The 56,561-nt window shown below is 58.5% G+C and carries 53 protein-coding genes (1 of these 53 cut by a window edge); 29 read left to right on the top strand and 24 right to left on the bottom strand.

Annotated features, from left to right (window positions below):
* Positions 1-1,425: the 5' portion of a catalase KatB gene (gene katB, locus CJF39_RS03815; RefSeq protein ID WP_432760229.1), read on the bottom strand. 93 nt of this gene lie to the left of the window's left edge; only the first 1,425 of its 1,518 coding nucleotides appear in the window; it begins with the start codon at positions 1,423-1,425; the stop codon falls past the left edge of the window.
* 306 nt (positions 1,426-1,731) lie between these two features.
* Here katB and mscL point away from each other — a divergent pair, with 306 nt between their 5' ends.
* Positions 1,732-2,145 (top strand): large-conductance mechanosensitive channel protein MscL, encoded by a 414-nt coding sequence (gene mscL / locus CJF39_RS03810; protein WP_094992216.1) that lies wholly within the window; start codon positions 1,732-1,734, stop codon positions 2,143-2,145.
* A 66-nt stretch (positions 2,146-2,211) separates the two neighbouring features.
* Here the strand turns inward: mscL and CJF39_RS03805 are convergent, their stop codons facing one another.
* Positions 2,212-2,988 carry a ferredoxin--NADP reductase gene (locus CJF39_RS03805; RefSeq protein ID WP_094992215.1) on the bottom strand — a complete coding sequence of 259 codons (777 nt, stop codon included), beginning with the start codon at positions 2,986-2,988 and terminating at the stop codon, positions 2,212-2,214.
* A gap of 403 nt (positions 2,989-3,391) precedes the next feature.
* Here CJF39_RS03805 and CJF39_RS03800 point away from each other — a divergent pair, with 403 nt between their 5' ends.
* The gene (locus CJF39_RS03800) at positions 3,392-4,108 is read left to right on the top strand and encodes an autoinducer binding domain-containing protein (protein WP_094992214.1); all 717 of its coding nucleotides are present in this window, start codon (positions 3,392-3,394) and stop codon (positions 4,106-4,108) included.
* Between the two features lie 168 nt (positions 4,109-4,276).
* Positions 4,277-5,401: a methyltransferase gene (locus CJF39_RS03795; RefSeq protein ID WP_094992213.1), complete on the top strand. Its 1,125-nt coding sequence runs from the start codon at positions 4,277-4,279 to the stop codon at positions 5,399-5,401.
* Positions 5,402-5,566: 165 nt separating this feature from the next.
* Here the strand turns inward: CJF39_RS03795 and CJF39_RS03790 are convergent, their stop codons facing one another.
* The 3 genes from CJF39_RS03790 to CJF39_RS03780 are packed head-to-tail and all read right to left on the bottom strand — an operon-like array spanning position 5,567 to position 8,243.
* A complete protein-coding gene (locus CJF39_RS03790; RefSeq protein WP_094992212.1) occupies positions 5,567-5,734 on the bottom strand; it encodes a DUF2474 domain-containing protein in 168 nt (55 codons plus the stop codon).
* A 58-nt stretch (positions 5,735-5,792) separates the two neighbouring features.
* Positions 5,793-6,800: a cytochrome d ubiquinol oxidase subunit II gene (gene cydB / locus CJF39_RS03785; protein WP_094992211.1), complete on the bottom strand. Its 1,008-nt coding sequence runs from the start codon at positions 6,798-6,800 to the stop codon at positions 5,793-5,795.
* Between the two features lie 3 nt (positions 6,801-6,803).
* Positions 6,804-8,243 (bottom strand): cytochrome ubiquinol oxidase subunit I, encoded by a 1,440-nt coding sequence (locus tag CJF39_RS03780; protein ID WP_094992210.1) that lies wholly within the window; start codon positions 8,241-8,243, stop codon positions 6,804-6,806.
* A 404-nt stretch (positions 8,244-8,647) separates the two neighbouring features.
* On the opposite strand from CJF39_RS03780, the gene CJF39_RS03775 reads away from it, so the two are divergent.
* Entirely contained in the window at positions 8,648-9,874 is a 1,227-nt protein-coding gene (locus CJF39_RS03775; RefSeq protein WP_094992234.1) for an MFS transporter, read from the top strand.
* A 20-nt stretch (positions 9,875-9,894) separates the two neighbouring features.
* Here CJF39_RS03775 and CJF39_RS03770 read toward each other — a convergent pair whose 3' ends face one another.
* On the bottom strand, positions 9,895-10,332 hold the full coding sequence (locus CJF39_RS03770) for a DUF4879 domain-containing protein (protein WP_094992209.1): 438 nt from the start codon (positions 10,330-10,332) through the stop codon (positions 9,895-9,897).
* A gap of 211 nt (positions 10,333-10,543) precedes the next feature.
* Between CJF39_RS03770 and CJF39_RS03765 the strand changes: the two genes are divergently transcribed.
* Together CJF39_RS03765 and trmA are read left to right on the top strand one after the other, a co-directional pair.
* Positions 10,544-11,839, top strand: coding sequence for an NCS2 family permease (locus CJF39_RS03765; protein WP_094992208.1), 1,296 nt, complete (start codon positions 10,544-10,546; stop codon positions 11,837-11,839).
* Positions 11,836-12,924: a tRNA (uridine(54)-C5)-methyltransferase TrmA gene (gene trmA, locus CJF39_RS03760; RefSeq protein WP_094992207.1), complete on the top strand. Its 1,089-nt coding sequence runs from the start codon at positions 11,836-11,838 to the stop codon at positions 12,922-12,924. Before CJF39_RS03765 ends, trmA begins: the two co-directional genes overlap by 4 nt.
* Positions 12,925-13,390: 466 nt before the next feature.
* Here trmA and CJF39_RS03755 read toward each other — a convergent pair whose 3' ends face one another.
* Positions 13,391-13,717 (bottom strand): hypothetical protein, encoded by a 327-nt coding sequence (locus CJF39_RS03755; protein WP_141232162.1) that lies wholly within the window; start codon positions 13,715-13,717, stop codon positions 13,391-13,393.
* Between the two features lie 138 nt (positions 13,718-13,855).
* On the opposite strand from CJF39_RS03755, the gene ypfJ reads away from it, so the two are divergent.
* Positions 13,856-14,749 carry a KPN_02809 family neutral zinc metallopeptidase gene (ypfJ, locus tag CJF39_RS03750; protein WP_094992205.1) on the top strand — a complete coding sequence of 298 codons (894 nt, stop codon included), beginning with the start codon at positions 13,856-13,858 and terminating at the stop codon, positions 14,747-14,749.
* An 85-nt stretch (positions 14,750-14,834) separates the two neighbouring features.
* Here the strand turns inward: ypfJ and CJF39_RS03745 are convergent, their stop codons facing one another.
* The 3 genes from CJF39_RS03745 to CJF39_RS03735 all read right to left on the bottom strand — a co-directional run bounded on the left by CJF39_RS03745 (position 14,835) and on the right by CJF39_RS03735 (position 16,967).
* Complete coding sequence (locus CJF39_RS03745) at positions 14,835-15,425, bottom strand: HAD family hydrolase (protein ID WP_094992204.1); 591 nt, start codon at positions 15,423-15,425, stop codon at positions 14,835-14,837.
* Positions 15,422-16,291, bottom strand: a complete 870-nt coding sequence (locus CJF39_RS03740; RefSeq protein WP_094992203.1) for an acyl-CoA thioesterase — start codon at positions 16,289-16,291, stop codon at positions 15,422-15,424. Before CJF39_RS03740 ends, CJF39_RS03745 begins: the two co-directional genes overlap by 4 nt.
* Before the next feature lie 106 nt (positions 16,292-16,397).
* Positions 16,398-16,967, bottom strand: a complete 570-nt coding sequence (locus CJF39_RS03735; protein ID WP_094992202.1) for a GNAT family N-acetyltransferase — start codon at positions 16,965-16,967, stop codon at positions 16,398-16,400.
* A gap of 91 nt (positions 16,968-17,058) precedes the next feature.
* Between CJF39_RS03735 and CJF39_RS03730 the strand changes: the two genes are divergently transcribed.
* Together CJF39_RS03730 and CJF39_RS03725 are read left to right on the top strand one after the other, a co-directional pair.
* Positions 17,059-17,979 carry a histone deacetylase family protein gene (locus tag CJF39_RS03730; RefSeq protein ID WP_094992201.1) on the top strand — a complete coding sequence of 307 codons (921 nt, stop codon included), beginning with the start codon at positions 17,059-17,061 and terminating at the stop codon, positions 17,977-17,979.
* 284 nt (positions 17,980-18,263) lie between these two features.
* The gene (locus tag CJF39_RS03725; RefSeq protein ID WP_094992200.1) at positions 18,264-19,505 is read left to right on the top strand and encodes a TIGR03862 family flavoprotein; all 1,242 of its coding nucleotides are present in this window, start codon (positions 18,264-18,266) and stop codon (positions 19,503-19,505) included.
* 41 nt (positions 19,506-19,546) lie between these two features.
* Here CJF39_RS03725 and CJF39_RS03720 read toward each other — a convergent pair whose 3' ends face one another.
* From CJF39_RS03720 to CJF39_RS03705, 4 genes are all read right to left on the bottom strand, one after another.
* Positions 19,547-20,881, bottom strand: a complete 1,335-nt coding sequence (locus tag CJF39_RS03720; protein ID WP_094992199.1) for a DEAD/DEAH box helicase — start codon at positions 20,879-20,881, stop codon at positions 19,547-19,549.
* 67 nt (positions 20,882-20,948) lie between these two features.
* Complete coding sequence (gene yedA, locus CJF39_RS03715; RefSeq protein WP_094992198.1) at positions 20,949-21,839, bottom strand: drug/metabolite exporter YedA; 891 nt, start codon at positions 21,837-21,839, stop codon at positions 20,949-20,951.
* A 124-nt stretch (positions 21,840-21,963) separates the two neighbouring features.
* Complete coding sequence (locus tag CJF39_RS03710) at positions 21,964-22,575, bottom strand: 3'-5' exonuclease (RefSeq protein WP_094992197.1); 612 nt, start codon at positions 22,573-22,575, stop codon at positions 21,964-21,966.
* Positions 22,576-22,603: 28 nt separating this feature from the next.
* Positions 22,604-23,080, bottom strand: coding sequence for an NYN domain-containing protein (locus CJF39_RS03705; RefSeq protein WP_047279101.1), 477 nt, complete (start codon positions 23,078-23,080; stop codon positions 22,604-22,606).
* Positions 23,081-23,288: 208 nt separating this feature from the next.
* Here CJF39_RS03705 and CJF39_RS03700 point away from each other — a divergent pair, with 208 nt between their 5' ends.
* Positions 23,289-23,948 (top strand): YciC family protein, encoded by a 660-nt coding sequence (locus CJF39_RS03700; RefSeq protein WP_094992196.1) that lies wholly within the window; start codon positions 23,289-23,291, stop codon positions 23,946-23,948.
* An 89-nt stretch (positions 23,949-24,037) separates the two neighbouring features.
* Positions 24,038-25,120, top strand: a complete 1,083-nt coding sequence (locus CJF39_RS03695; RefSeq protein ID WP_094992195.1) for an endonuclease/exonuclease/phosphatase family protein — start codon at positions 24,038-24,040, stop codon at positions 25,118-25,120.
* Between the two features lie 21 nt (positions 25,121-25,141).
* Here the strand turns inward: CJF39_RS03695 and hrpB are convergent, their stop codons facing one another.
* Complete coding sequence (hrpB, locus tag CJF39_RS03690; RefSeq protein WP_094992194.1) at positions 25,142-27,676, bottom strand: ATP-dependent helicase HrpB; 2,535 nt, start codon at positions 27,674-27,676, stop codon at positions 25,142-25,144.
* A 101-nt stretch (positions 27,677-27,777) separates the two neighbouring features.
* Here hrpB and CJF39_RS03685 point away from each other — a divergent pair, with 101 nt between their 5' ends.
* Together CJF39_RS03685 and CJF39_RS03680 are read left to right on the top strand one after the other, a co-directional pair.
* Positions 27,778-28,197: a polyribonucleotide nucleotidyltransferase gene (locus CJF39_RS03685; RefSeq protein ID WP_094992193.1), complete on the top strand. Its 420-nt coding sequence runs from the start codon at positions 27,778-27,780 to the stop codon at positions 28,195-28,197.
* A gap of 14 nt (positions 28,198-28,211) precedes the next feature.
* Positions 28,212-29,105: a cation diffusion facilitator family transporter gene (locus CJF39_RS03680; protein WP_094992192.1), complete on the top strand. Its 894-nt coding sequence runs from the start codon at positions 28,212-28,214 to the stop codon at positions 29,103-29,105.
* Here the strand turns inward: CJF39_RS03680 and CJF39_RS03675 are convergent.
* Positions 29,099-30,109 (bottom strand): DUF6515 family protein, encoded by a 1,011-nt coding sequence (locus CJF39_RS03675; RefSeq protein WP_094992191.1) that lies wholly within the window; start codon positions 30,107-30,109, stop codon positions 29,099-29,101. The two genes, CJF39_RS03680 and CJF39_RS03675, sit on opposite strands and share 7 nt — an antisense overlap.
* 395 nt (positions 30,110-30,504) lie before the next feature.
* Between CJF39_RS03675 and CJF39_RS03670 the strand changes: the two genes are divergently transcribed.
* Positions 30,505-31,002 carry an Lrp/AsnC family transcriptional regulator gene (locus tag CJF39_RS03670; RefSeq protein WP_169963997.1) on the top strand — a complete coding sequence of 166 codons (498 nt, stop codon included), beginning with the start codon at positions 30,505-30,507 and terminating at the stop codon, positions 31,000-31,002.
* A 105-nt stretch (positions 31,003-31,107) separates the two neighbouring features.
* The gene (locus CJF39_RS03665; RefSeq protein ID WP_047273525.1) at positions 31,108-31,317 is read left to right on the top strand and encodes a DUF2788 domain-containing protein; all 210 of its coding nucleotides are present in this window, start codon (positions 31,108-31,110) and stop codon (positions 31,315-31,317) included.
* Here the strand turns inward: CJF39_RS03665 and CJF39_RS03660 are convergent.
* From CJF39_RS03660 to CJF39_RS03645, 4 genes are all read right to left on the bottom strand, one after another.
* Positions 31,312-31,878 carry a pseudouridine synthase gene (locus CJF39_RS03660; RefSeq protein WP_169964094.1) on the bottom strand — a complete coding sequence of 189 codons (567 nt, stop codon included), beginning with the start codon at positions 31,876-31,878 and terminating at the stop codon, positions 31,312-31,314. The two genes, CJF39_RS03665 and CJF39_RS03660, sit on opposite strands and share 6 nt — an antisense overlap.
* Positions 31,879-32,022: 144 nt before the next feature.
* The gene (gene amn, locus CJF39_RS03655; RefSeq protein ID WP_169963995.1) at positions 32,023-33,495 is read right to left on the bottom strand and encodes an AMP nucleosidase; all 1,473 of its coding nucleotides are present in this window, start codon (positions 33,493-33,495) and stop codon (positions 32,023-32,025) included.
* A 90-nt stretch (positions 33,496-33,585) separates the two neighbouring features.
* The gene (locus CJF39_RS03650; protein WP_094992189.1) at positions 33,586-35,235 is read right to left on the bottom strand and encodes an acyl-CoA dehydrogenase family protein; all 1,650 of its coding nucleotides are present in this window, start codon (positions 35,233-35,235) and stop codon (positions 33,586-33,588) included.
* Between the two features lie 75 nt (positions 35,236-35,310).
* Complete coding sequence (locus CJF39_RS03645) at positions 35,311-37,683, bottom strand: hybrid sensor histidine kinase/response regulator (protein ID WP_094992188.1); 2,373 nt, start codon at positions 37,681-37,683, stop codon at positions 35,311-35,313.
* A 288-nt stretch (positions 37,684-37,971) separates the two neighbouring features.
* Between CJF39_RS03645 and CJF39_RS03640 the strand changes: the two genes are divergently transcribed.
* From CJF39_RS03640 to CJF39_RS03625, 4 genes are all read left to right on the top strand, one after another.
* Positions 37,972-38,769, top strand: a complete 798-nt coding sequence (locus CJF39_RS03640; RefSeq protein ID WP_094992187.1) for a hydroxymethylpyrimidine/phosphomethylpyrimidine kinase — start codon at positions 37,972-37,974, stop codon at positions 38,767-38,769.
* Between the two features lie 17 nt (positions 38,770-38,786).
* A complete protein-coding gene (gene thiE / locus CJF39_RS03635) occupies positions 38,787-39,410 on the top strand; it encodes a thiamine phosphate synthase (protein ID WP_094992186.1) in 624 nt (207 codons plus the stop codon).
* Positions 39,411-39,441: 31 nt separating this feature from the next.
* Positions 39,442-40,725, top strand: coding sequence for a glutamate-1-semialdehyde 2,1-aminomutase (gene hemL / locus CJF39_RS03630; RefSeq protein ID WP_094992185.1), 1,284 nt, complete (start codon positions 39,442-39,444; stop codon positions 40,723-40,725).
* Between the two features lie 224 nt (positions 40,726-40,949).
* On the top strand, positions 40,950-41,498 hold the full coding sequence (locus CJF39_RS03625) for a tetratricopeptide repeat protein (protein WP_094992184.1): 549 nt from the start codon (positions 40,950-40,952) through the stop codon (positions 41,496-41,498).
* A gap of 3 nt (positions 41,499-41,501) precedes the next feature.
* Here CJF39_RS03625 and CJF39_RS03620 read toward each other — a convergent pair whose 3' ends face one another.
* Both CJF39_RS03620 and CJF39_RS03615 read right to left on the bottom strand, forming a co-directional pair.
* Complete coding sequence (locus CJF39_RS03620) at positions 41,502-42,779, bottom strand: hypothetical protein (protein WP_141232161.1); 1,278 nt, start codon at positions 42,777-42,779, stop codon at positions 41,502-41,504.
* 357 nt (positions 42,780-43,136) lie between these two features.
* A complete protein-coding gene (locus tag CJF39_RS03615) occupies positions 43,137-43,463 on the bottom strand; it encodes a DUF1820 family protein (RefSeq protein ID WP_094992182.1) in 327 nt (108 codons plus the stop codon).
* Between the two features lie 132 nt (positions 43,464-43,595).
* Between CJF39_RS03615 and miaB the strand changes: the two genes are divergently transcribed.
* The 5 genes from miaB to lnt all read left to right on the top strand — a co-directional run bounded on the left by miaB (position 43,596) and on the right by lnt (position 49,013).
* Positions 43,596-44,924, top strand: coding sequence for a tRNA (N6-isopentenyl adenosine(37)-C2)-methylthiotransferase MiaB (gene miaB / locus CJF39_RS03610; protein ID WP_094992181.1), 1,329 nt, complete (start codon positions 43,596-43,598; stop codon positions 44,922-44,924).
* 191 nt (positions 44,925-45,115) lie between these two features.
* Entirely contained in the window at positions 45,116-46,135 is a 1,020-nt protein-coding gene (locus tag CJF39_RS03605; protein WP_094992180.1) for a PhoH family protein, read from the top strand.
* On the top strand, positions 46,128-46,586 hold the full coding sequence (ybeY, locus tag CJF39_RS03600) for an rRNA maturation RNase YbeY (protein WP_094992179.1): 459 nt from the start codon (positions 46,128-46,130) through the stop codon (positions 46,584-46,586). The genes CJF39_RS03605 and ybeY overlap by 8 nt, the downstream gene beginning before the upstream one ends.
* A gap of 41 nt (positions 46,587-46,627) precedes the next feature.
* Positions 46,628-47,467: an HlyC/CorC family transporter gene (locus tag CJF39_RS03595; RefSeq protein ID WP_094992178.1), complete on the top strand. Its 840-nt coding sequence runs from the start codon at positions 46,628-46,630 to the stop codon at positions 47,465-47,467.
* Between the two features lie 22 nt (positions 47,468-47,489).
* Positions 47,490-49,013, top strand: a complete 1,524-nt coding sequence (lnt, locus tag CJF39_RS03590) for an apolipoprotein N-acyltransferase (RefSeq protein ID WP_094992177.1) — start codon at positions 47,490-47,492, stop codon at positions 49,011-49,013.
* 74 nt (positions 49,014-49,087) lie between these two features.
* On the opposite strand, the gene CJF39_RS03585 is transcribed toward lnt, so the two are convergent.
* Entirely contained in the window at positions 49,088-49,849 is a 762-nt protein-coding gene (locus CJF39_RS03585; protein WP_094992176.1) for a YdcF family protein, read from the bottom strand.
* Positions 49,850-50,004: 155 nt separating this feature from the next.
* Entirely contained in the window at positions 50,005-50,298 is a 294-nt protein-coding gene (locus CJF39_RS03580) for a hypothetical protein (RefSeq protein ID WP_094992175.1), read from the bottom strand.
* A 236-nt stretch (positions 50,299-50,534) separates the two neighbouring features.
* Between CJF39_RS03580 and leuS the strand changes: the two genes are divergently transcribed.
* The 5 genes from leuS to CJF39_RS03555 all read left to right on the top strand — a co-directional run bounded on the left by leuS (position 50,535) and on the right by CJF39_RS03555 (position 56,551).
* Positions 50,535-53,141, top strand: a complete 2,607-nt coding sequence (leuS, locus tag CJF39_RS03575; protein WP_094992174.1) for a leucine--tRNA ligase — start codon at positions 50,535-50,537, stop codon at positions 53,139-53,141.
* 90 nt (positions 53,142-53,231) lie between these two features.
* The gene (lptE, locus tag CJF39_RS03570) at positions 53,232-53,837 is read left to right on the top strand and encodes an LPS assembly lipoprotein LptE (protein WP_094992173.1); all 606 of its coding nucleotides are present in this window, start codon (positions 53,232-53,234) and stop codon (positions 53,835-53,837) included.
* 42 nt (positions 53,838-53,879) lie between these two features.
* On the top strand, positions 53,880-54,917 hold the full coding sequence (gene holA / locus CJF39_RS03565; RefSeq protein WP_094992172.1) for a DNA polymerase III subunit delta: 1,038 nt from the start codon (positions 53,880-53,882) through the stop codon (positions 54,915-54,917).
* A 129-nt stretch (positions 54,918-55,046) separates the two neighbouring features.
* A complete protein-coding gene (gene arfA / locus CJF39_RS03560; RefSeq protein WP_003444166.1) occupies positions 55,047-55,196 on the top strand; it encodes an alternative ribosome rescue factor ArfA in 150 nt (49 codons plus the stop codon).
* Between the two features lie 50 nt (positions 55,197-55,246).
* The gene (locus CJF39_RS03555; protein ID WP_094992171.1) at positions 55,247-56,551 is read left to right on the top strand and encodes a lytic murein transglycosylase; all 1,305 of its coding nucleotides are present in this window, start codon (positions 55,247-55,249) and stop codon (positions 56,549-56,551) included.
* Positions 56,552-56,561 lie beyond the last annotated feature (10 nt).

The raw sequence follows: 56,561 nt of genomic DNA, 5'->3' as shown, positions 1-56,561 counted from the left end.
ATAGAGGAAGGACAGAATGATGTGCTTGCTTTCATCGTCCGTTGTCGCCAACGAGCCGCCGAAGTTTTCAATCAGGTCCTGACGCTCTTTCTTGCTGAATGAGCGGTACAGGTCGCCCGCCTGCTTGAAGTTCTGCTCACGCACGATCTTCGCTTGCTGGGTCGTTCCCGACAGAGCCATCTCGCTGTAACGCGCGGCTTTTGGCTCTTCACGAGATTCCAGACGGCTAGGCTGGTAGTTCACACCTGAGGTGGAGTGACCGAGGTTCATCGCGCCATCCTGGTTGCCGTTGTTGACGGCTACACGGGGTGCGTTGATCGGTAATTGCAGGGCGTTCGCACCCAAACGGTACATTTGCGTGTCAGCGTAAGAGAACACTCGGCCTTGCAGTAGACGGTCCTCAGACGGTTCGATACCCGGCACCAGGTTGGCGGGCGCCATGGCAACCTGCTCGGTTTCCTGAAATACGTTGCCCGGGTTACGGTTCAACACCATCTGACCCACTTTGCGCTCCGGCACATTCGGCCAGATCTTGGTCGCATCCAGTGGGTCGAAATCAAAGGATTTCAGGTCTTCAGGCTTGAGGACCTGCACGTACAAGTCCCACTTGGGGAAGTCGCCTTTTTTGATGTGGGTGACCAGATCATTGCTCATGTGGCTGTAGTCTTTGCCCTGAACCTCGGTCACCTGTTTGGGATCAAGGTTTTTCTGCCCTTGCAGGCTTTTCCAGTGGAACTTCACATAGCGCACGTCGCCTTTGGCATTCACCAGTTTGTAAGCGTGCACACCGTTACCGTCCATTTCACGGTAACTGGCTGGCGTGCCCGAGTTGGAGTACAGCTCAGTCAGGGTGCGGGTCGCTTCCGGTACGTGGGAGAAGAAATCGAAACGCCGTGAGTCATCGTCCAAGTTGGTGCGCGGGTCAGGCTTGAAGGCATGCACCATGTCCGGGAACTTGATCGCATCACGGATAAAGAACGTCGGGAAGTTGTTGCCGACCAGGTCCCAGTTGCCGTCAGCGGTGTAGAACTTGGTCGCGAAACCGCGCGGATCGCGCAGGGTTTCGGGGGAGTGGTTGCCATGAACCACTGCCGAGAAACGCACAAATACCGGTGTAACTTCACCGCCAGCAAACACTTTGGCTTTGGTCAGATCGCTGAGGTCGTTGGTCACCGTAAATGTGCCGTGAGCGCCCGCGCCACGGGCGTGAACGACCCGCTCAGGGATGCGCTCACGGTCAAAGCGCTGGAGTTTTTGCAGCAGCTGGACGTCTTGCAGCAACACCGGGCCATTGGCCCCGGCTGTTTGCGAATTTTGGTTATCGCCTACGCCAGCACCGTTATCGCGGGTCAACGTGGCTGCATGGACAGAAGCCGATAACAGGCTGGCACTCACAACACACAGCAAGCGTCTGTGTGAAAACATTCCGAAGCCAAGGGAGGTGGTCATGCGTAGATCCTCTATTTATTAGGCGCACCAACGTGCACTGAGCCAAGGCTAGAGGTCTGCGGGGCAAATTCTAAATAGAAAGCGCTCAAGCCACCCATTAAGAAATAAGCCTGGAGTTGAGCGTCTGACTCGCGTATTGGCGGACGTTGAAGGTGGTTTGAAAACTAAAGAGGACTGAGCGTGTCGATAACGAAGGCGTAGCGCTAAACAGCCAGTCGGGCAAGATCCGCAAGGCTGATTTACACTGCGTTAACCAACCTCATCTGTAACAAGGAATAACCTATGGGCGTGATAAGTGAGTTCAAGGCCTTCGCGGTCAAAGGAAACGTGGTCGATATGGCCGTCGGTATTATCATCGGCGCCGCGTTTGGCAAAATCGTTTCATCCTTCGTCGGCGACGTGATCATGCCTCCCTTGGGTTTGTTAATCGGTGGCGTGGATTTCACCGACCTGGCCATAACGCTCAAAGCGGCTGCGGGTGATGCACCGGCGGTCGTGCTTGCCTACGGTAAATTCATCCAGAGCGTGATCGATTTCATCATCGTGGCGTTTGCCATCTTCATGGGCGTCAAGGCAATCAACCGCCTCAAGCGCGAAGAGGCCGTGGCCCCCAGTGCCCCTCCCGTTCCGACCAAAGAAGAAGAGTTGCTGGGTGAGATTCGTGACTTGCTCAAGCTGCAAAACAACCGCCCTTAAACCGGGCGTTAACACGAGCGGCGCCATCAGGCGCCGTTTTTATTTAAACGTTACGTGGTTTCAGGGTTACCAATAGTTCTCGACCGCTACTTGCCCCGGCTTGCGGGCCAAACTCAAGCGCATCTCTTTTTGTTTTAACAACGTGCGCACATCGTCAATCATTTGCGGATTGCCACATATCATCACCCGGGAATGCTCAGCCGTTAACGCTACACCCGCAACACGCTCTAACTCACCACTTCCAATAAGTGATGTCATTCGCTCATTTAATGCACCTGCCACTTTTTCACGCGTCACAACAGGCACATAGACAAACTTGTGCTCATGTTCAGCCAAGTAATCTCGCTGCATTAACTGTTGAATCAAGGGTTGATAAGCCAGCTCTTTTTTTTCACGCGCACTGTAAACAAGAATAACGCGCTCAAACTTCTCCCACACTTCAAAGTCCTGAAGGATTGATAAAAATGGCGCGACCCCTGTACCGGTTGCCAATAACCATAAGTCGCGGCCATCCACGAACCGATCAAGGGTTAAATAACCAAATGCCTGCCGATCCACCAGCAGGGTATCGCCCGCTTCCAGACGGCTCAGCTCACTGGTGAACTCGCCACCCGGGACCACAATGGAGAAAAATTCGAGGAAATCATCATGCGGCGAAGACACCATTGAGTACGCACGCCAGACCGTAGTGCCGTCAGCCTTGGTCACGCCCAGCCGGGCAAACTGGCCTGCCGTAAAGCGAAAACCCTTATCCCGCGTGGTGCGCAGGGTAAACAGGCTCGGGGTCAAAGGGCGAACTTCAAGCAGGGTTTGGCGGGTAAATTTCTCTGCGCTGGCAGTCATGGTGCACTCCATTGGCTCGTGCCCTAGTGTCGCGCAAAGTCGGCATCAGGAACACCGACGATTGGGAGGGCCTTTCGCCGCCTCTGTAACGTCCGTTTTAAATAAACACTTTAAATAGGGCGCACACCCAATATGCCACCTGCGCTTGATGCCTGTTCTTCGCCAGAAAAAACATTAATAAATGGCGTCAAAAATACGCTAGCTCGTACTCCCTATATTGGAACAGTTCTATCGTGCGGGCTCACCAGGTATCGCTTGTCGATACTGGTGCTTTTACACTAATTCACTGAATTAAACTTATTTAACAAACAAGACCAATAACTTTGAAATTTCCTACAAACCTCTACTACTATGAGGACGTCATGCAAACTGGATCACATAACCAGGGGCAAAGGATCTCCTCATGAAAACCCATCAAAGGCTTTATGAAAATCAGAGCAGTACCGACAAAAACGAACACCAACTCTTTGAGAGCACACTCAAAAGGATAGAAGAGTATGGTTTTGAATACTTTCTATTCCGATCGATCCCGCGCTTTGGAAATATCGCTACGCATAGCAAAACAATAACTAACTATCCAAAAGAGTTTATTGCACGTTATGAAAGCAATCATTATGTACAAAGAAACCCAATTATCATCCACTGTCAGCTGTCCATCGCCCCTCTGATCTGGGGCGAAGAGGTATTTCATGACACCCCCGAATTATGGGAAGGCACGCGTGCGTTTGGGTTAAACCATGGATGGTCACAATCGGTGCATGACAACAAGGGTGTTGTCAGTATTCTGAGCCTGGCCAGATCAAAAACACCGGTCACAGCCTTCGAATTTTCCGAAAAGGCCGCCCATGTGCTGTGGTTGTGCAACCAACTGCACACGTCTATGACCGCACGCTATTTGCCCAGGCAGGACGAGCCTCCCCCTCAAGCCATGCGACTTTCGGCACGTGAGTCCGAAGTCCTGAAGCGGACGGCGGAAGGCAAGACCGCGTTTGACATTGGCATGATCCTGAGCCTGACCACGCGCACGGTGAATTTCCATATCAGTAGTGCCATTCGCAAAATGGGTGCGAGCAATAAAACGTCAGCCGTGGTAATAGCGACAAAGTCGGGCTTGTTATAGCCAAACCGGCGAGTTGTCTGCATCCAGACCATCACCTGATAAACGCATCAGGTAATCCCCTGCAAAAAAAAGTAAAATCGCGCACACCTGTAAACCCCACGGACTCCAGTGTTGATTCTTGCCCTTCAGGGCAGAGATGCCGCTGTCGATTCCCCAGAGTTTGTCCCAATGCCTGTGCTCGACACCCCGTTCGCCCATCTCCACTTGATCCGCCAGCCTGAACAACAGAATGAGCCGCTACAGGCCTTCGATGCTGCGGACGAGTATTTACTCAATCACCTGGCCGAACAGGGGTTGCCAAAGGGCAGCCGTGTTCTGGTGCTTAACGACAGTTTTGGTGCGCTGGCTATCAGCCTGGTCAGCTCAATGAATGTCACCAGCAGCAGCGACTCGTTCCTGGCCATTCAGGCACTGGAAAAAAACCTCACCCGTAACCAGTTTGCATTCAATGCCGTCACCGTCATTGCGGCGAGTCAGCCACTGATCGGTCCGTTCGATTGCGTAGTGGTCAAAGTGCCTAAAACCCTGGCCCTGCTTGAAGAACAACTGATCCGCTTACAAGGCCAACTGGCGCCGGGCGCCAAGGTAATAGCCGGCGCCATGATCAAGCACCTGCCCCGCGCGGCCGGTGATCTGTTGGAGCGCTACATCGGCCCGGTGCAGGCCTCGCTGGCCGTGAAAAAAGCGCGTCTGTTGAGCGCAACAGTGGAAGACAAAGAGGCTTTCACTTCACCTTATCCGACCCGCTACCGACTGGATGAGCCCGCCATCGAGTTGATTAACCACGCCAACGTTTTCTGCCGCGAAGGACTGGATATCGGCACGCGGGCGTTTCTGCCACACCTGCCAAAAAATCTGGGGGCTGCGCGGGTAGCGGACCTGGGATGTGGCAATGGTGTTCTGGCGATTGCCAGTGCGTTGAGTAATCCGGATGCCCAATACACGTTGGTCGATGAGTCGTTTATGGCTGTGCAATCGGCACGTGAAAACTGGCAGGCAGCATTGGGTGAACGCGAGGTTATCGTGCGTGCTGACGACGGGTTGGCAGGTCAGGCGCCACAATCGCTGGACGTGGTGCTGTGTAACCCGCCCTTCCATCAACAGCAGGTCGTGGGCGACTTTCTGGCATGGCGCATGTTCAATCAGGCCCGTGATGCGCTGGTGGTGGGGGGCGCGCTGTACATCGTCGGCAATCGCCATCTGGGCTACCACAGCAAGCTGGCGAAGCTGTTTAGGGGGGTCGAACAAGTGGCAGCGACCCCAAAGTTCGTGATTCTCAAAGCGCGCAAATAAAAGCACTGTCGTCACTGCCCGGGCGCGTGAGTTTGCGAGGGATCGCGGACCGTACGTGGAGATCCTTGTGCCGCGCCAGGGTCAACAACACCACGTTTTCCACGTCAAAAAAAAACCCGCCGAAGCGGGTTATAAATCCGTGCTGCAAGGCAACGGGATGGGAAGTCAGTGGCTTTTCATGCCGGCCGCCGTCATAAACAGGCGTATCAGCAGGGCAAATACAGCCAGGCTCGCCACACTGGCGGTCCAGATCACCAGCAACCAGCCAATGCGTTGCCACAGCGGCTTCTTCTCGCACTCTTGCACGTCGTTCAGATAATCTTTTCCAGCCATGTTCGGCACTCCTCTGCAAGCAATGGCTGCGACCCTTGGGCCGCAGCGGCACGTGCGACTAGTGGTATCCGTCTTCGTGGGTCACCTTGCCGCGGAACACGTAGTAGCTCCAGTAGGTGTAACCCAGGATGAACGGAATGATGAACAGGGTTCCGACCAGCATGAAGCCCTGACTTTGCGGCGGCGCCGCTGCATCCCAGATCGAAATCGCAGGCGGGACGATGTTTGGCCACAGGCTGATGCCCAGCCCGCTATAACCCAGGAAAATCAGCACCAGGGTCAACAGGAACGGGGCGTAATGCGCATTGCGAGCAATCGCCTTGAGCAACGCATACATGGTTACCAACACCAGAATCGGCACCGGCAAGAACCAGAACAGATTAGGCAACGTGAACCAGCGCGCCGCGATGTCGGAATGCGCCAGCGGTGTCCACAGGCTTACAACCCCCATCAAAACCAGTACAGCCAATGCCAGTGGGCGGCCCAGCTTGTGCATCCGTTCTTGCAGGGAGCCTTCGGTTTTCATGATCAACCACGTGCAACCCAGCAAGGCGTACGCCACGATCAGTGCAATCCCGCAGAACACCGTGAAGGGCGAAAGCCAGTCCAGCCCGCCACCGGCGTATTGGCGATTGACTACCGGGATGCCATCAATGAACGCACCCAGCGCTACACCCTGGAAGAACGTCGCCGCAATAGAGCCGCCGATGAACGCTTTGTCCCAAATATGGCGTTTCTCGGCCCGGGCCTTGAAGCGGAACTCAAAGGCCACACCCCGAAAGATCAAACCGATCAGCATCAGTACCAGCGGCAGGTACAGCGCCGACAGCACCACGGAGTACGCCAGCGGGAAAGCGCCATACAGCGCTGCGCCGCCCAGTACCAGCCAGGTTTCGTTACCGTCCCAGACGGGGGCAACGGTGTTCATCATCACGTCTCGGTCTTTCTCGCCCTGGATGAACGGAAAGAGGATGCCGATGCCGAGATCGAAGCCATCCATGACCACGTACATCATGATCCCGAAGATGATGATGATTGCCCAGATAAGTGGCAGATCAATACCCATGACTCAATTCCCCTTGTTCAGGCTGTCGCTGTAGCCTTCTTCTGTGCCTTCGTCGGCAGCAGACAAAGGACGGGCAGGCGTGCGTTGCTGACCTGGACCACCCGACGGGCGCTCATCCCCTTCATGGGTGACCGGACCTTTGCGCACCAGACGCATCATGTAGCCCAGACCAACACCAAACAGTGAGAAGTAGACCAGCACAAACAGGATCAGGGTGATGCTCATCTGCGTCACGCTGTGATTGGAGGACGCATCAGCAGTGCGCATCAACCCGTAAACAACCCACGGTTGACGACCGATCTCAGTGGTAAACCAGCCTGCCAGAATGGCGATCAGGCCGGACGGTCCCATCCACAACACCAGACGCAAGAACCAGCGGTTCTCGTACAGCGTGCCCCGCTTGCGCAGCCAGAGGCTCCACAGCCCGATGAAGATCATGAGCATCCCCAGCGCGACCATGATGCGGAAGCTGAAGAACACAATGGTCGAGTTCGGACGGTCGGCGGCCGGGTAATCCTTCATCGCCGGGATTTGTTTATCCAGGCTGTGGGTGAGGATCAGGCTGCCCAGGTACGGCACTTCAATCTTGTAATCAGTGGTTTCGGTTTTCATGTTCGGGATGCCGAACAGGATCAGTGGCGTAGGTTCGCCGGGTTTGTTCTCCCAGTGACCTTCAATCGCCGCGATTTTCACAGGCTGATACTTCAGCGTATTCAGGCCATGGGCATCGCCGATAAAGGCTTGCAGCGGAGCAACCACCAGCGCCATCCACATAGCCATGGAGAACATCCGACGTATGGCCGGTGTGTTACGACCGCGCAACAGGTGCCAGGCTGCCGAAGCACCGACGAAGAACGCCGTGGCCACAAATGCGGCCGTCGCCATGTGCGCCAGACGGTACGGGAACGACGGGTTGAAAATCACCGCCAGCCAGTCCACCGGAATCACCCGGCCGTCGATGATCTCGTAGCCCTGTGGGGTTTGCATCCAGCTGTTGGATGCCAGAATCCAGAAGGTCGACACCAGTGTCCCGAGGGCCACCATCGCGGTCGAGAAGAAGTGCATGCCGCGACCCACGCGGTTCCAGCCGAAGAGCATGACGCCCAAAAACCCGGCTTCAAGGAAGAACGCAGTGAGCACTTCATAGGTCAGCAGAGGCCCGGTGACAGACCCTGCGAAGTCGGAAAACTGCGACCAGTTCGTGCCGAACTGATACGCCATGACCACGCCGGAAACCACGCCCATACCAAAGTTGACAGCGAAAATCTTCGACCAAAAGTGATACAGATCGCGGTAGGTATCGTCACGGGTTTTCAGCCACATCCCTTCAAGCACCATCAGGTAACTGGCGAGACCGATGGTAATGGCGGGAAAAATAATGTGGAACGATACGGTAAACGCAAACTGAATTCGGGCGAGATCTAAAGCCTCCAAACCGAACATAAGCCATCCTCTATCAGGTATCAGGTCGTTCAGAACACAGGCACGGCGCCTGTATCCAACTGTCCCGCAGGCCGTGGCACCACGAATCGGCGTTCGCTCTTTCAACCACAACACAAAGGGGATCTGGCCGGCTGGCCACTCCAGATTAAACGTGAGGTGTTTTGATCTGGATCAAGCAATGCTGAAAGAGTAGTCCATTCCTGGCGAGCGGCTAATGTGGTTTGTTGTCGCGTGACAGGATGTCCCAGGCCCCGGAATAGACCTTTGCAAGAAATGCAGGTAATCGTTTTGGAAGGTTTTCGCGCTTGCCGTTTGTCCGCTTTACGGCCCCCTTTTTGCGTCATTACTTGTTACAACTTAATGATAACCTCGCCACCTCCTTTACCCGCAGTGACGGCCGTTTAATGAATCACCCGCCTTTATTACTTCGCCATCACCGTCCGTTTATCGCCTTTTGGTTTGCCCGCATCTTTACTGCCAGTGCATTTCAAATGCTGACCGTGGCCATCGGCTGGAACTTGTATCAGCTCACTGGCAACGTCATGGACCTGGGCTGGGTCGGTCTCATCGAGTTCACTCCGCGTGTGCTGTTTATGTTGCACACCGGGCATGTGGCGGATCGCTATGACCGGCGCAAAGTCGCTGCGCTTTGCCAAACCCTGCAGGGCATGATTGCGCTGACGCTGGCCATCAGCAGTGCAACCGACAACGTCACGCGGGAAATGATTTTTCTCCTGGCGTTCCTGTTGGGCAGCGCCCGCTCCTTTGAAATGCCCAGCACACAAGCGCTGCTGCCCTCCATCGTGCCCGCCAGCCTGTTCCCCCGCGCGGTGGCGGCGGCACAGGCCGCGCAACAATCGGCCACCATTATTGCCCCGGCGTTTGGCGGTTTGCTCTACGCCTTTGGCAGTGTCTGGGTGTATGGCCCTGCCGTCGCGCTGTACTTCATTGCTGCGCTGTTGATGAGCAACTTGCCTGCACGGCAAGCGGCATTGAACAAAGGCAAAGCCACGTTGGACTCACTGCTGGGGGGCATTCGCTTTATCCGCCGTCACCCGGATGTGCTGGGCGCGATATCGCTGGACTTATTTGCCGTGCTGCTGGGCGGCGCGACGGCGCTGTTGCCGGTATTTGCCAAAGACATCCTGCTTACCGGGCCGTGGGGCTTGGGCATGCTGCGATCGGCACCGGCAGTCGGTGCGCTGCTGATGTCCCTGTGGCTGGCCCGTTTCCCGGTGGAGCGCAAGGTCGGGCGCATCATGTTTACAGCCGTGGGCGTGTTCGGCGTCGCAACCATCGCTTTCGGGCTGTCGACATCGTTCTGGTTCTCAATGGCAGTACTCGTCGTGCTTGGCGCGGCGGACATGATCAGCATGGTGATTCGCGCATCGTTTGTGCAACTGCAAACCCCGGATGAAATGCGCGGTCGCGTAAGCGCGGTCAATGGCCTGTTTATCGGCGCGTCTAACCAACTGGGCGAGTTCGAGTCAGGCGCAACGGCTCATTGGTTGGGCACCGTGCCAGCGGTGGTGCTGGGCGGCCTCGGAACGCTGGTCGTCACCGGGCTGTGGATAAAACTGTTCCCCGGGTTGGCCAGGCGCGACCGGATGCTAGAAGAAAAAGCCCTGTAGTCGCTACCGATTGGGAGCAGCTACTTTATATAGAGGCGTGCACTCAGCCGGTTGTGCGGTGGCACCAGCGAGGTGTTAGTAAACTCGAACCACCCGCCATCGGTGTTACGAAACGTGAAGGTATAGAGGTAACCCACTGTGGTGCCTGCACCATTACAGGTCACAAGCCCCTCACCCCGGTTACACACCGGTGTGCGCGTGCCATCTACCTCATGCCCATTGAAGGTTACCCACGGCTGGTTACTGCCATAACCCCGCTCCAGCACATGCACCTTGATAGTGTCGCCATGGTGCGCTCTACGGGTTTTCTCATTACCACGCACCTCCTCTGTCGCGCCCGTCTTAGACACCACCTGCAAAACTTCGAGCGCACTCAAGGGCAGCGCGGGTGCCGCATTGAGGCCTGCGCTGAGGAACAGGCTCAAACAAGCCAAAACAGATTTGATAGTGCGTGTCATAAGCCCCCCGAAAAACTGGCACACAGTATGCCTGTCACCTAGACGTTACAAAACATCGCCGCTCACCCAAACCAAAGCAGCCATACGCTGAAGCTGCTGGTATGATGCGCGGCTTTTTCCGACAGACAGAAAAACTTCAGGCGTTACAAGTCTGTGCTTTGCTGTTGAAAACGATTTAATGACGGCGCCTGGGGGCGCCACGGGGACTGGCATGCTGGAAAGGCTGTTTCAACTCAAGGCACACAACACCAACGTGCGTACCGAGATCCTTGCGGGGATCACCACGTTTCTGGCAATGGCCTATATCCTGTTCGTAAACCCGAGCATCCTCGGCGAAACCGGCATGGATAAAGGCGCAGTGTTTGTCGCAACCTGCCTGGCGGCCGCCATCGGTTCGGCAATCATGGGCATCATCGCCAACTACCCGATTGCGCTGGCTCCGGGCATGGGCCTGAACGCCTTCTTCACCTACACCGTGGTCCTGCACATGGGTCACACCTGGCAAGTTGCGCTGGGTGCCGTCTTCATTTCCGCCGTATTGTTCTTCCTGCTGTCGATTTTTCGCATCCGCGAATGGATCATCAACAGCATTCCGCTGCCCCTGCGCTCAGCGATTGCCGCCGGTATCGGCCTGTTTTTGGCGCTGATCGCACTGGGTAACGCCGGCATCGTGGTGGCCAACCAGGCCACACTGGTCGGCATGGGCGACCTGACTCAACCAAAAGTCATCCTGGCTTCGCTGGGCTTTGCCGTGATCGTGGCGCTGGAAGCCATGAAAGTTCGGGGCGCAGTGCTGATCGGCATTCTGGGCGTGACCGTCGCCTCTATCCTGATGGGCGTGACCGCGTTCGGTGGTGTGATGTCGATGCCGCCTTCGCTGGCCCCAACCTTCCTGCAACTGGACATCAAAGGCGCGCTGGACATCGGCCTGATCAGCGTGATCTTTGCGTTCCTGTTCGTTGACCTGTTTGACAACTCGGGCACCCTGATCGGGGTTGCCAAGCGTGCAGGCCTGATGGGCAAAGACGGCCATATGCCGAAAATGGGCCGTGCCCTGATTGCTGACAGCACCGCGGCCATGGCCGGTTCGTTGCTGGGTACCTCCACCACCACCAGCTACATCGAATCGGCTGCTGGCGTGAGCGCTGGGGGCCGTACCGGTCTGACCGCCATCGTGGTCGGCATCATGTTCTTGCTGGCACTGTTCTTCTCGCCCTTGGCCGCCAGCGTACCGGCATTCGCCACCGCGCCAGCCCTGATGTTCGTGGCCGTGCTGATGATGAGCGGCCTGGCCGAGATCGAATGGGACGACGTGACCGTTGCCGCGCCCGTGGTCATTACCGCGCTGGCCATGCCGTTCACGTATTCCATCGCCAACGGTATCGCCTTCGGCTTCATTTCCTGGACAGTGATCAAGTTGCTGTCGGGCCGCGCCCGTGAGCTGAATGCGCCATTAATCATTCTGTCGGTCTTGTTCGTGGTCAAATTGGGTTGGTTTAACGCATGAGTGCCTTGCCGTTAGATTCTGCAACGTACGCCGTAGAGCTGGAGGCCAAGGCCAACCGTCTGCGCGAGTTGCTGGCGCCGTTCGACGCGCCGGAACCTCAAGTCTTCGACTCGCCGATGACACACTTTCGTCTGCGCGCCGAGTTCCGCCTGTGGCGCGAAGCCGGCGAGCGTCACTACGCGATGTTTTCCCCGGAAGACAAACGCACGCCGATCCTGATCGAAGATTTTCCGATTGCCAGCCTGCGGATCAATCAGTTGATGCCGCAGCTCAAGGCCGCCTGGAAAGCCAGCTCCGCGTTGAGCCACAAGCTGTTTCAGGTGGAGTTCCAGACCACCCTCGCAGGCGATGCGATGGTCACGTTGTGCTACCACCGCCCGCTGGATGAGCACTGGCAACAGGCAGCCGAACAGCTGGCTCAAGACCTCGACATCAGCGTGATTGGCCGTTCCAAAGGCAAGCGTGTCGTGATCGGGCGCGATCATGTGGTGGAAAAACTGGAGGTGGCAGGTCGCACCTTCAGTTATCAACAGCCTGAAGGCGCGTTCACCCAGCCTAACGGCACGGTGAACCAAAAGATGCTCAATTGGGCCTACGAGGCGCTCGGCGAGCGTTCGGATGACTTGCTGGAGCTGTATTGCGGCAACGGCAACTTCACCTTGCCGCTGGCCACCCGTGTGCGCAAAGTGCTGGCCACTGAAATCAGCAAGACCTCAGTGTATGCCGCGCTCAACAACCTCAGCGACAACGCTGTGGATAACGTCACGCTGGTCAGGTTGTCGGCTGAAGAGTTGACCGAGGCGCTGAATGAAGTGCGTCCGTTCCGGCGTTTGCAGGGCATTGACCTGAAAAGCTACGACTTTGGCAGTGTGTTCGTTGACCCGCCCCGTGCTGGCATGGACCCGGACACCTGCGAACTGACCCGACGCTTCGACAACATTCTGTATATCTCGTGTAACCCGCTGACCCTGGCCGAGAACATCGCCCAACTGCACGACACCCACCGCATCGAGCGTTGCGCGGTGTTTGACCAATTCCCGTGGACCCACCACATGGAATCCGGTGTGCTGCTGGTTCGCCGATAAGCGGCTGTAAAAAACCTCGGGGCTCTTGAGCGACTACACAAGCTCACCTGTCGTCGCTCAAGAGCCCCGAGGCTGTAATCGGACGCGAAGCGTTCGTAAAACCTTCCCCCTGCCCCGGCACTCCGCCGAGTACGCTTTTTAACGTCGCTTGCACCCTGCGCTCGGGGACTCCACTGCCACTTCTTACGGCCAAACCCTAACCGCCCAGCACCGCCCACCGCTGTTCGGGGCCTTGGTTATTCTCTGGTTAAGCGTCAGCAGTGACGTCTTTCTTGACGCTTCGCAGCAAGCCTTTCGTCAATACGCAGGAAAATACTGAGGCATGCGTCTGAAGACACTGCGTGACATAGGCCAACGATCTAGAACGATACGTCTGCAATAAGCCGTCAGAAATTTCAATTCAGCGTGAAGCTGCAACGGAGGCCAGTCCCTCAATCACGTTGAGACGACCAATGCCCTGACCCCGTCAGGGCAGCGTGAAAAGCGTCTGCTTCAGGGCTTGCGCTGTTTTCCGACCTTTGCATGGGGTTCCATGCCTTGCCCGTTCATCCTCGGCTTCTACCAGGGTTTCTTGGCTTGCCGCATCTGTTGCCCGGCGTGCCGCAAAGGAAACAGAGTGAGTTGTCGATTTGAGCTTTTCGTCCATGCTCAACCTTAGGCAGGTCACTTCCCCGAGGAACAAGCCGCTGAGATCCATCCCCGAAAAACCGGCTCCCTGGAGCATGAAGGAAAGCGGCCCCCTTTTAGTTTTTCTCAAGAATGTTTTTCGATTGACCCTCAGGGTGACTGCCATCTATCTGAACTTATCACTGCGGCGTCATAGCACTAAGTGCCACACTCCGCGGTCTGTGCAAGAGCGTCTGACAGCCGGGCTGGCGCAGCCCTCCGTCAGCAACAACACTTATGAAAACGATTGATAGAGGAAACCTCCATGCTTTGGAAAAAAGGCCGGCGTAGCGACAACGTGGAAGACGTGCGCGATCAAAGTACCGGAGGCGGCGGCGGGATGCGCATCGGGGGCGGTAAAGGCTTGAGCCTGATGGCCGTTGTGGTCATCGTCGGTTTCGGCTTGCTGACCGGGCAGGACCCCCTGCAAATTCTCGGGCAGTTGAGCGGCCAGTTGACGGAGCAATCATCGCCGCAGGTCTCGCAACAAACAGGCCATGCGCCGCCTGCCAACGATCAACAAGCCGAGTTCGTGCGTGCCGTGCTGGGCGACACCGAAGACACATGGCGTCAGGTCTTTCAGCAGTCTGGCCGCACCTATAAAGACCCGACCCTGGTGTTGTTCAGTGGTCAGATCAACTCGGCGTGCGGCTCTGCCTCCTCCGCCAGCGGACCTTTTTACTGCCCAGCCGACCAGAAAGTCTACCTGGACATGAGCTTTTTCCAGGAGATGGCTCAGCGCTTTCAAGCCGCAGGGGATTTTGCCCAGGCGTATGTGATTGCCCATGAAGTGGGCCATCACGTGCAAACGTTGTTGGGCGTATCGTCGAAAATGCAAATGGCCCGTCAGCAAGGCAAACCCATGAAAGGCGATGGCGGTTTGCTGGTACGTCAGGAATTACAAGCGGACTGTCTGGCAGGCGTGTGGGCCAGCATTGCGCAAAAACGCTTGAACTGGCTGGAGCCGGGTGACATTGAGGAAGCGCTGAACGCGGCAAACGCCATTGGTGATGACCGTTTGCAGCAACAAGGCCAAGGGCGCGTAGTGCCAGACTCCTTTACCCACGGTACTTCGGCGCAACGGGTGAAGTGGTTCAAGACCGGTTTCGCGCATGGCGACATTAATCAGTGCGACACCTTTTCCGCACCGAGCCTGTAACGGTTTTAAAAATATCGCAACCCGCAAAGCCGCTGACAAGTAGCGGCTATCGGGCTGCGCATGTGACACGTGAGACTGGCCGAGGTCAGGCCAACAAACGCCGCAGTTCAAAACAATCCCTGGCGTGCCAGTCGGCCAGACCGGGCCACGGGTTTTCAGGGACGTTGACCAGCACAGTCTTGCTGCCAGCAGCACGCCCGCACTCAAGGTCAAAACGGAAATCCCCTACCATCACCATCTGCGCAGGCTCAACGTTCCACGCTTTGGCCAGTTTCAGCAGGCCATCGGGGTCGGGTTTGTGCGCTGCGTTGTCACGCCCCAACACGTCTTGAGCCGCGAAACATTGCTCAAGACCGATAGCCTTGAGGGTGATGCGCGCCAGTTCCTGTGCGTTGCGGGTCAACACGCCTAAACGCACGCCGCGCTCGACGAGATCGAGAACCAACTCGACCGCGCCAGGGGCCGCTTTCGAGGCCAGCGCCAGCTCACGCTCGTGCTCCAGCAGCCAGGCGTGCTTTTCGGCCGATTCGGCGGGCGGCAAACCGGCGAGGTGAGTAAGGATGTCTTCATCGTCCGGGATACACAGTTCGCGATGAATCAGTTGGAAGTCATGCACCGCCACGGTTAGCGTGCCGTCCATGTCAAACACCCAATGCTTTACATCTTTTAGCGTCATGCCCAGTCCTTGCGATGGCGAATTAAACCTTCCTGAGTGACCGATGCCACCAACTGCCCGGCGCGGTTATACACGCTGCCGCGGGAGAAGCCCCGGGAGTTGCCTGCCCAAGGGCTGTCCATGGCATACAGCAACCAGTCGTCAGCACGCAGGTCTGCGTGGAACCACAGGGCGTGGTCGAGGCTGGCCACTTGCATGTCTTTTTGCCACACGCCTTTGCCATGAGGCAGCAGCGAGGTGGTCAGCAAGCCGAAGTCCGAGGCGTAAGCCAGCAGGTACTTATGCAGCGCGGGGGTATCGGCCAGCGCGCCGTCGGCCCGAAACCAGACGTACTTGATCGGGTCGCAGACCTTGGGGTTGAACGGGTCTTCCCCCACCACCGGACGGAATTCGATGGGTTTGGCACACAGCAGTTTTTCGCGCATGGCCTCAGGAATCAGGTGCGCGCGCTGACGGATCAGCTCCAGCTCGGAGGGCAGATTCTCAGGGCCGACCACCTGGGGCATCGGAATCTGATGCTCGAATCCGCCTTCATCGTACTGAAACGACGCGCTGCAGGTAAAAATCGGCTGGCCCTTCTGGATCGCCGTCACCCTGCGCGTGCTGAAGCTGCCGCCATCGCGCACCCGGTCGACCTGATACACCACGGCCAGTCCGGCATCGCCGGGCCGCAGGAAGTAACCATGCATCGAATGCACGTGCCGGGCGTCTTCAACCGTCTGGCTCATGGCGGACAACGATTGGCCGAGCACCTGACCGCCGAACAACTGGCGAAAGCCCAAGTCCTGACTGCGGCCGCGAAAGAGGTTCTCTTCGATCGGTTCCAGGGTCAGCAAATTGACCAGATCATCCAACACTTGGCTCATTCAGTTTTTCCTCACACAGAGCAATACCGGCGCAATCTTCGCTGCGACGGTCAAACAAAATTCGGCACTCGCCGCCTAACCTACAACTTGAAAGTCATTTGCCTGCTTATCCGTGCAGTGTTTCCAACCATTGCGCCCGACTGATCCGATACAGCACGTGGGGCCTCAATGCATGCCCCTCCGGGAGCTTCGGGTGTTCAAAATCTCCCGCCAGGTCACGCTGCATACCGATGGCCTGCATCACTTTTTGCGAAGGCAAATTGGCCTCGGTGGTAAAAGACACCACTTGATCCAGCGCCAGTCGGTCAAACGCGCAGCGCAACACTGCCCAGGCGGCTTCACTGGCGTAGCCCAACCCCCAATGTTCGGGCGCCAGGCGCCAGCCAATCTCGACAGCCGGCGTGAACGGTGCATCGAACCCGACGTTCCATAAACCGGTAAAGCCGATAAACGCACCCGTGTCTTTACGCTCCAGTGCCCACAGCCCGTAACCATATTCAGCAAAGTGACCGCGAATACGGCCAATCATGGCAGCACTTTCGAGGCGAGTAAGCAGCCCCGGAAAATACCGCATGACCTGGGGATCGGCGCACATGGCAGCGAACTCTGCCAGATCCGTGTCGCGCCAGGGACGCAAGCGCAGACGGGCACTTTCGAGCTCCTGAATTTGCTCCATCAAACCCCTCCGATTGATGACCGGGCTTTTCATCTGTCGGGCAGTGTACCGCGCTGTTAAGATCCGGCGCTCGTTCCGACGTGAAATCCCCATGCCTTTACCGCTGATTTATCACGATGACTACAGCCCGGCGTTCCCGCCCGAGCATCGTTTCCCAATGGATAAATTCCGCCTGCTGCGCGACCACCTGGTGGAAACCGGGCTGACCCGGGACACCGACCTGCTTCGCCCCGAGCTATGCCCTGTGGATATCCTCGCCCTCGCCCATGATCCGGCGTACATCGAGCGCTACATGGCGGGCGAGCTGGCGCGTGAAGATCAGCGTCGTCTGGGCCTGCCCTGGAGCGAAGCCCTGGCGCGGCGCACGATTCGCGCAGTCGGCGGCTCCTTGCTCGCCGCGGAACAGGCATTGAGCCACGGCTTGGCCTGCCACTTGGCCGGTGGCACCCATCACGCGCACTACGATCACCCTGCGGGCTTTTGCATCTTCAATGATCTGGCAGTCATCAGCCGTTATTTGCTGGAAAGCGGGCGCGTAAGTCGCGTGCTGATTTTTGACTGCGACGTGCACCAAGGTGATGGCACGGCCCGCATTCTGGAATCTACGCCAGAGGCGGTTACTGTTTCGCTGCACTGCGAAAAGAACTTTCCGGCGCGCAAGGCGCAAAGCGACTGGGACATTGGCCTGCCCATGGGTATGGGCGATGCGGCCTATTTACAAGTAGTGGATGAAGCGCTGAATTACTTATTGCCGCTGTACCAGCCGGACTTGGTGTTGTACGACGCCGGGGTCGATGTCCACCAGGATGACGCGTTGGGGTATTTGAAACTGACTGACGCAGGCCTCGCGGCGCGTGACGAAGCCGTCCTGCGCCATTGTCTGGGCCGTGACATACCGGTGGTCGGGGTAATCGGCGGTGGCTACAGCAAAGACCGTAAAGCGCTCGCGCGCCGCCATGGGATTTTGCATCACAGCGCGCACAGCGTCTGGCGCTCAATGGGCTGCGATTAATTACCCACAATGCCTGTGGAGCTGCTTGTGGATAACCTGAGTGAAAGCCCTTGCAGCCCATACAGAACGGGGCCTGCAAGGCGCTGTATGTTTTTCATACAGATCCAGTCGCCACAGGCTAAAACCGCTGCCGGGCCGCTCTGCACCGGGCGCGTGAGCCGTGACGTCGCGGTGGGTATTTAACGCAACGTGACGGCCGATCGCGGCCTCATGCCTGGGCAGCGACTACGGGTTTGCGCAGTCAGGTAGAATGCGCCGCTTATTTCGCCGATTTGCAGCTTGCCATGACTGACGCCATCACTTCCCTTCCCCCTCATGTTGCCATTATTGGCGGTGGCCCGGCGGGCCTTATGGCCGCAGAAGTGCTGAGTCAGGCGGGTGTGCGCGTTGATGTGTACGACGCCATGCCGTCGGTTGGGCGCAAGTTTTTACTGGCCGGGGTCGGGGGCATGAACATCACCCATTCCGAAGCGTACCCTGCCTTTCTTTCACGCTATGCCGAACGGGCGCCACAGATTGCGCCACTGTTGCGTGCCTTTGATGCCGATGCGCTGTGCCGGTGGATTCACGGGCTAGGGATCGAGACCTTCGTTGGCAGCTCGGGCCGGGTGTTCCCCACCGACATGAAAGCCGCGCCGCTTTTACGCGCCTGGCTCAAGCGTTTGCGCGAGTCCGGTGTCGTTATCCACACCCGCCATCGCTGGTTAGGCTGGCTGCCCGATGGCGCATTGCGCGTCGACAGCCCGGAAGGTGAAAAACACATCACCCCCGACGCAACGGTTTTGGCACTGGGAGGCGGCAGTTGGGCGCGGCTCGGGTCCGATGGGGCGTGGATGCCGCTGCTGGCTGAGCGCGGTGTCGCGCTGGCGCCGCTGCAACCCAGCAACTGCGGGTTTGAGGTGGCAGGTTGGAGCGAGGTATTGCGCAACAAATTCGCCGGTGCGCCGCTGAAAAATATCGCCCTCGCACTGGAGCATCACAGCCCGCGTTTGGGTGAATGCGTGATCACGGCCAGTGGTATAGAAGGCAGCCTGATTTACGCGTGGTCGGCACCGATTCGAGAAGCGATCAACCAGCAAGGGGCAGCCACGGTTCTGATCGACCTGTTACCGGGCAAGGCTGTGGATAACGTGGAAAAGGCGCTGGCCAAACCGCGCGGCTCACGCTCGATGAGCAAGCATCTGCACAGCCAGCTCGGGCTGGACGGAGTAAAAGCAGCGCTGCTGCGCGAATTGGCCCCCGCCGAATGTTTCACGAACCCTGCCCAACTGGCGCGTGCGATCAAAGCGCTGCCATTGCAACTGATCACGCCACGTCCGCTGGACGAGGCCATCAGCAGCGCAGGCGGCGTACCCTTTGAGGCGCTGGACGAGCATTTGATGCTCAAACAGTTGCCGGGGGTGTTCTGCGCAGGCGAGATGCTGGACTGGGAAGCGCCCACTGGCGGCTATTTGCTCACCGGCTGTTTCGCCAGTGGCCGCGCCGCCGGGTTGGGGGTATTAAGCTGGTTGCACCATCAGGCCTGAATTAAACCGCTACCCGGCAGCCCGAGGTAGCGGTTAAAACCTTACTTGCGTTTGCGCGGGCCCGTATTGAACACGGGTACTTTACGCACAGGCTTGACCGTCGGTTCGGCCGGGGCCACTTCACCGCTATCGACCCATTTGCCCAGGTTACGCTTACCGCCACCGCCTGAGGTTTTCGGCTTTTTAGGCTTCTTCGGCTTTTTGATCACCTGACCCGAGGCATCCGTTTCGGGCACGCGGTGCTCAGGCTCGAAGTCCTGCTCTTCATGACGCGCCAAGGTCTGGCGAGTCAGCATCTCAATGGCCGAGAGCATGTTCACTTCATCGGCACACACCAGCGAAATCGCCTCGCCCTTCTGACCGGCGCGGCCGGTACGGCCAATGCGATGGATGTAGTCTTCGGCCACGATCGGCAGGTCGAAGTTGACCACCAGCGGCAGGTCTTCGATGTCCAGACCACGGGCCGCCACGTCGGTGGCCACAAGAATCTGCACTTCACTGGCCTTGAAGCGATCCAGCGCCCGTTGACGCGTTGCCTGCGGTTTATCGCCATGGATGCCGTCAGCGTTGATGCCCAGCGCTTGCAGTTTGCCCACCAGGTCATCCACGCCATTGCGGGTTTTGGCAAACACCAGCACCTGCTTCCAGCGCTGGGTGCGCAGCAAATGCAGGAACAGCTCGGCTTTGCGTTTCTTGTCGACCGGGATCACCCATTGCTTGACGCTGCTGGCCGCAACGTTACGCGGGCTGACTTCAATGCTCAGCGGGTTATCGAGCATTTGCTCGCCCAGCGCCCGGATCGCATCCGAGAACGTGGCCGAGAACAACAGGGTCTGACGCTTTTTTGGCAAGGCGCGGTAGATGTCACGCAGTTCTTCGCTGAAGCCCAGATCGAGCATGCGATCGGCTTCGTCCAGAATCAGGGTTTGCAGCTGGTTGAACTTGATCGCTTTCTGGCGATACAGATCAAGCAACCGACCCGGCGTGGCCACCAACACATCAACACCTTTGCGCATTTTCATCATTTGCGGGTTGATGCTGACGCCGCCATACACCGCGTAGGTGCTCAGGGGCAGGTGTTCGGCGTACTGGCGAATGCTTTCGTGAACCTGTTCGGCCAACTCACGGGTCGGCACCAGCACCAGCGCACGCACGGCGTTACTGGCGACTTTCGGGCCTTCCATGGTCAACGACTGCAAGAGCGGCAGGGCAAAGCCACCGGTTTTACCGGTGCCGGTCTGGGCGGCGGCCATCAGGTCGCGCCCCGCCAGCACGGCGGGAATGGCTTGTGCCTGAACCGGGGTCGGGGTCTGGTAGCCGAGCGTCTCAAGGGCGCGCAGCAAGGGTTCGATCAGGCCAAGGGAGGCGAATGTCATGGGGATACCGTCGAAAAAGGTCAGCGCGTGGGTGAATACGTTGCAATGGCGCGCAGTTTACCCTAATTCAGACGGGTTTCTGCTTGCGCCACTGCGGCAACCCGATCAACACCACAGCGCTGATGATGACCGCCATCGCCAGGCACTCTTCGAAACCGATGGTCTCGCCCGCAAAGGCGATGCCGAGCATCACCGCCACAGCCGGGTTGACATAGGCGTAGCTGGTGGCCGCTGCCGGACGTACGTTTTTGAGCAAATACATGTAAGCACTGAAGGCGATGATCGAGCCGAAAAACACCAGGTACAGTAAGGCGCCCCACCCGGCAGCCGTCGGCATATGGGTCAGACGTTCCCCACTCACCAGGCTGCCAATGAGCAACACAGCGCCGGCAGTGAGCATTTCTGCAGCGCTGGCCATTGGCCCCGCAGGAAGAGGCAAATGGCGGCTCCAGACCGAACCAAACGCCCATGCCGCCGCTGCGAATAAAATCATCGCCGCCCCCAGCGGACTGGCTTGCAGGTTGGAGCCGAGGTTGAGCATGGCAATACCGATCAACCCGAGCACGATCCCGGCCCATTCCAGCCGGGTATTGCGTGCCCCCCAAAAATAGCCGAACAGCAAGGTGAACAGCGGCACAGTGGCCACGGCTAACGCTGCCACCCCTGAGGCCACGCCCGAATGCTCAGCCAGCGTCACGCCACCATTGCCGCAAGCCAACAGCAAAAAGCCGATCATTGCTGCCGAACGCCACTGTACCCACGTTGGGCGTGGGGATCCGCGCCAGCGCATGAACGCATACATCAAGCTGCCCGCCACGAGGAAACGCACCCCGGCCATCATCAATGGCGGCCAGGACTCAATGCCAATACGGATCACCAGATAGGTCGAACCCCAGATCACATACAACGCGAAAAAAGCACCGATCAATTGCAACGGGAAACGACGTGCGGCAGGCATGGTTCAGCTCAAAGGCAAAGGCAGGGGACCTGGGAGTCTAGACAAGTGGCGGGTGGAGCAGAAGTAACAGAATGCATGAAAAGTGGCCGTACACTTTTACCGTTTTGCAGCCGCAGGCTGACAATCAGAAACCGCGGTAACGCTTGAGGTGGTCATTGATCTTGGCGGCCGGCACTTTTTGCAGGCTGCACAGCAAATCGTGATTCAGCTCACGCAGACCGTGGTGTTCGCGCAGTTGCCGGGCCAGATGTGCGGTCAGGTTGGCGGCCATTTCGGCGTCGGCCATCGCCCGGTGCGCCTTGCCGGTGTGAGGCAGGTCGGCAAACGTGGTCAGCGTACCAAGCTTGTGATTGGGCGCGGCGGGCATCAAACGCCGCGCCAACAGCAGCGAGCAGGCAAAGTTCTGCAAGCGGGTACGCTTGATGCGGCCCATCTCGAAGTCCCAGAATTTTTGGTCGAACGCGGCGTTATGCGCCAGCAACGGGGTAATGCCGACGAATTCGTTGACCTCGTTCATCACCTGTTCGGCCGATGGCGCGGTGCGCAACATGACGTTGCTGATACCCGTCAACTGCTCGATGAAACCCGGCACGCGCACGCCTGCATTCATCAGGCTCTGGTAACGGTCGACAATGCGGCCCTGTTCCAGAATCACCACAGCGATTTCAGTGGCCCGGCACGTGCTGCTCGGGGAAATGCCAGTGGTTTCAAAGTCGATGACGGCGATACGTTCCAAACGGGGTCAATCCTGTAAAAAATGAGCGTTACTTGAGCAGCAAATTGCCTTCAATCGGCACGTAGCGCGTGGCCGCGCGGATCAAGGAGTTGGCGGTCAGGCCCGGCACGCCGTAAGCCACGGTTTCGACCCCGTGCTTGCTGGCAATGCGCTCGAGCAGCAGGTCGAAATCGCCATCGCCCGAGGCCAGTACCACTTCATCCACATTGGCCGCGGCGTCCATGATGTCGATGGTGATGCCCACGTCCCAGTCGCCTTTGGCCGAGCCATCACTGCGCTGGATATAAGGCTTGAGCTTCACCGTGAAACCGAGGTTGCGCAAAATTTGCTGAAACTGCTGCTGTTTGCTGTCACCACGGTCGATGGCGTACGCATAGGCTTCAACAATCTCACCGCGTTGGCTGATATCGGCCCACAGGGCGGCGTAATTGAAATGGCAGCCATACGCCTGGCGAACCGTGTAATAGAGGTTCTGCACATCTGCAAAGACTGCAATTTTTTTCACCGGGGACACCTCAAGGCGTCCAGGCAAATGGGCGCACGACTGAAAACAAGGGGGGCAGTATGCCAGCCCGCGTAAGGTTTGCGTGGATAAACCGCCCGCCGCGCCCGATACCGCCTGCGTCTTACAGCAACTTAAACACTTGCATTTGCTTGATGCCGGGCTTGATCGGTTAAAGTGGCGCACCGCTTTTGAATGCTGATACCGAACCATGAATCCGCTGACTGTTATTCGCGACTCCCTGTACTTCTTCCAGCGCAACCTGGGCCAGATTGCGACGCTGTGCTTGCCGCTGGTGATTCTTGAAGCCGTGCTGCAACAACTCGTCGACCATGCCACAGGGCCGGATGCGTCACCCGGCTACGGGTTGGTCGTCGGCTTGCTGGTGTACCCCATCTACACCGCGGCCCTGATCCTGTTTCTCGACGCGCGTAGCCGTGGCGAAAGCCCGCGCAACCGTGACCTGCTGGCCAGAGCGTTGCAGCTGTGGCCAAAGTTCGCGTTGCTGGCGGCCATCAGCACCCTGCTCATCGTGCTGGGGCTGTCGATGTTCTTTGTGCCCGGGATCTACCTGACCGTAGTGTTTGCCTTTGCCGAATACCAACTGGTCCTGCGCGACGAACCGCCGCTGGCCGCCTTGAAGTCGAGTTTTGAACTGAGCCGGGGCCACTTCTGGCGCATCTTCGTGTGCATTCTGGCGGTACTCGGACCCTTGATGCTGCTCAAGGAAACAGGGTTTTCGGTGTACCCGCGGGCCGAAAATCCGGTGTTGTCATTGGTGCTCGAAAGCATCAACAGCTTCTTGCAGTTGTTTTTATCGGTGGTCCTCTTCCGTTTATTTATGCTGATTCGAGAAACTTCCGACAAGTAATAGAAGGTTCACCTACAACTTAGACGGTGGGATGCCGCGCATGGGGCGCGTATGCTCTGCCTTCTCTGCAACCTTTATAAGCCGAGTCCATGTCACGTCTTTTGCGTAATACCGTAGTGGGTTTCTTGCTGACAGCAGCGCTGTTGGCATGCCTGATCTACAGCCTGACGTGGCGTCCGGAGGCCAAAGAGGTACTGACTGTCAGTTGCCCCGCCAATGCGCCGGTGCTGGTGCCCGGTCAGGCGCTCAAGGTCATGACCTGGAACGTGCAATACCTGGCGGGCAAGCGTTATGTATTTTGGTACAACCTGAGCGACGGCAGCGGGCCGGATACCCGGCCCAACCGCGAAGACATGGCTTTCAGCCTGGATCAGGTGGCGCGCATCATCCGCGATGAAAAGCCCGATCTGGTCTTGCTGCAAGAGGTCGACCAAAACGCCAAGGCCAGTGCCTATCAGGATCAGTTAAAACTGTTGCAGGAACGCCTGATCGACCTTTACCCCTGCAGCGCGCAAGCGTTCACCTGGAAAGCCGACTTCGTCCCCGACCGGCATATTTTCGGCAGTGTCGGGCGCACCCTGGTGACGCTGAGCCGCTTCCAGATCGAACACGCCGAACGCGTGCAATTACCGGTGGCCGAGGCCAATTTCGTCAGCCGCCAGTTTCAACCCAAACCCGCCCTGCTCGTCAGCTACCTGCCCCTGAACGATGGCGGGCAATTGGTGGCCATCAATACCCAACTCGACCGCCCGACGCAGAACAACAGTAACCTGCTTCGACAAATGCAAGCGACCGCTGCGGTGGTGGACAAGTTTGAGGGGTATGGCACCCCTTGGCTGATCGGCGGGGACTTCAACTTGCTGCCTATCGGCCAATTCCTGCGCCTGCCAGCCGAATTGCGCACAGGTTACTCGCCTGACAGCGAGCTGCATTTGCTGTGGGAAAAGTACCCAATGATTCCCAGCAACCCTGAAGCGACCGGCATCGACCGCGAACTGTGGCTCACGCACTTCCCGAACAATCCGCGTGTCGAGGAGCCCGACCGTACCCTCGACTACCTGTTTTACAGCCCGAAACTCAAACGCATCGAGGGCTACGTGCGGCAGGAAGACACGCTCACCCTCTCCGACCACTTGCCAGTTACAGGCCGCTTTTTGCTGCCGCTGGATTGAATCGAGGCCCCCCGTGGGCGGCTACGTTTTCCTGGGTTTGATGCGCGCCGTGGCTTCGGCAACGAGTGGATCGTCGGGCCAGTAATGCTTGGGATAACGTCCTTTAAGGTCTTTCTTGACCTCGGCATAGGTGCTGCGCCAAAAGTTGGCCAAGTCCTGGGTCACCTGCACCGGACGTCGCGCCGGCGACAACAGGTGCAACTTGACCACCTGCCGCCCACCCGCAATGCGCGGGGTATCCGCCAACCCGAACAGTTCTTGCAGACGCACCGCCAAAATCGGTGGGTGTTCGCTGTAGTCCAGTCGCACCGATGAACCAGATGGCACTTTGATGTGATGCGGCGCCTGTTCTTCAAGCCGTTGCGGCAATGGCCACGGCAGCAAATTGTGCACAATGCTCGACAAATCGAGGCTGGCGAAGTGGCTGAGCCGCGAGACACGCCCCACGTACGGCGCCAGCCAGTCTTCCAGGCTGGTCAAGAGCGCCGCATCACTGACATCCGGCCAGTCACTCTGGCCGTGGGCCTCAAGGTCCAACTGACGCAACAGCCCTACCCGGGCTTGCCATTGACGCAGTTCAGGCGTCCACGGCAACAGTTCCAGGCCCTTGCGCCGTACCAGATTGACCAATGCCCGGGAACGCGCCGTTTCATCAAGGCCCGTCAACGGTTCGCGGCTCAGCACCAGCTCACCCACTTTACGTTGACGCTCTGCGCGCAGTACGCCTTCGCGCTCGTCCCAGTCCAATTGATCGACCACACTGACCTGTTCACTCAGCACACCGTCGAGTAACGCGGGATCAAATTCTGCCGCCAGGTAAATGCGTTCTTCGCGCTGTCCCTGACGGCTGCCCAGGTCGGCAATGACCAGCCATGGCTGCTTCATCAGTGCATCGACCTCGCTGAACAGCGCGGCCCGGCCATTGGCCAGACGGTATTCGGCACCGCCGGGCTTGCGCTGCTGGGCAATGCGGTCGGGATAGGCCAAGGCCAGCAAGGCACCGAGCCAGCGCGGGTGCTCGGGATCAGCCACCGGGCGCGTCGGTTTGCCGCGTAACTGCGCTCGGTACTGGCGCGCCAGTTGTCTGGCACGCTGTACGCCGCCCTGCCCGCCCCGCGTCGCGCGTGCCTCTGCGGCCAACAAAGCCAAACGGCTGTGCAGATCGGCACCGGCACCGCGGAGAATATCTCGCTCACCCAGCAGCGCTGCGACGTTACAGGCCATGTCCGCCAGCCCCCATGCCTGCCCGCGCAATAACAAGTGCGCGATACGCGGGTGCGCCGGCAACTCGGCCATTGCCTCGCCATGTGCCGTCAGGGTGCAGCCTTGATTCGACGACCGCTGCAAGGCACCCAGGCGTTCCAGCAGCTGTTGCGCCTGTGCATAACTGGACGATGGCGGCGCATCGAGCCAAATCAGCTCGTGCGGGGTCACGCCCCAGCGCGCCAATTGCAGCGCCAACCCCGCGAGATCGGCCTGCAAGACCTCGGCACTGCCATAGGCCGCCAACTGCGCATGCTGGTCTTCAGACCACAATCGATAACACACGCCCGGCTCAAGTCGTCCGGCGCGGCCAGCCCGTTGCGTGGCGCTGGCCCGGGAAATACGCTGCGTGTCGAGGCGGGTCATGCCACTGCCCGGGTCAAACCGCGGGACACGCGCCAGCCCGGCATCAATCACCACGCGCACGCCGTCGATGGTGAGGCTGGTTTCCGCAATATTGGTGGCCAGCACTACTTTGCGCTGGCCCGCAGGCGCAGGCTCGATAGCCGCCCGTTGCGCGCCCAGCTCAAGATCACCGTGCAGCGGGCACAGCAGGATGTCGCTGCGCGATTCCAGCGCTTGTGCCAACTGTTGATAAACCCTGCGGATCTCTGCCTGACCAGGCAAGAACACCAGCAGGCTGCCTGTCTCATCGTTGATGGCTTCCAGCACGGTCTGGACCACTCGTGGCTCGATGAACTCACCGGGCACAAACGGCCGGCCCCAGCGCATGGCAACCGGGTACATGCGCCCCTCACTGCGCAACACAGGCGCGTCATTGAGCACGCTGGCGAGCCGATCGCCCTCAAGCGTCGCCGACATCAGCAAGATCTTCAGCGGCAGCTCGTCACGAAACAACTCACGGCCGTTCAGGCTCAGGGCCAACGCCAGATCGGCATCCAGACTACGCTCATGGAATTCGTCGAAGATCAGCAGACCGACACCTTCGAGCGCCGGATCCTGTTGCAAACGCCGGGTGAGGATGCCTTCGGTGACCACTTCAATGCGCGTATCGGGGCCGACTTTACTGTCGAGGCGAATGCGGTAGCCCACGGTCTCGCCGACTTTTTCGCCCAGTTCGCTGGCCAACCGTTCGGCCGCGGCGCGGGCGGCGAGCCGTCGGGGTTCGAGCATCACAATCTTCTGCCCCGCAAGCCACGGCTCGTTGAGTAAGGCCAGAGGCACGCGAGTGGTTTTACCGGCGCCGGGCGGTGCTTCGAGCACCGCTTCGTGACGTTCAGCCAAGGCAAGGCGCAGCGCGGGTAAAACTTCATCAATCGGCAGAGAAATCATGGTGGCTCCAGAACAGTGCGGCGAGTATAACGGCGAACAGTTCGGCATTAAGCACCGTCTTAGTGTTGGGTTTGGCCCTTCAACGTTTATGAGGTTTTGCTATGCGTATGTCTTCGCGTGTGATTGGTGGCGTTGTGATTGCAGCCCTGTTCACTCAACTGACTGCCTGCGGCAGTATTTTCTTCCCTGACCGCCGGGGTCAGATCGACGGCAAGATCGATCCGATGATTGCCGTGCTGGATGCCGTGGGCTTGCTGTTTTATGTGATCCCGGGCCTGATTGCCTTTGGCGTCGACTTTGCCACCGGCGCGATTTACTTCCCGCCAGGCAAGACCGCGCAGATCGCCCCGGAAAAACTGCAAGAAGCCATCGGCGCGGACGGCAAGGTGGATAACAGCAAGCTGCAAACCCTCCTGGAACGTGAACTGGGCGGCAGCTTTCCACTCAACGATCCGCGCCTGATCCAGCACACAGGCAGCGTGCAGCAATTGGCCCTTTACGGCCTTGCCCCCGCCGCCTGACACAAGGAACGTTCATGACCAGCAGCACGGAACACGCACGCCTGTTACGCCTCGCCACCCGCGCATCGGTGGCAGTGGCAGGTATTTTGATCGTCACCAAGGCCATCGCCTGGTGGCTAAGCGGCTCGATCAGCATGCTGGCCGGGTTGACCGACTCGTTGCTGGACGGCGTGACATCGTTTCTCAACCTGTTGGCCGTGCATTACGCCTTGCGCCCTGCCGACGACGATCACCGTTACGGCCACGGCAAGGCCGAGTCCCTCGCAGGGATGGCTCAGGCGCTGTTTATCGCCGTGAGCGCCGTGCTGATTGCGTTCCAGGCCATCGAGCGCCTGAAAAACCCCGAGCCTATTGGCGCACCATGGATCGGCATTGGCGTGATTGTGTTCTCGCTGGTAATGACCGTGGCGCTGCTGGCGTTGCAACACCGTGTGGTCAAGGCCACCGGGTCGAACGCGGTGCACGCCGACTCACTGCATTACCGCTCCGACCTGTTGCTCAATGGCAGTATTTTGGTCGCGCTGGTTATGGCCAGCTTCGGTTGGCCGCAACTGGATGCGTGGTTTGGTCTGGGTATTGCGGCTTATATCCTGTGGAGCGCGGTTCAAATCGCCCGTCAGAGTTTTTCCGTGTTGATGGATGAAGAGTTACCGACAGAAGTCAGCGAGCGCATGTTGGCACTGGCGTGCAGCGTGCCTGGCGTCCTCGGCGCCCATGACCTGCGTACGCGGATCTCGGGCAACATCTGGTACGTGCAATTGCACCTGGAGTTACCGGGCGAACTGTCGCTCTCAGTGGCTCATGGCCTCAGTGACCGCGCCGCCGAGGCAATCGAAAGCGTTTATCCACAGGCCGAAGTGCTGGTGCACGCCGACCCGCAGGAAGTGGTCAAACCCAACGATCAGTAGGTGACCTGGTAACCGCGACTGCTCAGGCAGTTGCCCTGGGCCTGCCGGTAGGTTTGCACCACCGCAGGTGAAGGCGCGTACGTGACGCGGGCCGGATCAAAGCCGCTCTGGTCCACGGCCCAGCGGTAACAGTCGTAGCGATCCTGATCCACTTGCGCCGGTGTCTGGCCATTGGCGGGATACGCCACGACGTCGTAGCCGTTGCTCACCGGTTGCGGCGCGGCTACGGGGACGGGCGCAGGGGGTGGCACCACGATGTAGTCCTGTGTTGCGGGCTGATAGGCGTAATAGGCACCCGCTGCGAGAAATAACAGCGAGCTGCCAATCCACACTTCACGCGCATAATCGGGCAAATAACCTACGCGAATCCCGTAGGGCGGCTGCACCACGACGTAACGCGGGCCGTGGGGGCGGTACCAATAACCGCCAGAGTAGAAATAGTCCTGCCCGCGGTAAGGCACTTGCCAATGACGGTCGGGAAAGCGGTCAACTATATAGCCGGGCCGATACTGCGGCCCCGCTCCCCAGCCGTTGCCATGCCCGTCCGGCCTCCCCTGCCAAGGGTGGTCAATGGGACGCCCGTTGTTGAAGCCGGGGTTTGGGCCGTTGTTGGGCCGTGAGTGTCCTTGCCACTGGGAATAGTCGCCGGGACGGCGCGGAATATCCTGATAGTGACCTTGCCGTGGAGGCTGAGTCTGCTGCACGGCATCAGGCCGTGGCTGGATGCTCAGGTGATTGCCGGGCGGTGACGGGCGCACTTGCGGGTTTTCGCCTTGAGGACGGCTTTGCCATTGGCCACCTTGCGGCTGGCCATGGCCGCCAGCCTGCTGATTGTGTTCCGGTCGCAAAGGGGTCTGGCCCCCTTGCCCTTGAGGGCGATGCTCACCGCCACCGGGACGACCTTGCTGAGGGTTGCCTTCGCCCCGCTCATCAGCCAACAACTGAGCGCTGACACCGACACTGAGCACACTGACGACAGCCAAACGCCAGAAACGCGATTTCATGATGTTCCTCACTGCTGGTTGGGGCGTACGCATAAGACTGGAAATCCGGGAACCGGTTCGGCGGCAGGTTAGCAGGTCCGGCACTTATTTTTGGGCATAAAAAAGGGCGACCCGTCGGCCGCCCTTTGAATTTTTTCGTCCTGGCTCAACACGTGTGGTGTTGGCTCACCTCGCGCCGTCTTCTGGACAGTGCGTAGCCCGGGGGCCGGGGCAACCCTGTGGGGTTGGCGGCCGCGGCTGGCCTGATTCGGCGGGCCGCAGTGGACTCTATGTCCGGGCAGTGATTCTGGTGTAAAGCATAGGCCTGTAGAGACGGCACACGATTGCGAAGATTGCTCAATAAAACATTACTTGCGCAATTTTTGACTTAAGGTGGATACTTTCACGCAATAGTTATGACAAAGGGTTACTTCGTGAGCAAACTCGACCGATACGACTTGAGTATTTTGGCGGAATTGCAGCGTGATGCACGCATCTCCAATCAAGAACTGGCCGAACGCATCGGCCTCTCGCCTTCGCCGTGCTCAAGACGGGTCAAGCAACTTGAAGACGATGGCTACATCTCGCGTCAGGTCGCGTTGCTGGACCGTAAAAAGCTGGGGTTGAGCCTGACCGCTTACGTACTGATCGGCATGGACCGTCACACCCCGGAGCGTTTCGAGAACTTTGAATCCGCCATCCGCAGCCTGCCGCAAGTGCTGGAATGCAGCCTTGTGACCGGGGTTGACGCGGACTATCAATTGAAAATCGTGGTGCCGGACATGGACCACTATCAACAGCTGCTACTGGGGCATCTGACCCGGATCGAGGGCGTGACCAGCGTGCGTTCGAGCTTTGTGCTCAATCAGGTGCTTAACAGCACCGAGTTGCCGCTCACGCATTTGCGGACGTAAACCGTGCCTGACCGCTGCTCGCCAGCCGCTACAGGTCAATATCCGCAGCGGGCATTGGCGTATACTCGCTCGGCTTTTCACCCCCGATGACGCTGGAGAACACTGATGGATCCTGCCGTATTTGAAGAGTGGATGATGACGATTCTGGTCAGCATCCTGATCATGTTCATGGCCTTTATCGTCTGGGATCTGGCGAAGAAGTCCAAAGCCGGGCGCTTCGGCTCGTTTATCCTGTTTTTCGTATTGGGCCTGGGCGTGGCCGCGTTCATCATCAAAAGTGTGGTGATCGGCTTGATTGAGTCTGGCGCGCTATAGCCGTGCCGGTACTTCCCTGTAGTGCCCCTGCTCCAGCCCCTCGATGCTCCAGTCGCCAATACGCACGCGCACCAGCCGCAACGTTGGTAAACCGACAGCGGCGGTCATGCGCCTGACCTGACGGTTACGCCCTTCGCGAATCACCAGTTCCAGCCAGGCGGTGGGCACGCTTTTGCGAAAACGCACGGGCGGGTTGCGCGGCCATAACTGCGGTTCTTCAAGAGCCCGCGCCTCGGCTGGCAGCGTCTTGCCATCGTTGAGCACCACCCCTTCGCGCAGCTGTTGCAACTGCTCCGGGGTCGGTTCGCCCTCCACTTGCACCCAATACGTCTTGGGTAGCTTATGTTTCGGGTCCGCAATCCGCGCTTGCAACTGGCCATCATTGGTCAGCAGCAGCAAACCTTCACTGTCCCGGTCCAACCGTCCGGCAGGGTAAATGCCGGGGATGGGAATGAAGTCCTTGAGCGTCGCCCGCCCGCCTTCATCGCTGAATTGCGTCAGTACATCGAACGGTTTGTTGAACAGGTACAGCTTGGGTTCAGCAGGTGGCGCCTTGGCCACCCGACGACCGGTGGTGTGTGCTTGAGGGCTTTTAGACGCCGGACGGCGTGGGGCGGGACGAGCAGGACGGGACATGGCAAACCGGACATCTAGCGATCAGGGCGGGCAATGCTAGCCGCCTGATCGCTAAATGACCATCACCGATCAACGGAACGGCGGTTCGTCGAAGCTGCGCAATTTGCGCGAATGCAATGCGTGCAACTGATTACGCATCAAGTCCACGGCGGCAATGCCGATCTTCAGATGCTGGCTGACAGCACGCTCATAAAACGCGTTGGCCGAACCGGGCAATTTGATTTCACTGTGCAACGGCTTGTCCGAGACGCACAGCAACGTGCCATACGGAACGCGCAAACGGTAACCTTGCGCGGCGATGGTGCCGCTTTCCATGTCCACAGCCACAGCGCGAGACAGGTTGATCAGCGGGCGCTCCTGCGCCCAGCGCAACTCCCAGTTACGGTCGTCGTAGGTCAACACAGTGCCGGTGCGCAACCGCTTTTTCAGCTCATCGCCATGCTCGCCGGTGACCTGCGCCGCGGCTTCCTGAAGCGCCATTTGCACTTCTGCCAGGGCCGGGATCGGAATGTTCGGCGGCACCACGCGATCAAGAATGCCGTCGCGGCGCATGTAGGCATGGGCCAGCACATAGTCGCCAATGGTCTGCGACTGACGCAGACCGCCGCAGTGGCCGATCATCAGCCAGCAGTGCGGACGCAGAACCGCCAAATGGTCGGTGATGTTTTTCGCATTCGAAGGGCCGACGCCGATGTTCACCAGGGTTACGCCATGACCATCGCTGGCCTGCAAGTGATACGCCGGCATTTGGTAGCGGTGCCACACCACACCGGCCGCGATCGCCTGCGCTTCGCCGTAATCCATGGACTTTTCGATCAGCACATTGCCCGGCAGAACCATGCGCACAAAACGCGGGTTATCGCGCAGTTGCTCAAGGCCGTGGAGGATGAACTGGTCGACATAGCGGTGGTAGTTGGTCAACAGAATCCATGGCTGAACATGGCGCCAGTCGCTGCCGGTGTAATGCACCAGACGCCGCAGCGAGAAATCGACGCGGGCGGCATCGAACAGCGCCAGCGGCAATGGGTCGGTGTTTTCCCAGTCATACAGGCCGTCAGCGATGCCATCCGTGGCGGCCGACAAATCGGTGCTCGGGAACACACGGGCCAGCGCGGCGGCGGTCACGCCAGAGCCGGCGAGTTCATCGCCCTGTTCAACCACGTAGGGGTAAGGGATGTCTTGCTGGCTGACGCCCACTTCGATTTCAACGGTGAAATCGCGCATCAGCGGCACCAACTGCTCCAGCAAGTAATTACGGAACGCTGCGGGGTGGGTGACGGTCACGCTGTAGGTGCCAGGCAATTGCACCTTGGCATACGCGCGCGTGGTTGCAGGCACTTCGCCATGGAAACGGTAGGTCAAGCGCAGTTCCGGGTAACGAAACAAGGCGCGCTCTTCGGCAGACGGCTCAATACGGTCTTTGAGATAACGCTTGAGTGCCAGGCTTAACGCCGTGGTCGCGCGCTCATGCAAGGCCGCGAGGCGGTCGACAGCCTCTTCAGCGGTGGAGACGACAATAAAAGCTTCAGTCACGATGAGCATCCTGTCTTCTGAACGGGCAGGCCGTTATCTTGCCTGCATCACTGAGCAAAACACAGCCCGTTACAGGTTGCGAAGGCCGTGACCAAACAATCAACCCACGTGCGGCGTTGACCGCGCCACAATGGCCGCGACATTCAACCCGCGAGGCAAGGCGCCATAGGTTCGGCCGCTGCCTTGCAGGCGGCTGGCAATGAAGGCGTCACTCACGTCGCTGTTTCCAGCTTCCAGCAGCAATTTCGCCTGCAGCCCCAACGCGATGTCTTCTGTCAGTTGCCGCGCCCGGTATTGAATGTCACCCGTGTCCATGAACGCCGTCTTGAGCTGCACGATGTGCTGCGCCAGTCGCCGGTCGCCATGCCCGTCACCGAGTTCCAAGAACAACGCATCCAGCACTCCCGGCTCTTTGGACAAGGCGCGCAACACATCCAGGCACTGCACGTTACCCGAGCCCTCCCACGTTGAATTGACCGGGGCTTCGCGGTACAGACGCGGCAGAATGCTGTCCTCGACATACCCCGCGCCCCCCATGCATTCGGCGGCTTCATTGATCATCGCGGGCGCCCGTTTGCAGATCCAGTACTTGCCCACGGCGGTCACCAGACGCGAGAACTTCGCCTGCTGCGGGTCGTCGGGATGATCGAGTGCCTGGCCCATGCGCAAACTCAAGGCCAGTGCGGCTTCGCTTTCTAGCGCCAGGTCCGCCAGCACGTTTTGCATCAACGGCTGGTCCGCCAGCACCCGGCCGCCCACCCTGCGGTGCGCACAATGATGACTGGCCTGGGTCAATGCCTGACGCATCAAGGCGCTGGAGCCCACCATGCAATCAAACCGGGTCATGGCGACCATCTCGATGATGGTCGGTACCCCACGCCCTTCTTCACCCAGCATCCAGGCCAGCGCCCCGCGAAACTCAACCTCGCTGGACGCATTGGAGCTGTTGCCGAGCTTGTTTTTCAGGCGCTGGATGTAAAACGCGTTGCGGGTGCCGTCCGGGCGATGGCGCGGCAGTAAAAAGCAACTTAGCCCCTTGTCAGTTTGCGCCAGCGTCAGGAAACCATCGCACATAGGCGCCGAACAAAACCATTTGTGGCCCAGTAGCTCATAGGCCTGCCCCGGCCCCGGGGCGCCGACCGCAAAGGCACGGGTCGTATTGGCGCGGACATCGGTGCCACCCTGTTTCTCGGTCATGGCCATGCCCAGCGTGACACCGGCCTTCTGGCTGATGTCGATGTTGCGCGGGTCGTATTCGGTTGCGAGTACTTTGGGCAGCCAGATCTGCGCCACATCCGGCTGCAAACGCAACGCCGGAACGCTGGCAAAGGTCATGGTCAGCGGGCAACCACTGCCGGCTTCGGCCTGGGTATGCAGGTACGTCATGGACGCCCGGGCTACGTGGGCACCGGGGCGCGGGTCAGTCCAGGGCAACGACGGCAGGCCATGTTCAATCGCGGTGCGCATCAGCTCGTGATACGCGGGGTGAAACTCCACCAGATCGATCCGATGACCAAAACGGTCATGGCTGACAAACACCGGTTTGTTTTCGTTGGCCAGAAAGCCCGCGGTCATCAACGGGCCACCGGCCAGGGCGCCGTATTCATCGATGCGCGATTGCGCCCAGCCAGCGCCAAACCGCTGCCCCCAGGCTTGCAGCGGCTGATCGATGCGATACAGGTTAACGCCGTCCAGTGAGGGCGGCTGGTTGGTGACTTCGTGGGTTTCGGCGTACTGATGAAGATTCATTGCGCGGGCTCCTGGGAATCATGCCAATGGAGCCAGTGAAGCACGCATCGCCACCTTCACAAGGGGCATAAGCGCCTAAAAATCGACGCTTTTGTCCTCATGCCCGGCTAACAGCCGCTGTACCAGGGCCTGTTGCAGGTCTTCGAAACGCAGCGGCTTGATCAGAAAATCGGTAATACCTTCGGCCTGCGTCCGTGCATGCTGAGCAGCCGCCTCGGACTCAAACAGCGCCAGCACCGGCAACCGCGCGCACGCGGCCAGTGTCAGGAGCTGGCTGCCCAAGGACGAGCCGGACACGTGGCTGAACGGGCACGCCAGCAATACCGCATCGACACGCTCACGGCGCAACGTGTCGATCGCCACCTGACCACTTTCTGCGGTTAACACCCGGTAACCCAATTTAAGCAACATGCCGCGCAACGCCGCTGAGTTGGCGTGGTTGTCCTCCACCAGCAAGACGACATATTGCCCCGGTAAACGCATCGGCATCTGGACGACTTGCGCTGTTTCCAGCGGCGACTCCATCTCCAGGGACAGCTGAAACTGCGAACCCTGCCCCGGTTGCGAATGGTGAGTCAGGCGGCCGCCCAGCAGCTCAACCAAGCGCCGGCAAATCGCCAGTCCAATGCCCAAACCGCCATATTCCCGGGTCATGGAGCCATCTACCTGGAAGAAATGCTGGTACAGCTCGGCTTCTTCCTGGTGGACAAACCCGATGCCGCTGTCGATCACGGTAAATGCCAGACTCCAGCGCCCCGGCCCGGCGGTTTTGCCCGTCACGCGCAGCACTACACCACCCTTGTGGGTGAACTTGATGGCGTTATCCAGCAGGCACTCCAGACACTGCCGGATCTTCGCGGCATCGCCCAGCCACTGATCCGGGAGATGGCGGGCCACCTCATGGGTGAAAGCAAGCCCTTTGACGTGCGCTTTGGGACTGAACTGTTCGTGCAAGCCCTGCAACAGCTCGCTCAGACTGAAACGCTCGGTAAAGGCACTGAGGCGACCCGCTTGCAGCTCGGTCAATGTCAGAATGCCATTCACCATGCCCATCATTCCTTTGGCCGAGCCTTGCGCGGTGTGGGTGTACAGCTCAAGTTCAGGCGTCATGTCCAGCGTCTTGATCAACTCCAGTGAGCCAATTACGCCATTCATGGGCGTCCGCAGCTCATGGGTCACAGTGGCCAAAAACTCATCTTTGAGCTGGTTGGTGCGCTCCAGCTGCTGGTTCATCGCAGCCAGTTTTTGCCCGGACTCCTGCAGGGTGCGTGCCTGCAAATCGCGCATGGCGTTGATCCGGTCCGCCAGCGCCAGCGACAGCAGCCCGACTTCAATCGCCGAGCCGATCTGGCTGGCATACATGGTGAGGAACACATTCGGCAGGTAGCCCAGCACCATCAAGGTGTTGACCAGCCCACCCAGTAAAAAAGCGGTCCAGGCGATGACGAAATAACGCGCCACCCGCAAGCCACGGCACCAGGCCACAATCCCGGCAACAAAAATGGTGAAGATAAAGGCCAGCGCCAGCCCTGTGGCCAACCGCAACGAGATCGCATAACTGGTGGTCAGTGCCAGCACCATGACCAGCGCACCAATCCCCATCAACAGCATCAGCGCCCGGTCAAGCCAGCGGCTGTGGCTGGCAGTGTGCAGGAAGGTACGCGCGAACTGACAGCCGAAAAAGGCGGCCGAGCCGATCAGAAACGGGGTCGCCGCATTGGCCCACCACGGGTTGTCAGGCCAGAAGTACTGCACCGCGGCGCCATTGACCGACAGTTGGTACAGGCCAAACGAGGCAATGTAGAAGATGTAATAGAGGTAGCTGGTGTCGCGCACGCTGATGTAGATAAACAGGTTGTACACCAGCATCCCGAGCAGCACGCCGTAGATCAGGCCAAGGATGTAAATGCGCACGGGCTGGTCTTCGAGGTAAGCCTTGGCGGACCACAGCGTCAACGGGGCCTGGATTGAGCCTTCGCTGGCCAGACGCAAGTACACAGTCTGGGTTTGGCCCGGGGAGAAATTCAGCTCGAACAGGTAGTTGTTTTCTTTGACCGGGCGACTGTCAAACGGCATTGCGTCGCCGGTGCTGTGCGTCAGTTCGAATGCACCAGCAGCGTTTTGTTGGTAAAGGTCGATGTGGTCCAGCGGCGGGTAAGCCAGCTCCAGCAGCCATGAGGTGCTGGCTTGCGGGTCGTGCGGCTGATAGTTGAAATCGACTTTGAGCCAGAACACTGAATGCGAGTAGCCCGCGTTCAAGGTGTCTTTTGTATGGGGTTGCAAACGCTCAGGATGGGCCACGATATCAGCGATGGTCGCTTGCCCGGCCACATCTTCATAGACGTGCATCTCACGGCCCAAGGGCAGGCGTTGAGTGGTTTCGTCGAAGGTGATCGCGCTGGCCAGCGCTGGCAGCCAGCCCATCAAGAAAATAAAAAAATAGCGCATACAGCCCCAAAATGGCCTGCCCGATTGCGTCTTTGGGCCTCCTTTCCCTTTGAGACGACGTAAACCAGCATTACCTGTTATTCGTTTGAGGGTCACTCTAGCACAGCAGTTGATGGCAAATACACATCACGTAAACATTCATTGCAGAGCGTCTAGACCAAGCTTCACAGCGATTTTTCGAATGAAAAAATACAATCTGATACGGTAGTTTTTACCGAAACTGATGTAAGAAAAATCGCCACACCCCGAGCCGCCCGCAAAAACGGTTTGGTGGTAAGCTCGCGCACCATGAATATCTACAGCTCTCGCCCTGTTGTCCTCTGTCTCTCCGGCCATGACCCCAGTGGTGGCGCCGGCTTGCAGGCAGATATCGAAGCCCTGCTGGCTCAAGGTTGTCACGCCGCTCCGGTGGTCACTGCCCTGACTGTGCAGAACACCGTTAACGTCAGCGATTTCCGCGTGCTGGACCGTGAGTGGGTGCTGGCGCAAGCCGCTGCCGTACTCAGCGACTCCAACGTGACCGCTTTCAAGCTCGGCATGCTCGGCTCTTTAGAAATGGTCGACACCGTCGTCGAGCTGCTCAAGGCCCATCCGCAGGTACCGATGGTCTGCGACCCGGTGCTGCGCGCAGGCGGTGGCGGGCGTCTGGGCAAGGACGAAGTGGGGTTCGCCATGCGCGAACGCCTGCTGCCCTTGGCCACGATCGCCACGCCTAACTTGCCCGAAGCCCGCATTTTGGCCGAACTGCCCGAGGGCAGCGCCGACGAGTGCGCAGAAAAACTCCTGCCGTTCTGCAAGCACCTGCTGATTACCGGCGGGCACGGCGATGAACACGAAGTGCATAACCGCCTGTACAGCCGCGACGGCAGTCGTCATACGTTTACCTGCTATCGCTTACCTGGCAGTTATCACGGTTCGGGCTGCACGCTGGCCAGCACCCTCGCGGGGCGTCTGGCCATCGGCGAGCAGTTGGTCAGCGCGGTTGAAACCGCGCTCAACTACACATGGCGCACCTTGCGTGATGCCGAGCAATTGGGTCAGGGGCAATTTGTGCCGCGCCGCTTGCCACTGGACTTCTGCTCGTAACTCAAGAGGCTCGCTCCATGAAACTGCGCGGACTTTACGCAATCACTGACAGCCAACTGCTTGCAGGCAGATTCCTGGCCTACGTGGAGGCCGCTCTTGATGGCGGCCTGACCCTGCTTCAATACCGCGACAAAAGTACGGATGACGCCCGCCGCCTGCGCGAAGCAGAGGCGTTGCGCAATCTGTGCGAACGCTATAAAGCACACCTGATCATCAACGATGACGCCGAACTGGCGGCTCGACTGGAAGTGGGCGTGCACCTCGGTCAAACCGACGGCCCGCTCACCCCGGCCCGCGCCTTGCTGGGCCGAAATGCGATCATTGGCTCGACCTGCCACAGTCAGATCGAACTGGCTCAACAGGCCGCCAAAGAAGGCGCGAGTTATGTCGCGTTTGGGCGCTTCTTCAATTCAAGCACCAAGCCCGGCGCGCCGACCGCAACGCTGGAAGTTCTCGATAAGGCGCGTGCGCAGCTCACTCTGCCGATTTGCGTGATCGGCGGCATTACCCTCGAGAACGCTGCGCCACTGGTCGAGCATGGCGCAGACCTGCTGGCCGTGGTGCACGGCCTGTTTGGCGCCGAAACGGCGCAGGCTGTTACCCGCCGCGCCCGTGCGTTCAACGATTTGTTGTCACGTTAACTACCGAATCCTGATTCAGAGAGAACCCACCATGTCTCGTTCCGAAACCCTGTTTGCCAACGCTCAAAAACACATTCCCGGCGGTGTGAACTCGCCGGTACGGGCCTTCAAGAGCGTCGGCGGCACCCCGCTGTTTTTCAAACACGCCGAAGGCGCCTACGTAACGGACGAAGACGACAAACGCTACGTGGATTACGTGGGTTCGTGGGGGCCGATGATTCTGGGCCACAGCCACCCGGATGTTCTGGACGCCGTGCGTGCGCAACTGGAGCACGGCCTGTCGTACGGCGCCCCGACAGCCATGGAAACTGAAATGGCGGATCTGGTGTGCGCCATCGTGCCGTCGATGGAGATGGTGCGCATGGTCAGCTCCGGCACCGAAGCCACCATGAGTGCCATCCGTTTGGCGCGTGGCTATACCGGCCGCGACAACATCCTCAAGTTTGAAGGCTGCTACCACGGGCATTCCGACAGCCTGCTGGTGAAGGCCGGCTCAGGCGCGCTGACGCAAGGCGTCCCGAGCTCGGGCGGCGTGCCGGCCGACTTCGCCAAGCACACGCTGACCACCACCTTCAACGACATCAACGCCGTGGAAAAACTGCTGACAGACGTCGGTGACACCGTGGCCTGCATCATCGTAGAGCCCGTGGCGGGCAACATGAACTGCGTGCCACCGGCACCGGGTTTCCTCCAAGGCCTGCGTAGCCTGTGCGACAAGCACGGCGTGGTGCTGATTTTTGATGAAGTGATGACCGGTTTCCGCGTCGCACTCGGCGGCGCCCAGGCGCACTACGGCGTGACACCTGATTTGAGCACCTTCGGCAAAATCATCGGCGGCGGCATGCCGGTGGGCTGCTTCGGCGGCAAGCGCGAAATCATGGAATGCATCGCGCCACTGGGCCCGGTCTATCAAGCTGGCACCCTGTCGGGCAACCCGTTGGCCATGGCCGCCGGCCTGACCACGCTACGCCTGATCAGCCGCCCTGGCTTCCACGCTGAACTCACTGACTTCACCACGCGTTTGCTCGATGGCCTGCAACAACGTGCGGATGCTGCGGGCATTCCATTCGTTACGACCCAGGCAGGCGGCATGTTCGGCCTGTACTTTAGCGGCGCGGACGACATCGTCACCTTTGACGACGTCATGGCCAGCGACGCCGACCTGTTCAAGCGTTTCTTCCACTTGATGCTCGAAGGCGGCGTGTACCTGGCGCCGAGTGCCTTTGAAGCGGGCTTCACCTCGATTGCCCACGGTGAGGCCGAATTGAAGCTGACCCTGGACGCCGCAGAACGCGCATTCGCCGCACTGAAGTGATCCGCAAAAACGACAAGGGTTGTAGCCCTTGTCGTTTTTTTATGTCCGTAATGCACTGATCTTTTAACCCACTCGTCCAAAATCGTCTTAAATCAACCGATATCACGTTCGCGCAGCAGAAAAACGAGTAAAGACTTTGTAAGGTTGCCTCGGCTTATTTCATAATGCGCGCCTATACATCCCTTGGTCGGGCCCGCCCGTCTTTCAGAGGTACGTCGATTCCCATGAACCGCACCGGCCGCGCCCTTGCAATGGGCTGCCTGTTGCTCCTACAGCCGTTGCTTGCTCAGGCAGGCGGTAACTCGTTGTTGATCCCGGCGATGGGTCGCTGCACCCTCAATACTCAGCCAGAGAATCTGGAAGAGGCGCTTGGCGCGTGCGTACAAGCTGCGAAAAACGGGGATGCAGAAGCCCAATACGAGTTGGGCGAGTTCTACTACGACGTCAACAACCCCAAGCGCGACCTCAATCAAGCCCTCAGCTACTTCGAACAAGCGTCGCTGCAAGGCCACGCCATGGCTCAGTTCAAACTGGGCACCATGTTCTATAAGGGTGAAGGCGTACCGGCCAACAATATTCAGGCGTACATCGTGCTGAAAATGGCGGCCGTGAACGGCGCAGAAGATGCGCTGGACACCGCCGACGAGGTGGCCGAGCAAATGCCGCGCGACCAGCTCGAGACCGCGACCCAGGTGCTGGGACAGATCTTCCGCAAGTACCTGATGGAACTGCAATCAACGGACGCCCGCTCGCCGTTTTCACCGCTGCCTTGAGGTTCAAGCGGTGTTTGGCTTGAGGATTTTTAGGTGTTTCTGCCGGATACGTAATTGAAGGAGTATGAATCCTGCAAGAAGGCCTGCGCTTTGCAATCGAAGATAGAAATGGATATCCGCAGAGCCCGCATTGACGAAGTAAATGATCGGCACTAACACACTTAGCATCACCACATTCATCATGAGTTGAGGCGCCAGGGTGTCGCATAGCCCGCGCAGATGAGACGTGCTGAGGGAAAGGACTGAGGCCGTAAGAAAAAGGGCACTGGTGGACAGAAAGGCCTCACGATCAAATACCACCACCTCCCCTCCCACCCAAAAGAAAAGCGTGTCGCCTGCCATCAACAACCCGCCAAGCACTACCACCATCACGACCATCAACCCTAGCTGACCTTTTATATAGGAACCCGAACTTTTCTCAGCATACCGACTGATATAAAGACTGTGTGCCTGACAGTAAGCAATAACAGGAATCATGATAAAACCGATCATTGACATATAAACCGACAACTGAGCCACCAGCACTGACATCAAGCCCGCCAACCTTTCATTCAATAAGAAAAAATACAACTTCTGCCCTGCCATCCCCAGTGCTATAGGTATACCCAGCACCGCGACATTCCTCATAGTGCGTTTGCAGTAAAGGGGTGAGAAACCAAATTCACGCCATGTCGACAATCGCAGCAAAGCGATCAGCAATAGTGTTTCATTCAGCAAAAAATACCCCATCGCCCAATAGATAAAAGAGTCGCCCTTAACGACATATAATACCCCACACAAATACGCGCACGCGCAAACTGTTACACCCGCCTTAATCATCGAACACCGTCGTGCAGCGCCACTTGCCTCATGAAAAAAATGAAGAAACGTATTTATAACCAATAGAGGAATGGCCCCTATATAGATAGAGGATAACGCTGCCACTTTATCAGCCCCCATGCGAGCACCAGGCAAATAATCCGCTAGCCTGTAAATCGCACAGCTAATAATGAGCGCCAAGGAGGCCATCACTATTGAGGCACTGAAACCTCCACGGAAGAGATTCTTTTTTTCGAGTGGGCTATCGACATGCCCGGCAATTAAATTACCCGTTGCTGCCAGGGACATAGAGATCATTACCGCCACGACTGAGTAAACAGCCAACACATACGCGACAAATGCCAAATCACTTTCCTGATTATGGGCAACCATAGCGAGTAAAAAAGTAATGCCGCAATAAGGTGTAAACCGGCTAACGGTGAGAGAAAAAAAGGCGCGGCGCATGTGTTCTTCATAGCGCATCTTCGACACCCCATGCAGCGATCATTTTGCGTTGACGTTTAAGAAAGCACTCTGAGAGCCACCACACTAAACACTGACAGTGCGAAGACCAAACAACCACCACGCAACAGACAATCGAAGAATAGGCTCAAACAGCGTCACAGCGATAAATATTCCCGCCGGACGAGTACTAAATATCAATAGGCATATTCTTATATAACAACTCAACCGGCCGCTCCTTGTACGGCGAACATTAATATCCACCCGTTACACAGGATCCGCTGCAAATTGCTTTCGTATTCGATTGCACCGACGCTGGACGCATTGAAAGCGCCCAGGCTTTACAAGAGGTAGGAAGCTGCCATTCCAGCAGAAGCTTTACTTCTCCGGCATCGGAAACGGGAACGGCATCACATTGCCTACGCCCCGCGCTTCGCTGATTTTCGGCGTGCCCAGGCGTTCTACTTCGTCGATGCGCACGATCGAATGCATCGGCACAAAGCTGCGCACCACGCCTTCGAATTGGGCCTTGAGTTTTTCTTCACTCGGGTCGACGACCATTTGCGTGCGCTCACCGAAGACGAACTCTTCTACCTCCAGGAAACCCCACAGATCACTTTGATAGATCTGTTTGGCGTACATCTCGAACACCTGTCCCTGGTTGAGGAAAATCACCTTGTAGATTGGAGCTTCACGTTTGGTCATGGTGGGCGGGTAAACATCTGAAGGTATAAAAGAGGGCGCGAACTATAGCATAGCCTCCAGACGCACAGCGCTAGGAAGCAACGGCCATGCCCCCTATAATGTGCGGTTCTTTGAACCACTTGATGAACACCCATGGCCAAGAAGCTTTACATCGAAACCCACGGTTGCCAGATGAATGAGTACGACAGCTCACGCATGGTCGATCTGCTGGGTGAACATCAGGCCCTGGAAGTCACGGCGCGCGCCGAAGACGCTGATGTGATCCTGCTCAACACCTGCTCCATCCGCGAACGTGCCCAGGACCGGGTCTATTCGCAACTGGGCCGCTGGCGCGAGCTGAAACTGGCCAATCCGGAAATGGTGATTGCCGTCGGCGGCTGCGTGGCGAGCCAGGAAGGCGCGGCGATCCGAGACCGCGCCCCATACGTGGACGTGGTGTTCGGTCCGCAGACCCTGCACCGCCTGCCTGAAATGATTGATGCGGCGCGCATCACCAAGCTGCCGCAAGTCGACGTTTCATTCCCCGAAATCGAAAAATTCGACCATTTGCCGGAACCGCGCATCGATGGCCCAAGCGCCTATGTCTCGGTCATGGAAGGCTGCAGCAAGTACTGCACGTTCTGCGTGGTGCCTTACACCCGCGGTGAAGAGGTCAGCCGACCATTCGACGATGTACTGGCAGAAGTGATCCACCTGGCCGAAAACGGCGTCCGTGAAGTGACGCTGCTCGGACAAAACGTGAACGGCTATCGCGGCCTGACCGAAGACGGTCGTCTGGCCGACCTGGCTGAGCTGATCCGCGTGGTGGCTGCCGTCGACGGCATCGAGCGTATTCGCTACACCACCTCACACCCGCTGGAGTTCTCCGACAGCCTGATCCAGGCTCACGCTGAAGTCCCGGAACTGGTCAAGCACCTGCATTTGCCGGTGCAATCGGGCTCGGACCGCATTCTGTCGGCAATGAAGCGCAACCACACCGCACTGGAATACAAGTCCAAGCTGCGCAAGTTGCGGGCAGCCGTGCCGGGCATCTGCATCAGTTCGGACTTTATTGTCGGCTTCCCGGGCGAAACAGAAAAAGACTTCGAGCAAACTATGAAGCTCATTGAAGACGTCGGCTTCGACTTCTCCTACTCCTTCGTTTACAGCCAGCGCCCGGGCACCCCGGCCGCCGATTTGGCTGACGAGACGCCAGAAGAGCGCAAGAAGGAGCGTCTGAATGCTTTGCAACATCGCCTCAACCAGCAAGGCTTCGAGATCAGCCGACAAATGGTGGGCTCCGTCCAGCGGATTCTGGTGACGGATTACTCGAAAAAAGACCCCGGCGAACTGCAAGGGCGCACCGAGAACAACCGCATCGTTAACTTCCGCTGCGATAACCCGCAGTTGATTGGCCAGTTTGCCGATGTGCATATCGATGCCGCTCAACCCCACTCGCTGCGGGGCTCGCTGCTGAACTGAACCTATTTGTAGTCGCTGACCCAAGATCCTCACGGCCTTCGATGCTAAAGGTGTGCTTACGCCTTGCGCGCACTCACAGCGGGCGTCAGCGACTACAGATTTTACGTGGTATCAGTAAGCCCTTTCGTCCATGACCTGCTAGCGTTATCCTTCAAACCATCTCAATTGCCTCAGGGCGGCTAAAAACGACTTTGAACGCACCCATCGAACCACATCGTTTTCTCCTCGAGCCTTTTGAGGCTCGCCGCTTCGCCAATCTGTGCGGGCTTTTCGACGAGCATTTACGTTTGATCGAACAGCGTCTGGCCATCGAAATCCGCAACCGCGGCAATCAATTCGAATTGATCGGCGACCCCAAAATCACCTCTTCGGCAGAACACCTGCTGCGCCGTCTTTACCGCGAAACCAAAGCGACCGAGCTTTCGCCGGACATGGTGCATCTGTTCCTGCAAGAATCTGCCGTCGAAGACCTGGCCAGCAATCCCGTGGCCGATCCCAGCGTTTCGCTGCGCACCAAAAAGGGCATGATTCGTCCTCGCGGGATCAATCAGCAGCGCTACGTCAAAGAAATTCTGGGCAATGACATCAACTTCGGTATCGGGCCGGCTGGCACAGGTAAAACCTACCTGGCCGTGGCCTGTGCTGTGGACGCCCTTGAGCGCGAGCAAATCCGGCGCATTTTGCTGGTCCGCCCGGCTGTCGAAGCGGGTGAAAAGCTCGGGTTCCTGCCTGGCGACCTGTCGCAAAAAATCGACCCGTACCTGCGCCCTTTATATGACGCCCTGTACGAGATGCTCGGCTTTGAATACGTCGCCAAGCTTATCGAGCGCCAGATCATTGAAGTCGCGCCGCTGGCTTACATGCGCGGCCGTACGCTGAACAACAGCTTCATCATCCTCGACGAGAGCCAGAACACCACTGTCGAGCAAATGAAGATGTTCCTGACCCGTATCGGCTTTGGCTCCACCGCCGTGATCACCGGTGACATCACCCAGATCGACCTGCCTAAAGGCACCAAATCCGGGCTCAACCATGTCATTGAAGTGCTCAAGGACGTACCGGGCATCAGCTTTACGCATTTCCAGTCCAAAGACGTCGTGCGCCATCCGCTTGTGCAACGCATCGTGGAGGCTTATGGCCGCTACGAGCAGGAAGCTGCCGACAAACTGGCCGCTCTGCCAGCCGCCAAGGATTACCGCCACGATGCTTGAGCTTGACCTGCAAAGGGCGACCGAGGCTTGCACGCCGGACAAAGCCCAGTTCCGCCAGTGGTGCGAACTGGCCTTGCGCCAACGCACCGCCGACTCGGAAATGACCCTCCGTCTGGTGGACGAAGAGGAAGCCCGTGAACTGAACAACACATGGCGCGGTAAAAACTACGCCACCAATGTGCTGTCTTTTCCGGCCGATGTGCCCGACGAACTCCTCGATATCCCGCTACTTGGCGACCTGGTGATCTGTGTCGCCGTGGTTGAGCGCGAAGCCGCTGAACAAGGTAAGGAACTTGAGGCCCATTGGGCCCATCTAGTGATTCATGGCTGCTTGCATCTTCTGGGTTACGACCATATAGACGATGACGAAGCAGAAGAAATGGAAGCACTGGAACGAACGTTGCTAGCAGAACTGGGTCATCCTGACCCGTATGCAGACGACGAAAACTGATTAACACCACTGAAACTACCAAGGGATACGAGTAAATCGCTATGAGCGAAGACCGATCGAGCAACGGGCAAAAGTCGTGGTTGGGTAAGCTGACCCAGGCCTTTGCCCATGAGCCGAAAAACCGTCAGGAGCTGCTTGAGCTGCTGCGCGAAGCACATCAGAACAAACTGCTGGACAGCGAAGCGCTGGCCATCGTCGAAGGCGCCATTCAAGTGGCTGACCTGCAAGTACGGGACATCATGGTGCCGCGCTCGCAGATGATCAGCATCAAGGCGACTCAGACACCCCGCGAATTTCTCCCGGCGATCATCGACGCTGCGCACTCGCGCTATCCGGTGATCGGCGAAAGCCACGACGACGTGCTCGGCGTGTTGCTGGCCAAAGACCTGCTGCCGCTGATCCTTCAAGAGAACGGCGACAAGTACAACATCAAGGATTTGCTGCGTCCGGCGACGTTTGTTCCCGAGTCCAAGCGCCTTAACGTGTTGTTACGTGAGTTTCGAGCCAACCATAACCACATGGCCATCGTCATTGACGAGTACGGCGGCGTGGCCGGCCTGGTAACGATTGAAGACGTTCTGGAACAGATCGTCGGCGACATCGAAGACGAGCACGATGTCGAAGAAGACAGCTACATCAAGCCGCTGCCAAGCGGTGATTTCTTGATCAAGGCCCTGACCCCTATCGAAAACTTCAACGCGTTTTTCGACAGCGACTTCTCCAACGACGAGTTCGACACCGTTGGCGGTCTGGTCATGAGTGCGTTCGGGCACTTGCCAAAACGTAACGAAACCACTGAAATCGGCCCATACCGCTTCCGCATCCTCAATGCTGACAGCCGCCGTATTCACTTGATTCGCCTGACGCCTATCGCCCGCTAAACCTCCAATACCAAGGATTGAAATGCGCTGGATAACCTCCCCCGGCTGGCCCGGTAACTTGCTGGCTGTGGTAGCCGGCGCACTGACCACCCTGGCGTTGGCACCCTATGACATCTGGCCGCTGGCACTGGTCGCCCTGGCCCTGTTCTACCTCGGCCTGCGTGACCTGTCGCCTCGCCATGCGCTAGGCCGAGGCTGGTGCTTTGGCTTCGGGCTGTTTGGCGCGGGCACCAGCTGGATCTACTACAGCATTCACAACTTTGGCGGCGCGTCGGTAATGCTGGCGGGCCTGCTGATGCTGGCATTCACAGCCGCCATTGCCTGGTTCTTCGCTTTACCCGCATGGTTATGGGCACGCTGGATTCGCCGCAACGAAGCGCCGCTGGCTGACGCACTGGCCTTCGCCGCACTGTGGGTAATGCAAGAAGCCTTCCGCGGCTGGTTCCTGACGGGTTTCCCCTGGCTTTACTCCGGTTACAGCCAGCTCGATGGCCCCTTGGCCGGGCTTGCGCCGCTGGGCGGCATGTGGCTGATTTCCTTTACGCTGGCGCTCACCGCCGCTTTGCTGTGCAACCTGCCACGCCTGATTCAGGCTAAACGCAAAGCTTTCATCGCGGCGGGTACCGTGCTGCTGGTCGGCCCGTGGTGCATCGGCATGGCCCTCAAGCACCATGCATGGACCAGCCCTTCGGGCGATCCGCTGAGCGTGGCGGCGATTCAGGGCAATATCGAACAAAGCATGAAATGGGACCCGGCGCAGTTGAATGCACAACTGGCCCTGTACCGCGACATGACGTTCAACTCCAAACGGGTCGATCTGATCGTCTGGCCTGAAACCGCGATTCCGGTGCTCAAGGAAAACGCCGAAGGCTACCTGTCGATGATGGGCCGCTTTGCTGCCGACCGCCACTCAGCGCTGATAACCGGCGTGCCGATCCGTCAGGAAGTACGCCATGAACCGCGCTTCTTCAACGGCATCACAGCCGTGGGCGAAGCGGATGGCACGTACCTGAAACAAAAACTGGTGCCGTTTGGCGAATACGTGCCGTTGCAGGATGTGTTGCGCGGGCTGATCGCTTTCTTCGACCTGCCGATGTCCGATTTCGCTCGCGGGCCTGCGGACCAGACGTTGCTGCAGGCCAAGGGCTATCAGATCGCACCGTTTATTTGCTACGAAGTGGTGTACCCGGAGTTCGCCGCCCGTTTGGCGGCCAAGAGCGATGTGCTGCTGACCATCAGCAACGACACCTGGTTCGGCACCTCGATTGGTCCGCTGCAACATTTGCAGATGGCACAGATGCGCGCCCTCGAAGCCGGCCGCTGGATGATCCGGGCAACTAACAACGGCGTCACCGCGCTGATTAACCCTTATGGGCAAATCACGGCGCAAATTCCACAGTTCGAACAGGGGATCCTGTACGGCGAAGTCGTACCGATGCACAACCTCACGCCGTACCTGCAATGGCGTTCATGGCCGCTGATCATCCTGTGCGGGGTGTTGATCGGCTGGGCCCTGATTACCAGCCGGATTGCCAAGACGGTGTGACGCGCACGCCTGACCCGCCCGTCAGCGACTGCAGGCACTGCCCCCTGTAGTCGCCTGTCATCCGTCACTGGCCATCAACGATAAAACAATGGGTAAGCCACTTGGCCTACTGCTTCGTTGAGCAATTGCCCGGACTGCCAGATCGATTTGAATTCTGGCATCCAGCCGCCCAAAGGCCGTGCGTTGTCACGACCTAAAAAGCCTACCGGCGCGGGCACGACTTCAAACCCGGCCTTTTCGAAACTCCAGACCGAACGCGGCATGTGCCACGCTTGTGTGACCACAACCACGCGCTTGATGCCCTGAGGCAGCAAGAGATCGGCAGTCATTTGTGCGTTTTCCCACGTCGTGCGGCTGCGTTCTTCTTTCCAGCGTACGTCCACGCCGAAATCATCGCGCAGGGAGTCAGCCATTAACTGCGCTTCACTCGGCGGCGTCCCGTAATGCAGGCCGCCAGTGGTCAAGAGCGGCAACCCGGAAGCCTTGGCCAGTCGGGCCGCATAGCGCTGACGCTCAAGCCCTGTGCCCGTTGGTTGATCGCTGCCCCAAGCGGGGTCACCCCGCTCTCGACCGGAACCCAGTACGACAATGGCATCGGCACGCGTGGCCAAGGACGACCACTCGCTTTGCGCCAGTGCCGGCTCACGCTCCAGTGCGCGGGCGCTCCATTGCACCACCACGGGCAGGCTCATCAACCAGAAGCCACCGATCCCCACGGCAAACAAAGCCCCGGCCAATCGCGGTCGCGAACGACGCAGCCACCACGCGAGCACAAGGATCACCAAGAGAATGCCGGGCGGCAGAAGCAATTGTTTAACGAAATATCGAATAGGCATCGAGCATCTCCAAAGATGCCCGAAGCCTAAGGGGGTTGATCCGATGCAACAACAGGCACGTGAGTGACTTGAACATAAACGCCTGTTTTATCAACCCTGGACACGTAGGTGACGCCACTCACATGTATCACGGGCTCACGGTATAAAAGGCCGCTCTAGCCCTTGGCTTGCCTGACCCGATCCTTCAGCCAGATGACATTGGCTGCCGCTGGGGTTTGCTGCACAAAACTGCTGCCATGCGAACGTCTATCCACCTCGCGTTCGCTCCGGTTTAAATACGCGTTAATCAACTCCAGTTCTGCATGACTCAAGCCTCGCAATTCCACTTCGACAGGGTGTTCGTTACGTAATTGCTCTGCCGTTTTCGCTGAATCAAGAGCCACATCCAAACGATTAATCAAACGCTCATACACCTTTGACGTTGTTGCTTTGCGTTGCGTTTTTGCCATCCGTTCACCTCATTGAAGGAAATCAATCTCCCCTGAGAGCAAGCTTAGTCGCGCGCACAAAACCGGTGCGGTGCAGCGACCAACGGAAGGACGAGGCAATCAGGGTTTCCCTCGATAGAGTGGGGTCATGTATGCTACGGGACTTCCTGTAACCCCTACTCCAACTTGACCGGGCAACACAATAGCCGGCCGTATGTTGAAGAGGATTAGGCCACCCTTTATCAGTACAAGTAGCCATGCACGAACAATATCAGCCCCGTGAAATAGAAGCCGCCGCCCAATCATTCTGGGACAACCAAAAGTCCTTCGAAGTCAGCGAAGATCCAGGCAAGGAAACCTACTACTGCCTGTCGATGTTCCCGTACCCGAGCGGCAAGCTACACATGGGGCACGTGCGCAACTACACCATCGGCGACGTGATCTCCCGTTACCAGCGCATGCTCGGCAAGAACGTATTGCAACCCATGGGGTGGGACGCCTTTGGCATGCCGGCTGAAAACGCCGCGATGAAGAACAACGTCGCTCCGGCCAAGTGGACGTACGAAAACATTGAATACATGAAGACCCAGCTGCGCAGCCTGGGTCTGGCGGTTGACTGGTCGCGTGAAATCACCACCTGCAAGCCGGATTACTACCGCTGGGAACAATGGCTGTTCACTCGCCTGTTCGAAAAAGGCGTGATTTACCGTAAAAACGGCACCGTGAACTGGGACCCGCTGGACCAGACCGTTCTGGCCAACGAGCAAGTGATCGACGGCCGTGGCTGGCGCTCGGGTGCGCTGATCGAAAAGCGTGAAATCCCGATGTACTACTTCAAGATCACGGCATATGCCGATGAGCTGCTTGAAAGCCTCGACGAGCTGACGGGCTGGCCTGAACAGGTCAAGACCATGCAGCGCAACTGGATCGGCAAATCCCGCGGCATGGAAGTCCAGTTCCCTTACGACGTCGACTCCATCGGCGAAGAAGGCACACTCAAGGTCTTCACCACCCGCCCTGACACCCTGATGGGCGCCACCTACGTGGCCGTGGCTGCCGAGCACCCGCTGGCCACTCAGGCGGCGCAGTCCAACCCCGAGCTGCAAGCGTTTATCGCAGAATGCAAAGGCGGCAGCGTGGCAGAAGCCGACATGGCGACCCAAGAGAAAAAGGGCCTGCCGACCTCGCTGTTCGTTGAACACCCGCTGACCGGCGAGAAACTTCCGGTATGGGTCGCCAACTATGTGTTGATGCACTACGGCGACGGCGCGGTAATGGCTGTGCCGGCGCACGATGAGCGCGACTTCGAATTCGCCACCAAATACGGCCTGCCGATCAAGTCGGTCGTTCGCACCAGCGCGGGCGACGCCTCCCCTGCGCCTTGGCAGGACGCGTACAACGAACACGGTCCACTGATCAATTCCGGCGAGTTTGACGGTCTGGAATTCGACGCAGCCTTCACGGCCATGGAAGCTGCCCTGACGGCCAAAGGCCTGGGCCAATCGCGCACCCAGTTCCGCCTGCGCGACTGGGGCATCAGCCGTCAGCGCTATTGGGGTTGCCCGATCCCGATCGTTCACTGCGACAGCTGCGGGGACGTACCGGTGCCGGAAGACCAATTGCCGGTCGTCTTGCCTGAAGACGTCGTACCCGATGGCGCCGGTTCACCATTGGCCCGCATGCCGGAATTTTACGAATGCAGCTGCCCGAAATGCGGCGCGCCGGCCAAGCGTGAAACCGACACCATGGACACCTTTGTCGAGTCGTCGTGGTACTACGCACGCTATGCCTCGCCTCACTACGAGGGCGGTTTGGTCGAGAAGTCCGCTGCCGACCACTGGCTTCCGGTCGACCAATACATCGGCGGTATCGAGCACGCCATCCTGCACCTGCTCTACGCACGCTTCTTCCACAAACTGATGCGCGATGAAGGCCTGGTCAGCTCCAACGAGCCGTTCAAGAACCTGCTGACCCAAGGCATGGTGATTGCAGAAACGTATTACCGTCGCGAAGCCAACGGCGCCCTGACCTGGTTCAACCCGGCAGACGTCGAGCTGGAGCGTGACAGCAAGGCCAAAATCATCGGCGCCAAGCTGATCAGCGATGGCCTGCCGGTTGAAATTGGCGGCACTGAAAAAATGGCCAAGTCCAAGAACAACGGTGTTGACCCGCAATACATGATCGAGCAGTACGGCGCCGATACCTGCCGCCTCTTTATGATGTTCGCGTCGCCACCTGACGCCAGCCTTGAATGGTCGGACTCCGGCGTTGAAGGCTCGCACCGTTTCCTCAAGCGTGTATGGCGTCTGGCGCAAGCTCACGTCAGTCAGGGCCTGCCCGCTGCACTGGACATCGGCTCGCTCAATGACGATCAAAAAGTCATCCGTCGCGCCATTCACCAGGCCATCAAGCAAGCCAGCCAGGACGTAGGCCAGCACCACAAATTCAACACCGCCGTTGCGCAAGTGATGACCGTGATGAACGTCCTGGAAAAAGCCCCGCAAGCTACCGAGCAAGACCGCGCCCTGTTGCAGGAAGGCCTGGAAACCGTTGCCCTGTTACTGGCTCCGATCACCCCGCACATCAGCCATGAGCTGTGGAATCAGTTGGGTCACATCGGCGCCATCATCGACGCACCTTGGCCGACGCTGGACGAAAGCGCGTTGGTACAGGACACGCTGCAACTGGTGATTCAGGTTAACGGTAAACTGCGCGGCCAGATCGAAATGCCTGCCGGTGCCAGCCGTGAAGAAATTGAAGCGGCTGCCCGCGTCAACGAAAACGTACTGCGTTTCACCGATGGTCTGACCATCCGTAAAGTGATCGTCGTGCCGGGCAAACTGGTTAATATCGTCGCCAGCTAAATTGGAACAGGCGCCCGCCTTGAGTGCGGGTGCCCAACAAAACCTTCCGGGCCGCTCCGTCGGCCCATCTGGTTTCAAGGGGAGCAACACATGATCAAACGCAACTTGCTGGTGATGGGCCTCGCAGTCTTGCTGAGCGCCTGCGGCTTTCAGCTGCGTGGCACCGGCACCAATCAGCTGTCGATTACCGAACTCGACGTAACAGCCCGTAACGCTTACGGCGATACCGTGCGTGAGTTGCGACAAGTGCTGGAAAACAGCGGCGTGAAAATCACCTCCGCTGCGCCTTACCACTTGATCCTCACCAACGAGCAAGACACCCAGCGCGCTGCCAGCTATGCCGGCAACGGTGGCTCGGTGGAATACGAATTGACCAAAGTGCTGAACTACGAAATCCGTGGCGATCACAACTTGCCGTTGCTCAACAACAAGATCGAAGTGCACAAGGTCTACCTGCAAGACAGCAGCAACATCACCGGTTCTGGCCAGGAAGCGGCCATGGTCAACACTGAAATGCGTCGCGAGCTGGTGCAACAGATGGTGCTGCGCCTGGAGCAACTGACTCCTGAGCAACTGGCCAAGCTGCAACAAGTGGCTGATGAGAAAGCCAAGGCTGAAGCCCAGGCCATCGAAGCTGCACGTCAGGCGCAAGATGCGATCCCTCAGCAGTCGCCCCTCGAAGTCCCTGAGCAATAAGGTATACGGGGCGCTCAGGCGCCCCGTCATCTATCAAGCCCTATGAAACTCGCCCCCGCCCAACTCACCAAACACCTGCAAGGCAGCCTGTCGCCCGTCTACATCATCAGCGGCGACGACCCGCTGCTGTGTCAGGAAGCCGCAGACGCCATCCGCAGCAACGCCCGCCAACAAGGGTTTGATGAGCGTCAAGTATTCAGTGCCGACGCCAGTTTCGACTGGGGTTCGTTGCTGCAGGCAGGCGCAAGCATGTCGTTGTTCGCTGAAAAACGCTTGCTGGAGTTGCGATTGCCGTCCGGCAAGCCCGGCGACAAAGGCGCAGCAGCCCTCATCGAATATTGCTCGCGCCCCGCAGAAGACACCCTGCTGCTGATCAGCCTGCCAAAACTCGATGGCAGCGCGCAGAAAACCAAATGGGGCAAGGCGCTGATTGAAGGCGCCCACACTCAGTTCGTACAAATCTGGCCGGTGGACGCGAATCAATTGCCCCAATGGATTCGTCAGCGACTGTCGCAGGCAGGACTGGCGGCGACCCATGATGCAGTGGAACTGATTGCCGCACGGGTGGAAGGCAACTTGCTGGCAGCCGCTCAGGAAATCGAAAAGCTCAAACTCATGGCTGAAGATGGCCAGATCACTGTCGAGACCGTGCAAGCCGCGGTAGCCGACAGCGCCCGTTTTGATGTGTTCGGGCTGGTGGACGCGGTGCTCAACGGTGAGGCAGCCCATGCGTTGCGCATGCTGGAAGGCTTGCGCGGTGAAGGCGTCGAGCCACCTGTGATCCTTTGGGCGCTGGCTCGCGAGCTACGGGTCTTGGCCAACATTGCCCTGCAATACAGCCAGGGCACTCCGTTGGACAAGGCGTTCAGCCAGGCACGCCCGCCCGTGTGGGACAAGCGTAAACCGCTGATGAGCAAAGCCCTGCAACGTTATTCGGCGCAGCGCTGGGCGCAACTGTTGATGGACGCGCAACGCATCGATGCACAGATCAAGGGGCAAGCCGCAGGCTCTGCCTGGAGCAGCCTCAGCCGATTAGCGCTGCTGATGTGTGGGCAACGTCTGAATTTGCCAGCGGAATAACCAGCTGCTCTAGGTAGCCGCTGTAAAAGCACCCAGGTGCCTGTCAACGCCCGCACGTAACACCCGCTGGACAGATCAAACAATCTGGCCGATGATTTGCGCTTGTTCAACCCAGCGAGAATCATTGCCATGAGCAAGCGCCCCAACAAGGCCAAATCCATCGTCGCCCAACCCTTGTTCCGCAGCCGTCAGGAACGCCCCGCCAAAGGCAAAGGCAGCTACCGCCGCGAAGCCTTCCAGTCGAGAGACCGGGAGGCTTTTTACTTTCTGGCTGCCTGACGGCGGGAATGTTAAGGTCTGCATCTGATTCGCATTACCTGGACCTGCGCATGCCCTTAAGTCATAAACGCCGTTGGCCGATGCGCCAACTGATTGCTGCTTCCAGCGTCATCCTTTTAGTCGCCTGCGCAGAGAAACCCACCGCAGCCGATGCTCAACCCCTGCCTGTGACGCCTCCCGCGCCCGCGGTGATTACCAGCGCGCCAGTTGCAGACAACCTTGAAATCCAGCCCGCCCAAAGCTTCAGCGAATGGCAAGCCAACTTCCGTGCGCAAGCCCTGAAGGCCGGGATCAACCCGCTGGTTTTCGATAACGCCTTCAAAGACATCACCCCCGACATGGGTGTCATCAAGGCTGACCGTAGCCAGCCCGAATTCAGCCGCCCGGTGTGGGAATACCTCGACGGCGCCCTTTCTCCGCTGCGCGTGCGCAATGGCCAGCGATTGCTGGAGCAAAATGCCGAGCTGCTGACCCGTATCGAACAGCGCTACGGTGTTGATCGTCAGGCACTGGTGTCGGTGTGGGGCATGGAAAGTAACTTCGGTACCTTTCAAGGCAACAAATCGGTGATCCGCTCCCTGGCCACACTGGCGTATGAAGGTCGCCGCCCGGAGTTCGCCCAAAGCCAACTGATCGCTGCGCTGAAGATCATTCAAGAAGGCGATATCTCGCCCGAGAAAATGCTCGGCTCATGGGCCGGGGCTATGGGCCAGACCCAATTCATCCCCACCACCTATGAAACCCATGCGGTGGATTTCGACGGCGATGGTCGTCGGGATATCTGGAACAGTTCGGCAGACGCGCTGGCCTCCACGGCCCACTACCTGCAAAGCTCCGGCTGGAAACAAGGCCAGCCTTGGGGGTTTGAAGTCGACCTGCCGAGCGGGTTTGACTACGCATTGGCGGACGGCACGGTGCGTAAAAGTGTCAGCGAATGGCAGGTGCTTGGGGTTCAGGTGCCTGTGACTGCAAGCGGCTCAGAACAACTGAGCGCCACTTTGTTGCTGCCCGCCGGGTACAGGGGACCGGCATTTTTAGTGCTGGATAACTTCCGTGCCATCCTGCGCTACAACAACTCTTCATCTTATGCGCTGGCTGTGGGCCTGCTGTCTGAGCGCTTTAATGGCGGTGGCGTCATCAAAGGTGATTGGCCTAAAGATGAGCGCCCACTCAGCCGCAGCGAACGCGTCGAGCTGCAAACGTTACTGAGCAACCGCAATTACGACGCAGGCAAGGCTGACGGCATTATCGGAGCAAATACCCGCAAGGCGATTCGCAGCGCGCAACAAGCGCTGGGCTGGCCCGCTGATGGCTACCCTTCGCACAAGTTGCTGGAGAGTTTGCGCCAACAATAAGCGGCTTTCA

It is taken from the genome of Pseudomonas lundensis (assembly GCF_002269125.1).
Lineage (GTDB): Bacteria > Pseudomonadota > Gammaproteobacteria > Pseudomonadales > Pseudomonadaceae > Aquipseudomonas > Aquipseudomonas lundensis_A.
The sequence above is the reverse complement of the archived record's forward strand: the minus strand, read 5'-3'. Positions and strand labels throughout refer to the sequence as shown.

Bases quoted from the DNA above. Each gene is read 5' to 3' on its own strand.
- CJF39_RS03725 (WP_094992200.1), top strand. From the start codon at position 18,264: ATGACTGACGCCATCACTTCCCTTCCCCCTCATGTTGCCATTATTGGC.
- CJF39_RS03645 (WP_094992188.1), bottom strand. From the start codon at position 37,683: ATGCGCTATTTTTTTATTTTCTTGATGGGCTGGCTGCCAGCGCTGGCC.
- amn (WP_169963995.1), bottom strand. From the start codon at position 33,495: ATGCTCATCGTGACTGAAGCTTTTATTGTCGTCTCCACCGCTGAAGAG.
- cydB (WP_094992211.1), bottom strand. From the start codon at position 6,800: ATGGGTATTGATCTGCCACTTATCTGGGCAATCATCATCATCTTCGGG.
- CJF39_RS03585 (WP_094992176.1), bottom strand. From the start codon at position 49,849: ATGCCTATTCGATATTTCGTTAAACAATTGCTTCTGCCGCCCGGCATT.
- CJF39_RS03735 (WP_094992202.1), bottom strand. From the start codon at position 16,967: ATGGAGCAAATTCAGGAGCTCGAAAGTGCCCGTCTGCGCTTGCGTCCC.
- CJF39_RS03580 (WP_094992175.1), bottom strand. From the start codon at position 50,298: ATGGCAAAAACGCAACGCAAAGCAACAACGTCAAAGGTGTATGAGCGT.
- mscL (WP_094992216.1), top strand. From the start codon at position 1,732: ATGGGCGTGATAAGTGAGTTCAAGGCCTTCGCGGTCAAAGGAAACGTG.
- arfA (WP_003444166.1), top strand. From the start codon at position 55,047: ATGAGCAAGCGCCCCAACAAGGCCAAATCCATCGTCGCCCAACCCTTG.
- yedA (WP_094992198.1), bottom strand. From the start codon at position 21,839: ATGCCTGCCGCACGTCGTTTCCCGTTGCAATTGATCGGTGCTTTTTTC.
- CJF39_RS03765 (WP_094992208.1), top strand. From the start codon at position 10,544: ATGCTGGAAAGGCTGTTTCAACTCAAGGCACACAACACCAACGTGCGT.
- CJF39_RS03650 (WP_094992189.1), bottom strand. From the start codon at position 35,235: ATGAATCTTCATCAGTACGCCGAAACCCACGAAGTCACCAACCAGCCG.
- CJF39_RS03670 (WP_169963997.1), top strand. From the start codon at position 30,505: ATGACAAAGGGTTACTTCGTGAGCAAACTCGACCGATACGACTTGAGT.
- hrpB (WP_094992194.1), bottom strand. From the start codon at position 27,676: ATGATTTCTCTGCCGATTGATGAAGTTTTACCCGCGCTGCGCCTTGCC.
- holA (WP_094992172.1), top strand. From the start codon at position 53,880: ATGAAACTCGCCCCCGCCCAACTCACCAAACACCTGCAAGGCAGCCTG.
- CJF39_RS03620 (WP_141232161.1), bottom strand. From the start codon at position 42,779: ATGCGCTATGAAGAACACATGCGCCGCGCCTTTTTTTCTCTCACCGTT.
- CJF39_RS03720 (WP_094992199.1), bottom strand. From the start codon at position 20,881: ATGACATTCGCCTCCCTTGGCCTGATCGAACCCTTGCTGCGCGCCCTT.
- CJF39_RS03675 (WP_094992191.1), bottom strand. From the start codon at position 30,109: ATGAAATCGCGTTTCTGGCGTTTGGCTGTCGTCAGTGTGCTCAGTGTC.
- miaB (WP_094992181.1), top strand. From the start codon at position 43,596: ATGGCCAAGAAGCTTTACATCGAAACCCACGGTTGCCAGATGAATGAG.
- trmA (WP_094992207.1), top strand. From the start codon at position 11,836: ATGAGTGCCTTGCCGTTAGATTCTGCAACGTACGCCGTAGAGCTGGAG.
- CJF39_RS03685 (WP_094992193.1), top strand. From the start codon at position 27,778: ATGCGTATGTCTTCGCGTGTGATTGGTGGCGTTGTGATTGCAGCCCTG.
- CJF39_RS03795 (WP_094992213.1), top strand. From the start codon at position 4,277: ATGCCTGTGCTCGACACCCCGTTCGCCCATCTCCACTTGATCCGCCAG.
- CJF39_RS03695 (WP_094992195.1), top strand. From the start codon at position 24,038: ATGTCACGTCTTTTGCGTAATACCGTAGTGGGTTTCTTGCTGACAGCA.
- CJF39_RS03625 (WP_094992184.1), top strand. From the start codon at position 40,950: ATGAACCGCACCGGCCGCGCCCTTGCAATGGGCTGCCTGTTGCTCCTA.
- CJF39_RS03700 (WP_094992196.1), top strand. From the start codon at position 23,289: ATGAATCCGCTGACTGTTATTCGCGACTCCCTGTACTTCTTCCAGCGC.
- CJF39_RS03755 (WP_141232162.1), bottom strand. From the start codon at position 13,717: ATGGCAGTCACCCTGAGGGTCAATCGAAAAACATTCTTGAGAAAAACT.
- CJF39_RS03800 (WP_094992214.1), top strand. From the start codon at position 3,392: ATGAAAACCCATCAAAGGCTTTATGAAAATCAGAGCAGTACCGACAAA.
- CJF39_RS03640 (WP_094992187.1), top strand. From the start codon at position 37,972: ATGAATATCTACAGCTCTCGCCCTGTTGTCCTCTGTCTCTCCGGCCAT.
- CJF39_RS03790 (WP_094992212.1), bottom strand. From the start codon at position 5,734: ATGGCTGGAAAAGATTATCTGAACGACGTGCAAGAGTGCGAGAAGAAG.
- CJF39_RS03745 (WP_094992204.1), bottom strand. From the start codon at position 15,425: ATGACGCTAAAAGATGTAAAGCATTGGGTGTTTGACATGGACGGCACG.
- lptE (WP_094992173.1), top strand. From the start codon at position 53,232: ATGATCAAACGCAACTTGCTGGTGATGGGCCTCGCAGTCTTGCTGAGC.
- CJF39_RS03595 (WP_094992178.1), top strand. From the start codon at position 46,628: ATGAGCGAAGACCGATCGAGCAACGGGCAAAAGTCGTGGTTGGGTAAG.
- thiE (WP_094992186.1), top strand. From the start codon at position 38,787: ATGAAACTGCGCGGACTTTACGCAATCACTGACAGCCAACTGCTTGCA.
- hemL (WP_094992185.1), top strand. From the start codon at position 39,442: ATGTCTCGTTCCGAAACCCTGTTTGCCAACGCTCAAAAACACATTCCC.
- CJF39_RS03615 (WP_094992182.1), bottom strand. From the start codon at position 43,463: ATGACCAAACGTGAAGCTCCAATCTACAAGGTGATTTTCCTCAACCAG.
- CJF39_RS03770 (WP_094992209.1), bottom strand. From the start codon at position 10,332: ATGACACGCACTATCAAATCTGTTTTGGCTTGTTTGAGCCTGTTCCTC.
- CJF39_RS03740 (WP_094992203.1), bottom strand. From the start codon at position 16,291: ATGAGCCAAGTGTTGGATGATCTGGTCAATTTGCTGACCCTGGAACCG.
- ybeY (WP_094992179.1), top strand. From the start codon at position 46,128: ATGCTTGAGCTTGACCTGCAAAGGGCGACCGAGGCTTGCACGCCGGAC.
- CJF39_RS03780 (WP_094992210.1), bottom strand. From the start codon at position 8,243: ATGTTCGGTTTGGAGGCTTTAGATCTCGCCCGAATTCAGTTTGCGTTT.
- ypfJ (WP_094992205.1), top strand. From the start codon at position 13,856: ATGCTTTGGAAAAAAGGCCGGCGTAGCGACAACGTGGAAGACGTGCGC.
- CJF39_RS03775 (WP_094992234.1), top strand. From the start codon at position 8,648: ATGAATCACCCGCCTTTATTACTTCGCCATCACCGTCCGTTTATCGCC.
- CJF39_RS03555 (WP_094992171.1), top strand. From the start codon at position 55,247: ATGCCCTTAAGTCATAAACGCCGTTGGCCGATGCGCCAACTGATTGCT.
- CJF39_RS03680 (WP_094992192.1), top strand. From the start codon at position 28,212: ATGACCAGCAGCACGGAACACGCACGCCTGTTACGCCTCGCCACCCGC.
- lnt (WP_094992177.1), top strand. From the start codon at position 47,490: ATGCGCTGGATAACCTCCCCCGGCTGGCCCGGTAACTTGCTGGCTGTG.
- CJF39_RS03730 (WP_094992201.1), top strand. From the start codon at position 17,059: ATGCCTTTACCGCTGATTTATCACGATGACTACAGCCCGGCGTTCCCG.
- CJF39_RS03805 (WP_094992215.1), bottom strand. From the start codon at position 2,988: ATGACTGCCAGCGCAGAGAAATTTACCCGCCAAACCCTGCTTGAAGTT.
- CJF39_RS03665 (WP_047273525.1), top strand. From the start codon at position 31,108: ATGGATCCTGCCGTATTTGAAGAGTGGATGATGACGATTCTGGTCAGC.
- leuS (WP_094992174.1), top strand. From the start codon at position 50,535: ATGCACGAACAATATCAGCCCCGTGAAATAGAAGCCGCCGCCCAATCA.